General features: G+C 52.1%; 61 protein-coding genes and 2 tRNA genes (1 of these 63 only partly in view). 19 read left to right on the top strand and 44 right to left on the bottom strand.

Going from position 1 to position 56313, the window contains the following annotated elements; all coding sequences use genetic code 11:
* The 3 genes from SQ11_RS09720 to SQ11_RS09710 all read left to right on the top strand — a co-directional run.
* Positions 1-1318, top strand: partial view of an ATP-binding cassette domain-containing protein gene (locus SQ11_RS09720; protein ID WP_041513968.1) — the 3' portion only. 608 nt of this gene lie to the left of the window's left edge; 1318 of the gene's 1926 nt are visible here — the last part of the coding sequence; its start codon lies off the left edge, out of view; the stop codon is at positions 1316-1318.
* Positions 1319-1409: 91 nt separating this feature from the next.
* Positions 1410-1739: a cytochrome c gene (locus tag SQ11_RS09715; protein ID WP_041513967.1), complete on the top strand. Its 330-nt coding sequence runs from the start codon at positions 1410-1412 to the stop codon at positions 1737-1739.
* A 26-nt stretch (positions 1740-1765) separates the two neighbouring features.
* Positions 1766-2092 (top strand): cytochrome c, encoded by a 327-nt coding sequence (locus tag SQ11_RS09710; RefSeq protein ID WP_041513966.1) that lies wholly within the window; start codon positions 1766-1768, stop codon positions 2090-2092.
* Positions 2093-2172: 80 nt separating this feature from the next.
* On the opposite strand, the gene SQ11_RS09705 is transcribed toward SQ11_RS09710, so the two are convergent.
* The 4 genes from SQ11_RS09705 to SQ11_RS09690 are packed head-to-tail and all read right to left on the bottom strand — an operon-like array spanning position 2173 to position 5036.
* Entirely contained in the window at positions 2173-2601 is a 429-nt protein-coding gene (locus SQ11_RS09705) for a DUF1841 family protein (RefSeq protein ID WP_041513965.1), read from the bottom strand.
* Positions 2602-2634: 33 nt separating this feature from the next.
* Positions 2635-3267: an endonuclease III gene (nth, locus tag SQ11_RS09700; protein WP_041513964.1), complete on the bottom strand. Its 633-nt coding sequence runs from the start codon at positions 3265-3267 to the stop codon at positions 2635-2637.
* Positions 3268-3285: 18 nt separating this feature from the next.
* A complete protein-coding gene (gene rsxB / locus SQ11_RS09695; RefSeq protein ID WP_084226801.1) occupies positions 3286-3993 on the bottom strand; it encodes an electron transport complex subunit RsxB in 708 nt (235 codons plus the stop codon).
* Entirely contained in the window at positions 3990-5036 is a 1047-nt protein-coding gene (locus SQ11_RS09690; RefSeq protein WP_041514010.1) for a quinone-dependent dihydroorotate dehydrogenase, read from the bottom strand. Before SQ11_RS09690 ends, rsxB begins: the two co-directional genes overlap by 4 nt.
* Positions 5037-5317: 281 nt before the next feature.
* On the opposite strand from SQ11_RS09690, the gene SQ11_RS09685 reads away from it, so the two are divergent.
* Positions 5318-6253, top strand: coding sequence for a tetratricopeptide repeat protein (locus SQ11_RS09685; protein WP_041513962.1), 936 nt, complete (start codon positions 5318-5320; stop codon positions 6251-6253).
* Positions 6254-6306: 53 nt separating this feature from the next.
* On the opposite strand, the gene SQ11_RS09680 is transcribed toward SQ11_RS09685, so the two are convergent.
* From SQ11_RS09680 to thiO, 16 genes are all read right to left on the bottom strand, one after another.
* Complete coding sequence (locus SQ11_RS09680) at positions 6307-7053, bottom strand: arginyltransferase (RefSeq protein WP_041513961.1); 747 nt, start codon at positions 7051-7053, stop codon at positions 6307-6309.
* Positions 7037-7735: a leucyl/phenylalanyl-tRNA--protein transferase gene (gene aat, locus SQ11_RS09675; RefSeq protein WP_041513960.1), complete on the bottom strand. Its 699-nt coding sequence runs from the start codon at positions 7733-7735 to the stop codon at positions 7037-7039. Before aat ends, SQ11_RS09680 begins: the two co-directional genes overlap by 17 nt.
* A gap of 28 nt (positions 7736-7763) precedes the next feature.
* The gene (gene queC, locus SQ11_RS09670; RefSeq protein WP_041513959.1) at positions 7764-8468 is read right to left on the bottom strand and encodes a 7-cyano-7-deazaguanine synthase QueC; all 705 of its coding nucleotides are present in this window, start codon (positions 8466-8468) and stop codon (positions 7764-7766) included.
* 145 nt (positions 8469-8613) lie between these two features.
* Positions 8614-9306, bottom strand: coding sequence for a 7-carboxy-7-deazaguanine synthase QueE (queE, locus tag SQ11_RS09665; protein WP_052494141.1), 693 nt, complete (start codon positions 9304-9306; stop codon positions 8614-8616).
* A 44-nt stretch (positions 9307-9350) separates the two neighbouring features.
* A complete protein-coding gene (gene ybgF / locus SQ11_RS09660) occupies positions 9351-10220 on the bottom strand; it encodes a tol-pal system protein YbgF (RefSeq protein ID WP_232297958.1) in 870 nt (289 codons plus the stop codon).
* Positions 10220-10735: a peptidoglycan-associated lipoprotein Pal gene (gene pal / locus SQ11_RS09655; RefSeq protein WP_198140833.1), complete on the bottom strand. Its 516-nt coding sequence runs from the start codon at positions 10733-10735 to the stop codon at positions 10220-10222. Before pal ends, ybgF begins: the two co-directional genes overlap by 1 nt.
* 39 nt (positions 10736-10774) lie before the next feature.
* Complete coding sequence (gene tolB, locus SQ11_RS09650) at positions 10775-12073, bottom strand: Tol-Pal system beta propeller repeat protein TolB (protein WP_041513957.1); 1299 nt, start codon at positions 12071-12073, stop codon at positions 10775-10777.
* Between the two features lie 49 nt (positions 12074-12122).
* The gene (locus SQ11_RS09645; protein WP_041514007.1) at positions 12123-12974 is read right to left on the bottom strand and encodes a cell envelope integrity protein TolA; all 852 of its coding nucleotides are present in this window, start codon (positions 12972-12974) and stop codon (positions 12123-12125) included.
* Positions 12975-12982: 8 nt separating this feature from the next.
* Positions 12983-13402 carry a protein TolR gene (tolR, locus tag SQ11_RS09640; RefSeq protein ID WP_232297957.1) on the bottom strand — a complete coding sequence of 140 codons (420 nt, stop codon included), beginning with the start codon at positions 13400-13402 and terminating at the stop codon, positions 12983-12985.
* A 21-nt stretch (positions 13403-13423) separates the two neighbouring features.
* Entirely contained in the window at positions 13424-14110 is a 687-nt protein-coding gene (tolQ, locus tag SQ11_RS09635; RefSeq protein WP_041513956.1) for a protein TolQ, read from the bottom strand.
* The gene (gene ybgC, locus SQ11_RS09630; RefSeq protein WP_041514005.1) at positions 14107-14526 is read right to left on the bottom strand and encodes a tol-pal system-associated acyl-CoA thioesterase; all 420 of its coding nucleotides are present in this window, start codon (positions 14524-14526) and stop codon (positions 14107-14109) included. Before ybgC ends, tolQ begins: the two co-directional genes overlap by 4 nt.
* Positions 14527-14771: 245 nt before the next feature.
* The gene (gene ruvB, locus SQ11_RS09625) at positions 14772-15815 is read right to left on the bottom strand and encodes a Holliday junction branch migration DNA helicase RuvB (RefSeq protein WP_041513955.1); all 1044 of its coding nucleotides are present in this window, start codon (positions 15813-15815) and stop codon (positions 14772-14774) included.
* A gap of 45 nt (positions 15816-15860) precedes the next feature.
* Positions 15861-16454 carry a Holliday junction branch migration protein RuvA gene (ruvA, locus tag SQ11_RS09620; RefSeq protein ID WP_041513954.1) on the bottom strand — a complete coding sequence of 198 codons (594 nt, stop codon included), beginning with the start codon at positions 16452-16454 and terminating at the stop codon, positions 15861-15863.
* 107 nt (positions 16455-16561) lie between these two features.
* The gene (gene ruvC, locus SQ11_RS09615) at positions 16562-17080 is read right to left on the bottom strand and encodes a crossover junction endodeoxyribonuclease RuvC (RefSeq protein ID WP_041513953.1); all 519 of its coding nucleotides are present in this window, start codon (positions 17078-17080) and stop codon (positions 16562-16564) included.
* Positions 17081-17115: 35 nt separating this feature from the next.
* The gene (locus tag SQ11_RS09610) at positions 17116-17841 is read right to left on the bottom strand and encodes a YebC/PmpR family DNA-binding transcriptional regulator (RefSeq protein ID WP_041513952.1); all 726 of its coding nucleotides are present in this window, start codon (positions 17839-17841) and stop codon (positions 17116-17118) included.
* Positions 17842-17967: 126 nt separating this feature from the next.
* Complete coding sequence (gene thiO / locus SQ11_RS09605; protein WP_306463975.1) at positions 17968-19074, bottom strand: glycine oxidase ThiO; 1107 nt, start codon at positions 19072-19074, stop codon at positions 17968-17970.
* Between the two features lie 150 nt (positions 19075-19224).
* Between thiO and SQ11_RS09600 the strand changes: the two genes are divergently transcribed.
* The 5 genes from SQ11_RS09600 (at position 19225) to SQ11_RS09580 (ending at position 27011) form a co-directional block, all read left to right on the top strand.
* Positions 19225-19300, top strand: a tRNA-Lys gene (locus tag SQ11_RS09600).
* Positions 19301-19651: 351 nt separating this feature from the next.
* Positions 19652-20785: a PEP-CTERM sorting domain-containing protein gene (locus SQ11_RS16455; protein WP_052494140.1), complete on the top strand. Its 1134-nt coding sequence runs from the start codon at positions 19652-19654 to the stop codon at positions 20783-20785.
* Positions 20786-21026: 241 nt separating this feature from the next.
* Entirely contained in the window at positions 21027-22067 is a 1041-nt protein-coding gene (locus SQ11_RS09590) for a YheT family hydrolase (RefSeq protein ID WP_041513951.1), read from the top strand.
* 419 nt (positions 22068-22486) lie between these two features.
* Positions 22487-26041 (top strand): DNA polymerase III subunit alpha, encoded by a 3555-nt coding sequence (dnaE, locus tag SQ11_RS09585; RefSeq protein WP_041513950.1) that lies wholly within the window; start codon positions 22487-22489, stop codon positions 26039-26041.
* Positions 26042-26270: 229 nt separating this feature from the next.
* The gene (locus SQ11_RS09580; RefSeq protein WP_041513949.1) at positions 26271-27011 is read left to right on the top strand and encodes a YggS family pyridoxal phosphate-dependent enzyme; all 741 of its coding nucleotides are present in this window, start codon (positions 26271-26273) and stop codon (positions 27009-27011) included.
* A gap of 33 nt (positions 27012-27044) precedes the next feature.
* Here SQ11_RS09580 and SQ11_RS09575 read toward each other — a convergent pair whose 3' ends face one another.
* The 5 genes from SQ11_RS09575 to SQ11_RS09555 all read right to left on the bottom strand — a co-directional run bounded on the left by SQ11_RS09575 (position 27045) and on the right by SQ11_RS09555 (position 31224).
* Positions 27045-27293, bottom strand: coding sequence for a YfhL family 4Fe-4S dicluster ferredoxin (locus SQ11_RS09575; protein ID WP_041513948.1), 249 nt, complete (start codon positions 27291-27293; stop codon positions 27045-27047).
* A 14-nt stretch (positions 27294-27307) separates the two neighbouring features.
* Positions 27308-27787 carry a pantetheine-phosphate adenylyltransferase gene (gene coaD, locus SQ11_RS09570; RefSeq protein ID WP_041513947.1) on the bottom strand — a complete coding sequence of 160 codons (480 nt, stop codon included), beginning with the start codon at positions 27785-27787 and terminating at the stop codon, positions 27308-27310.
* Positions 27780-28325, bottom strand: coding sequence for a 16S rRNA (guanine(966)-N(2))-methyltransferase RsmD (rsmD, locus tag SQ11_RS09565; RefSeq protein WP_041513946.1), 546 nt, complete (start codon positions 28323-28325; stop codon positions 27780-27782). Before rsmD ends, coaD begins: the two co-directional genes overlap by 8 nt.
* 39 nt (positions 28326-28364) lie before the next feature.
* On the bottom strand, positions 28365-29675 hold the full coding sequence (locus tag SQ11_RS09560; RefSeq protein ID WP_041513945.1) for a pitrilysin family protein: 1311 nt from the start codon (positions 29673-29675) through the stop codon (positions 28365-28367).
* Between the two features lie 142 nt (positions 29676-29817).
* Positions 29818-31224: a pitrilysin family protein gene (locus SQ11_RS09555; RefSeq protein WP_052494139.1), complete on the bottom strand. Its 1407-nt coding sequence runs from the start codon at positions 31222-31224 to the stop codon at positions 29818-29820.
* A gap of 353 nt (positions 31225-31577) precedes the next feature.
* Between SQ11_RS09555 and ftsY the strand changes: the two genes are divergently transcribed.
* The 5 genes from ftsY (at position 31578) to SQ11_RS09530 (ending at position 35771) form a co-directional block, all read left to right on the top strand.
* Positions 31578-32564 (top strand): signal recognition particle-docking protein FtsY, encoded by a 987-nt coding sequence (ftsY, locus tag SQ11_RS09550; RefSeq protein WP_041514001.1) that lies wholly within the window; start codon positions 31578-31580, stop codon positions 32562-32564.
* Between the two features lie 92 nt (positions 32565-32656).
* Positions 32657-33310: a cell division ATP-binding protein FtsE gene (gene ftsE / locus SQ11_RS09545; protein WP_041513944.1), complete on the top strand. Its 654-nt coding sequence runs from the start codon at positions 32657-32659 to the stop codon at positions 33308-33310.
* Positions 33307-34215 (top strand): permease-like cell division protein FtsX, encoded by a 909-nt coding sequence (gene ftsX / locus SQ11_RS09540; RefSeq protein WP_041513943.1) that lies wholly within the window; start codon positions 33307-33309, stop codon positions 34213-34215. The genes ftsE and ftsX overlap by 4 nt, the downstream gene beginning before the upstream one ends.
* A gap of 91 nt (positions 34216-34306) precedes the next feature.
* The gene (rpoH, locus tag SQ11_RS09535) at positions 34307-35152 is read left to right on the top strand and encodes an RNA polymerase sigma factor RpoH (RefSeq protein ID WP_041513942.1); all 846 of its coding nucleotides are present in this window, start codon (positions 34307-34309) and stop codon (positions 35150-35152) included.
* 97 nt (positions 35153-35249) lie between these two features.
* Positions 35250-35771 carry a DUF4410 domain-containing protein gene (locus tag SQ11_RS09530; RefSeq protein WP_156972456.1) on the top strand — a complete coding sequence of 174 codons (522 nt, stop codon included), beginning with the start codon at positions 35250-35252 and terminating at the stop codon, positions 35769-35771.
* Positions 35772-35881: 110 nt separating this feature from the next.
* Here SQ11_RS09530 and SQ11_RS09525 read toward each other — a convergent pair whose 3' ends face one another.
* From SQ11_RS09525 to aroQ, 13 genes are all read right to left on the bottom strand, one after another.
* Positions 35882-36124, bottom strand: coding sequence for a BolA family protein (locus tag SQ11_RS09525; RefSeq protein ID WP_041513940.1), 243 nt, complete (start codon positions 36122-36124; stop codon positions 35882-35884).
* 116 nt (positions 36125-36240) lie between these two features.
* The gene (locus SQ11_RS09520; protein WP_041513939.1) at positions 36241-36996 is read right to left on the bottom strand and encodes an ABC transporter permease; all 756 of its coding nucleotides are present in this window, start codon (positions 36994-36996) and stop codon (positions 36241-36243) included.
* Positions 36993-37916 carry an ABC transporter ATP-binding protein gene (locus SQ11_RS09515; RefSeq protein WP_041513938.1) on the bottom strand — a complete coding sequence of 308 codons (924 nt, stop codon included), beginning with the start codon at positions 37914-37916 and terminating at the stop codon, positions 36993-36995. The genes SQ11_RS09520 and SQ11_RS09515 overlap by 4 nt, the downstream gene beginning before the upstream one ends.
* Before the next feature lie 144 nt (positions 37917-38060).
* A complete protein-coding gene (locus SQ11_RS09510) occupies positions 38061-38354 on the bottom strand; it encodes a lipid asymmetry maintenance protein MlaB (protein WP_041513937.1) in 294 nt (97 codons plus the stop codon).
* A gap of 106 nt (positions 38355-38460) precedes the next feature.
* Entirely contained in the window at positions 38461-39099 is a 639-nt protein-coding gene (locus SQ11_RS09505; protein ID WP_041513936.1) for a phospholipid-binding protein MlaC, read from the bottom strand.
* Between the two features lie 81 nt (positions 39100-39180).
* Complete coding sequence (gene mlaD / locus SQ11_RS09500) at positions 39181-39681, bottom strand: outer membrane lipid asymmetry maintenance protein MlaD (protein ID WP_041513935.1); 501 nt, start codon at positions 39679-39681, stop codon at positions 39181-39183.
* Positions 39681-40478, bottom strand: a complete 798-nt coding sequence (mlaE, locus tag SQ11_RS09495) for a lipid asymmetry maintenance ABC transporter permease subunit MlaE (protein ID WP_041513934.1) — start codon at positions 40476-40478, stop codon at positions 39681-39683. The genes mlaD and mlaE overlap by 1 nt, the downstream gene beginning before the upstream one ends.
* Positions 40471-41283, bottom strand: a complete 813-nt coding sequence (locus SQ11_RS09490; protein WP_041513933.1) for an ABC transporter ATP-binding protein — start codon at positions 41281-41283, stop codon at positions 40471-40473. Before SQ11_RS09490 ends, mlaE begins: the two co-directional genes overlap by 8 nt.
* Positions 41284-41330: 47 nt before the next feature.
* Positions 41331-41999, bottom strand: a complete 669-nt coding sequence (locus tag SQ11_RS17555) for a DUF3426 domain-containing protein (RefSeq protein ID WP_041513932.1) — start codon at positions 41997-41999, stop codon at positions 41331-41333.
* A 28-nt stretch (positions 42000-42027) separates the two neighbouring features.
* Positions 42028-42945 (bottom strand): 50S ribosomal protein L11 methyltransferase, encoded by a 918-nt coding sequence (gene prmA / locus SQ11_RS09480; RefSeq protein WP_041513931.1) that lies wholly within the window; start codon positions 42943-42945, stop codon positions 42028-42030.
* A gap of 51 nt (positions 42946-42996) precedes the next feature.
* On the bottom strand, positions 42997-44352 hold the full coding sequence (accC, locus tag SQ11_RS09475) for an acetyl-CoA carboxylase biotin carboxylase subunit (protein WP_041513930.1): 1356 nt from the start codon (positions 44350-44352) through the stop codon (positions 42997-42999).
* Positions 44353-44425: 73 nt separating this feature from the next.
* Positions 44426-44881 carry an acetyl-CoA carboxylase biotin carboxyl carrier protein gene (gene accB, locus SQ11_RS09470; protein WP_041513929.1) on the bottom strand — a complete coding sequence of 152 codons (456 nt, stop codon included), beginning with the start codon at positions 44879-44881 and terminating at the stop codon, positions 44426-44428.
* 196 nt (positions 44882-45077) lie between these two features.
* The gene (gene aroQ / locus SQ11_RS09465) at positions 45078-45533 is read right to left on the bottom strand and encodes a type II 3-dehydroquinate dehydratase (protein WP_041513928.1); all 456 of its coding nucleotides are present in this window, start codon (positions 45531-45533) and stop codon (positions 45078-45080) included.
* Positions 45534-45886: 353 nt separating this feature from the next.
* On the opposite strand from aroQ, the gene SQ11_RS09460 reads away from it, so the two are divergent.
* The 3 genes from SQ11_RS09460 to SQ11_RS09450 all read left to right on the top strand — a co-directional run bounded on the left by SQ11_RS09460 (position 45887) and on the right by SQ11_RS09450 (position 49875).
* Positions 45887-45962 (top strand) — tRNA-Thr (locus SQ11_RS09460).
* A gap of 666 nt (positions 45963-46628) precedes the next feature.
* Positions 46629-48266, top strand: a complete 1638-nt coding sequence (locus SQ11_RS09455) for an RNA-directed DNA polymerase (protein WP_041513927.1) — start codon at positions 46629-46631, stop codon at positions 48264-48266.
* Positions 48259-49875 carry a DNA polymerase gene (locus SQ11_RS09450; protein WP_041513926.1) on the top strand — a complete coding sequence of 539 codons (1617 nt, stop codon included), beginning with the start codon at positions 48259-48261 and terminating at the stop codon, positions 49873-49875. The genes SQ11_RS09455 and SQ11_RS09450 overlap by 8 nt, the downstream gene beginning before the upstream one ends.
* A gap of 61 nt (positions 49876-49936) precedes the next feature.
* Here SQ11_RS09450 and SQ11_RS09445 read toward each other — a convergent pair whose 3' ends face one another.
* The 4 genes from SQ11_RS09445 to SQ11_RS17880 all read right to left on the bottom strand — a co-directional run bounded on the left by SQ11_RS09445 (position 49937) and on the right by SQ11_RS17880 (position 53004).
* Entirely contained in the window at positions 49937-50512 is a 576-nt protein-coding gene (locus SQ11_RS09445; RefSeq protein ID WP_041513925.1) for a hypothetical protein, read from the bottom strand.
* Positions 50513-50705: 193 nt separating this feature from the next.
* Positions 50706-51842, bottom strand: a complete 1137-nt coding sequence (locus tag SQ11_RS16450; RefSeq protein WP_052494138.1) for a replication endonuclease — start codon at positions 51840-51842, stop codon at positions 50706-50708.
* A 3-nt stretch (positions 51843-51845) separates the two neighbouring features.
* Positions 51846-52673, bottom strand: coding sequence for a tyrosine-type recombinase/integrase (locus SQ11_RS09435; RefSeq protein ID WP_232297955.1), 828 nt, complete (start codon positions 52671-52673; stop codon positions 51846-51848).
* A 58-nt stretch (positions 52674-52731) separates the two neighbouring features.
* Positions 52732-53004 (bottom strand): Arm DNA-binding domain-containing protein, encoded by a 273-nt coding sequence (locus SQ11_RS17880; RefSeq protein WP_232297954.1) that lies wholly within the window; start codon positions 53002-53004, stop codon positions 52732-52734.
* A 326-nt stretch (positions 53005-53330) separates the two neighbouring features.
* Here SQ11_RS17880 and SQ11_RS09430 point away from each other — a divergent pair, with 326 nt between their 5' ends.
* Entirely contained in the window at positions 53331-53732 is a 402-nt protein-coding gene (locus SQ11_RS09430) for a thiol-disulfide oxidoreductase DCC family protein (RefSeq protein ID WP_052494137.1), read from the top strand.
* Between the two features lie 143 nt (positions 53733-53875).
* On the opposite strand, the gene SQ11_RS17275 is transcribed toward SQ11_RS09430, so the two are convergent.
* Positions 53876-54016 (bottom strand): hypothetical protein, encoded by a 141-nt coding sequence (locus SQ11_RS17275; RefSeq protein ID WP_156972455.1) that lies wholly within the window; start codon positions 54014-54016, stop codon positions 53876-53878.
* A gap of 245 nt (positions 54017-54261) precedes the next feature.
* Here SQ11_RS17275 and SQ11_RS09425 point away from each other — a divergent pair, with 245 nt between their 5' ends.
* Positions 54262-55581 carry an MFS transporter gene (locus SQ11_RS09425; RefSeq protein ID WP_232297953.1) on the top strand — a complete coding sequence of 440 codons (1320 nt, stop codon included), beginning with the start codon at positions 54262-54264 and terminating at the stop codon, positions 55579-55581.
* Positions 55582-55647: 66 nt separating this feature from the next.
* Here SQ11_RS09425 and SQ11_RS09420 read toward each other — a convergent pair whose 3' ends face one another.
* Positions 55648-56148: a hypothetical protein gene (locus tag SQ11_RS09420; RefSeq protein WP_041513924.1), complete on the bottom strand. Its 501-nt coding sequence runs from the start codon at positions 56146-56148 to the stop codon at positions 55648-55650.
* Between the last annotated feature and the right edge of the window lie 165 nt (positions 56149-56313).

The raw sequence follows: 56313 nt of genomic DNA, 5'->3' as shown, positions 1-56313 counted from the left end.
TTTTACCGGAAGCGTGCTATTTGTGACTCATGATCGCCGCTTTCTCAACAATGTGGCAACACGAATTATTGAGCTTGACCGGGGAAATTTGACGGTTTTCTCCGGTAACTTCGCTGCATATCAGCAGAAGAAAATGGAATTGCTGGAAATCGAAGCAACTCATAATCAAAAATTCGACAAGGTGCTGGCACAGGAAGAGGTTTGGATACGCAAGGGAATCCAAGCACGGCGCACCCGGAATGAAGGCAGGGTTCGGCGGCTGGAAACGTTGCGGCTGGAGCGGGCTGCCCGCCGTGAACGAGTGGGAACCGTTCGTCTCAACGTGGATGAGGGCGCAAGATCCGGACGGATGGTCGCGGAGCTGGAGCACGTCAGTAAAAGCTACGGTGATAAAACCATTATCGAAGACTTTTCCTGCCGTATCCTGCGCGGTGACCGCGTAGGATTGCTGGGACCCAATGGTGCGGGAAAATCCACCTTACTCAAGCTGATACTGGGTGAACTGCAGCCCGACACCGGCACCGTGCGGCAGGGGACAAAACTCGCGGTCGCCTATTTCGATCAGATGCGCGAACAATTGAATGAAGAAGCAACGCTGATCGAAACGATCAGCCAAGGCTCCGATTTTATCGACATCGGCGGAGTAAGAAAGCATGTTATCAGTTACCTGGAGGATTTTTTGTTTGCACCCGCACGGACCCGCTCGCCAGTAAAATCTCTGTCCGGAGGAGAGCGCAATCGGCTATTGCTGGCACGCTTGTTCACCCGCCCAGCCAACGTGCTGGTTCTGGATGAACCGACGAACGATCTGGACATTGAAACGTTGGAACTGCTGGAAGCACTGCTGCAAAACTATTCCGGTACACTATTCCTGGTCAGTCATGATCGGGAATTTCTTGATAACGTGGTAACCCAGGTCATCGCGTTCGAAGGGGATGGCAGGCTGCGGGAGTATGTAGGGGGCTACGAAGACTGGGTCCGGACAAGAAACTCTTTAGAAACAGCTGTAAAACCACAGGCACCGCAACAGCAATCCTCGATTCCGATGGAGAAAATGCAGGAATCGGCCGTTCGCGTCAAATTGGGTTACAATGAAATGCGCGAACTTGATGGATTACCCTCCAAAATTGAGGCACTGGAGCGGGAGCAAGCTGATATTGCCCGCCAGTTATGCTCTCCGGCCATTTACCGTGATTGCCCGGATGAAGCCAGAGCCCTGCAAGGGCGTCTTGCTGTCATTGAAGCGGAACTCCTGAGCTACCTCGCTCGATGGGAGGAACTGGAAGCGAAACAGGCGACCCCAAGACAGAAGAAATAACGATAAGTTCCCATATATCCTGCTACTTTATTCGTTGACCAGGAATGACACATCGTTTAGAGTCGCTCTTTTTGAAAAGAGGGCACTCATAATGAAAAGACCAGCAATAGTGAATATACTTGCATGGGGTCTGCTCCTGGCATTCACCGGCGCCGCTCAAGCAGCCGGGGACGCGGTGGCGGGTAAGCAGAAAAATGCCATGTGTGTCGGTTGTCATGGTATAGAGGGATACCGGACATCCTATCCCACGGTTTATCAGGTCCCAAGACTGGGCGGCCAGCATGCCGAATACCTGGTCAAGGCTCTTCAGGCATATAAAACCGACGCCCGCAGTCATCCCAGCATGAAAGGTATTGCAGCCGCTCTTTCCGACCAGGACATGGAAGACCTAGCCGCTTATTACGCCGGTTCCGGAAAATAATTTATTCATTACGCAAGGAAGGTCTTATGAAAAATTTTATTATTGCCGCGGTAAGCGGTGCATTACTTCTGATTTCCGGTCAGGGGATAGCAGCCAATATTGAGGCTGGGAAGAAAAAAGCGGCTGAAGTTTGCGCTGCGTGTCACGGCCCTGACGGCAACAGCCCCGCTCCAGCTTTCCCCAAGATTGCCGGGCAGCATGCGAGCTATATCGAAAAATCCCTGAATGAATACAAGTCGGGTGCCCGCAAGGATCCCATCATGGCGGGTATGGCTGCGGCCTTGAGCAAAGAAGACATTGAAAATCTGGCAGCCTATTTTGCCAGCCAGTCTGGCCTGAAAACCAAATACTGATGAGGTAAGCGGCCAGGAAAGCTTTTTTCTGTCCGCTTGTCCAGCGTGTATGCGCAAGAGCACGTTTCGTCAAGTATAGATCAATTTTCCCATCGATCCAGGCATTCAAAGTAAACTGCGGCATCAAACGCTGATTGGCTGCGTTGCGCCTGCCAAATCATTTCCGCCAGGCACTCCATGACTTGATGCATAACGGTGTGTTCATCGCCGGCTTTTGTCAGCAAGCGGTCGAACCGATGGCGGATTCCCACAGGCTGGTCTATCGAAAGTTGTTCCCTGATGGCGATATGCATGCTCATGTGCAGAAAAGGATTGGTATCACCCGTTTCGGGTAAATAATCCATATCTTGATAACGTTCTATGTCGTCAAGCATGGCATGGTATTCCGGATGCAGCAAAATCACCTCCAGCGCCATGCCTTCCATCGCGGAAAGCATCTCCCGCTGCCGGTATTTGCGCCACGTGTCGAAGAAAAATTGGCGCGCTTGCTCTCTGGATGGATTAAACATTCAAAATAAATCCAAAACGAGGAATATTTTTCATCAAAGGTTTTTATCCTTGTATTCGCACAAATCGTTAATGATGCATATTGCGCATTTCGGTTTCCTCGCCACACATACATAGCGTCCATGCAAAATAAGCCAGTGATGGGCGTCGTGGCGAAATTCTTTCGGAATGCGCTTTAGGAGCTTCAGCTCCACTTCCAGTACGGTTTTCCCGGGCGCGATTTTAGTTCGATTGGCGACACGAAAAATATGGGTATCCACTGCCATAGTGGGTTCACCGAATGCGGTGTTTAGTATTACATTGGCGGTCTTGCGCCCCACGCCAGGTAATTTTTCCAGCTGCTCCCGAGTTTTCGGCACTTTACTGCCGTGATCTTCGATGAGCAGCGTGCAAGTCGCCAGGATATTCTTTGCCTTGGTTTTATAGAGCCCAATGCTCTTGATGGCATCCCGCAGACCGGCTTCACCCAGGGCGAGAATTTTCTCGGGTGTATTAGCCTTGGGAAACAGTTTCCGGGTTGCGAGATTCACGCTTTTGTCAGTCGCTTGGGCGGAGAGCACCACGGCTACAAGTAATTCGAACGGGGAGTTGTACTCCAACTCGGTGGTGGGATGAGGATTAGCTGCCTTGAAACGGGTAAAAATTTCATGGCGGATGGTTGAGTTCATGAGTTTTTGCGGGAAGAATTATCGATCCGTATTATTGTGCTCTGTTAGCCGGGGCCGGACAGCATTGGCACGTTCCAGGGCCGCCTGAACGGCGGCTTTCCTCGGATCGCCTGTCGAAAAATCGCTTACGGATTTCACTGCGCCGGTTTTTTGTGCAAGCCTTTCTTCCTGCTCCTGTTTTTCACGCTCAAGCCGTTGCAACCTGAACTGGTAACGCGCACGCGCGTGATCGGCTTTCTTTCTTTTTTCATCTTCGTGCGCTGCCAGGTCATCGAGTGGGGCATAAGATTCAGCCGCGGCGTTGCTGACTGATGGCTTGAGGGACACCATGCTGATGCAATCCATTGGGCATGGTGCAATACACAATTCGCAGCCGGTGCATTCCTGGGCAAGCACGGTGTGCATTTGCTTGGCCGCGCCCACAATGGCATCGACTGGACAGGCCAGGATACAAAGCGTGCAACCGATACAGGCTTGCTCATCGATAACCGCCACAGCCCTCGGTTTGGTCATGCCGTGCGCGGTATTTAGCGGTACGGGGCTCACTCCCAGCAACTCCGCCAGTTTACGTATGCCTTGCTCACCGCCGGGGGGACACTGGTTAATGCAGGCATGGCCTTCCGCGATGGCGGTCGCATAAGGTTCGCAACCGGGAAAGCCGCATTGACGGCACTGTGTTTGCGGCAGGATGGCATCGATTTTCGCTATGAGTGGATCTCTGCTCATCCTGAACCCGAGCATAAAAGATCTGGCGCAGGCGATGCGCAGAGCGCACGCGCCACTTCGTGTACCAGATGGGGACCGCGATAAATCAGGCCGCTATATATCTGCACCAGGCTTGCTCCCGCCTCTATCTTTTCCTTTGCGTCCGCCGCGCACATGATGCCGCCTGCGGCAATGATGGGTATTGTTCCCTGTAGGATATCGTGCAGGTGACGGATAACCGCCGTGGCACATTCTTTAAGGGGGGCGCCGCTTAATCCGCCCTTTTCGCTCGCATGAGGCAATGCTTCCACGCCGGCCCTGGAAAGTGTGGTATTAGTAGCGATAATCCCATCAATCTGATGTTTCATCAGCAGGGTGGCGATAGATACGATTTGCGGCGGCACCAGATCAGGAGCGATCTTTACCACCAGGGGAGTATATTTGGCATGCTCATCGGCGAGTTCTAATTGCTTCGATTTCAGCAGACCCAATAAATGATCCAGCTCCTCGGCATTTTGCAGCTGACGAAGATGGGGGGTGTTAGGGGAAGAAATATTGACAACAACGTAGCCGGCGTAGCGATAGACTTTACTTAGGCAAATCAGATAGTCATCTGCAGCGCGTTCCACCGGCGTATCGAAGTTCTTGCCAATGTTAATACCAAGTATACCGTGATAATTCGTCCGCCTGACATTTGCCACCAGATTCTCCACCCCATGGTTATTGAAGCCCATGCGGTTGATAATGGCGTTTGCCTGAGGGATGCGGAACAGGCGTGGTGGAGGATTTCCCGGCTGGGGACGGGGTGTAACGGTACCGATTTCGATAAAACCGAAGCCGAGCGATGCCAGGACCTCAAGGTGCTCGCCGTTCTTATCCATTCCGGCGGCCACCCCGACGGGATTGGGAAAATCGAGACCCATGACACTGCGCGACTCGCAAGGTATCGGGCCGCCGGTAAGCAAGCCAAGCCGGCGAACTTTCTCGATTGCATTGAATGTAAAGCGATGAGCCGTTTCGGGATCAAGACTGAATAGCAGCGGCCGGAGTAGTGAATAGAGCATGGAACCCATTTTAACCCGGAACTGTAGTGCGCCTGTTAAACGATTATTGCAAGATTGGTAACAACAATCATGAAACGGTGTCTATCCGAGGTTGGAACGGTATGGCGCCACGGGCGAATCTGAAAGATCTTGCATGGTGCATGTTGCCGCAAACCGCGGAATCTATCAGGAGCATCCGCTGGTTTCACCGATACGGTTATTTCTTTTCATGAATGGGATTTACGGATGTAAATCATGAGTAATTCGATTCGTTACCATCCGCATGTTTTAGGGGCGCTTTTATGAAACCGGCTTCTTTTTCTCTTGTTCTGAGTCTCGTGATACTTATCGGACACACTCATGCCGCTACGGAATGGGAGATGATCAATTCGGAAGTGGAATCATATTATCAGCAGGGGGACTATGTCCGCGCCACTTCTATGGCGAAGCAGGCGCTGCAAACAGCCGAACAGACCCGGGACGCCAATCATCCTGACGTGGCCACAAGTTTGAATAGCCTGGCAATGCTCTATACCGCACAAGGTCAATATACGCAAGCCGAGCCGCTTCTCAAGCGCGCACTGGCTATTTTTGAGAAGTCGATTGGCCCGGAAAGCCCTGAAGTTGCCGCAAGCCTGAATAATCTGGCGATGCTGTACAGAAACCAGGAGCAGTATGCGCAGGCCGAGCCGCTCTATAAGCGCGCATTGTCGATCGATGAAAAAACTTTCGGCCCGGATCATCCCAATGTTGCCATCACTTTGAACAACTTGGCTCAGCTATACCAAGCCCAGGAAAATTATGCTCAGGCCGAACCGCTTCTCAAGCGCGCGCTGGCAATTTTAGAAAAAGCGCTTGGACCAGATCATCCCAATGTTGCCATCAGCCTGAATAACTTGGCTCAGGTATACCAGGCTCAGGAACAATATGCGCAAGCCGAGCCGCTTTATAAACGTGCATTCGCCATTTCAAAAAAAGCGCTTGGACCGGATCACCCCAACGTGGCGCTAAGTCTGAATAACCTGGGAGGACTGTATAAAGATCAGGGAAAATTCCCGCATGCGGAGCCGCTTTTCAAGCGCGCATTGGCCATTTCCGAAAAAGCGCTTGGACCGGATCATCCCAATGTTGCCACGAGCCTTGAAAACCTGGCGCAGCTATATCGGGATATTGGCTATGCCAGCAAAGCAGCGCCCCTGGAGAAACGTGCGGCAGCCATACGGAAGATGCAGCGATAGAACTTGGTGTCAGATATGCGAGCATCATCAAGCATGAAAATGACCCAAGTTCTCTATAAGGGACTTCTGCTTTGTATGACGCTCAGCGGCTCCCAGCGCCCATCCGTCAGGCCTTGCAAAGGCCCGAAGCCGGCTTTGTAGGCCATTTTCCGGCTTTCCTTGATCCAGTAGCCAAGATAGAGATAGGGTAATCCTAGTGCACGGCACTGTTGCACTTGCCACAGAATGTTATAGGTGCCGAAACTCGCCCCCGGCACATCCGGATCGAAAAAAGTATAGACAGACGATATGCCATCGGGCAGTTTATCGACGATGCTGATCATGCGCAGCTGTCCGTTTTCGTGAAACTCGATCAGCCTGGAATTGACATTGCTCGGCAGCAGGAAATGGCGGTATTGTTCGCGGCTGTCACGATCCATGCCGCCGCCGTAATGGCGCTGCGTCTGATAGCGCAGATAGAGTGCGTAGTGGTCCGGATGATAATAGAGGTCATGCTGCGTTGCCACCAGGTGCTGGTGCTGTTTCCAGGCACGGCGGTGAGCCCGCCTGAGAATCAACTCGTCAACGACAATCCGCACGGGTACACAGGCGCGGCAGTTATCGCAGTAAGGACGATAGGTAAAGGCGCCACTACGGCGGAAGCCGGCTTTTACGAGTTCGCCATAGACGCCGGTATCGATCAGGTGACTGGGTGTCGCCACCTGGGACCGTGCCAATTTTTCCGGTAGATAACTGCACGGATATGACGCAGTAGTGTAAAACTGTAGTACCGATGAAGGTAGATCATTCAATTTGCTCATGATCGAAGCACCATTTTTCAACTCGCCCGGTGTAGTTTACCAATTCTTTTAATTTCTGACTAAATTCCTTCCGGGGAATTTCGCGCCCGCCGAGGGAGGCGAGATGAGCGGTTTTCATCTGGCAGTCGATCATTTGGAAGTCCCAGCGCTCCAGTTGCTTTACCAGATGCACGAATGCGATTTTGGACGCGTCCGAGACTCGGGAAAACATCGACTCGCCAAAAAATGCTTTCCCCTGGGCAACGCCGTATAGCCCCCCCATTAACTCACCACGTATCCAGATTTCGACGGAATGGGCCATTCCCATTTCATGCAACGCCGTGTAGGCTGAAATCACCTCCGCGTGGATCCAGGTCCCGGCTTGCGCTCCGCGCGGCTCGGCACAAGCCTGCATGACCTCGCTAAAAGCGCTATCGACACGAATTTCATAATAATTCTTCTTCATCGTTTTTCCCAGCGACCGGGAAATTTTAATCTCGGTGGGGAACAGCACCATGCGCGGATCCGGGCTCCACCATAGAATAGGTTCACCCTCATTAAACCAGGGAAAGATTCCATGGCGGTAAGCCTCGATCAGCCGCTGCGGCGAGAGATCGCCGCCGGCAGCAAGCAGTCCGTTGGGCTTGGCAAGTGCGGTGTTCAGCGGGGGAAACGGAGATTCAGGAGTGAGCCAGGGAATCATACGAAGTGATGAGTAGTATCAATTATTATCACGAATCTTCGATATTTTGCGGCATCATCCGTGATTTATAACGTGTTACGTCCGGCACATTCGCTGACTCAAATCCTGCCCGGCGTAATCGGCAAGAATCGCACACACCGCAAGCCAATCCTTCCTCATTTGCCTGATAACAGGACACCGTCAGGCTGTAATCCACGCCCAGCGAAATTCCCTGCCGAATAATCTCCGCCTTTGGCAAATCAATCAGCGGCGCATGAATGCTTAGCCTGGCACCTTCGATTGCGGTTTTAGTGGCCAAATTCGCCATTTCTTCAAAAGCCGCGAGGTATTCAGGCCGGCAATCCGGATAACCGGAATAGTCCACCCTATTGACGCCAACAAAAATATCGCAGCTCTTGAGTACGTCGGCCCAGGCCAAGGCAAGCGACAGCATGATGGTATTCCGGGCTGGAACGTAAGTAACGGGAATACCCGCCTTCGTTCCTTCAGTGGGTATAGCAATGGATTTATCGGTAAGCGCGGATCCACCGAACCCTTCCAAGTCGACTTTTACGGTTTTATGCTTACAAGCGCCAAGGAACCGCGCCAATGTTACCGCCGCCGCCAATTCCGATTCGTGGCGCTGCCCATAATCCACGCTTAAAGCGTAACATTCATACCCGCGGCTGCGGGCGATGGCCAGCGTGGTAGCGGAGTCCAATCCACCTGATAAAAGCACTACAGCCTTTATCATCCTAAATCCAGCAATGGGTTGCTCATTTGATAGATCAGTATTATAGAAAATAACGATTTTTCTGTACTTTTTGGCGCCCTACCAGATCATCCTAAGTAAGAATAGCCCTGAGAACTCAAGCTTGCGCAGTATGTCCGCCTGCTTTTCAGCGGCCCGGTCCCTCACCCCACAACAACTTGTGCAGTTGGATCTGTACTCGCACCGCCAGACGATCACGCAACACCCATGCCGCGAGAATCGCAGGATCCAGCTTGCCATAAACCGGCGAGAATAAAATGGGGCAAATGATATCTAGTTTACGCTCACGTATTGTTTCAATCGCCCATTGGTAATCCGCTTCATCGCATAATACAAATTTGATCTCATCGTGGCGGGTAAGATGGTCGAGATTGGACCACAGGTTTCTTCCTGCTTCCCCTGAACCAGGTGTTTTGATGTCCAGGATTCTGGAAACACGCGCATCCACTTTGGAGACATCCAGTGCACCACTGGTTTCGAGCGAGACCGAGTAACCCGCGTCGCACAATAGTCTGAGCAATGTGAGGCATTCTTTTTGCGCCAGGGGTTCGCCACCGGTGACCGTAACATAGCGAGGCGCATAGTTGGCCACCTCCACCAGAATGGCGGAAATTGACAGGCTTTTACCTCCGTAAAACGCATATCCAGTATCACAATAACCACAACGCAGAGGACATCCGGTAAGGCGTACGAATACCGTAGGCAACCCGGCGCGGCTAGTCTCTCCCTGCAGAGAAAAAAATATTTCGCTGATGCGCAAATTTACCGCATCAGCGGGTTGCGTGATTATGTGTTTCAACGGGAAGGGGGTGTGAACCATTTTAGAACGGGTTCGCCATCACCACGAAAGGGGATTCTGGTAGGCTACTTTCTATTGACAAGCCGCTGCTTGGCCTTTTGGGCCGCGTCACTCCCTGGATATTTGGCAACAAGATTTTCCAGGGTTTTCTTGGCAGCGGTTTTTTGATTCATTTCCTGCTGACTGCTGGCAATGTTGAGCATTGCATCGGGAGCCTTGGAACTATTGGGAAAAGCGGCGATCAGCTTTTCTTGAGTACTGATGGCGTTCTTGAAGTCACGCTTCGCATAATAAGAATTGCCGGTCCAGTAGTGAGCACTCGGCACAAGGCTGGAGCCCGGATAGTTCTTGATAAATTGCTTGAACTGGGAAATGGCGTCTTGATATTTGGCGTTCTTGAAATGACTGTAGGCAGCCTCGTACTCACGGCTCTCCGCGGTTTCCGTTGATGCAGCACTTGCCGCAGAAGGAATCACAACGGCGGCCCTGGCCGGAGCCTCCACACTCGGTTCCGGTGCGGTCTCGGACCGGGTAGCTGGCGGAGCAGGAGACTCTGAAGGCGGGGATTCCGAACTGGCTTCGTCTGGCTGCTCTAACCGCCTTAATCGGGTATCCAGATCAATGTAAAAATCCTTCTGCCGCTTCTGCGTCAGCTCGTTCTCATTGACCAGCACTTCTATCTGACCCTGCAGCTTGTTCAGATCGAGCCTGAGGGTGTCGATCTGGTTGTGGAGCTCCAGCAACGGTTGATCGTTGAGCGCTTCTTCGAGTTTGACAATGCGTGCTTCCAGTGTCCGCCCTTGATTGCGCAGATCTCCAATCAATGTCTGTTGCGCTGCAATCTGCTTGCGCGCTTCCTCGTCGTCGAATAGTCCGGCGTAACTGGAATTACAACCGATCAGTAACGATAACCAGAAAGCACGCAACCGCACCATTACTCGCCTTGATAGCGGATATCCGTGCGGCGGTTTTCGGCCCACGAGGATTCATCATGGCCCGTCGCCCGCGGCTTCTCTTCGCCCAGACTGACGGATTCGACCTGGGACTCCTTAGCGCCCGACAACGTCATGGCGTGCTTTACCGCATCGGCGCGGCGCTGACCCAGCGCAAGGTTGTACTCCCGGCTGCCACGTTCGTCGGCGTTACCTTGCAACAGCACTCTGGCATTTCCATTGTCGCGCAAGTATTGGGCGTGAGCCTGCACTAGAGATCGATATTCATCCTTCACGACATAGCTATCGAAGTCAAAGTAAACACTACGTTTGGAGAGGATATTATTGGGATCGGTAAGCGGGTTCAGGCTGGGAGCGGCTTCGCCGGTGGTAGCACCACTCCCCATCCCCGGCTGGGTGCCGATAGACTTGTCTTCCACCTCGGGGGTGGGTTGCGTAGTCTGGCTGGCGCATGCCGCCAGCAAACTGATCAACAATACGCCAAATATCTTTTTCATGTGCATTCCTTTATAGTTGACTAAATACGGCATTCCGAATTACTGCAGCCTTGGCAAAGGACCCCATGCCGGTTCTCTCACATCGCCAGCTTGCGTTGAAAGTTGCTGTCTTGTTCTGCCATCGCTTGATACCGCGGATAATATACCACGGCCCTTTACCTCAGTTGCATACAAAATGATCCTTCCGTTGGGAGCAAAACTGGGAGATTCATCGAATTTCGAATCAGTTAGCAGTTGCACCTGGCGGGTTGCCAGATCCTGTGTCGCGACATTGAATTTATCACCATTGCGATGAATGAAGGTAAAGCTTTTTCCATCCCGGCTATAATCGGGGCTGACGTTATAGCTCCCCTCGAAGGTAAGGCGCTCCGCCGTCCCCGATGGCCGTCCTGTTATTTGCATGCGATAGATCTGCGGACTGCCGCCCCGATCGGAAGTAAAAATGATTGATTGGCCGTCGGGCGAAAAACTGGGTTCAGTATCGATTCCGGAGCTCTGGGTGAATCTTTGCAAGCCGCTGCCATCAGCGTTAATCAAAAAAATCTGCGAACCACCCATCAAAGACAGCACCACCGCCAATCTCTTCCCATCCGGTGACCAGGCCGGTGCGCTGTTGCTCCCCCTAAAATTAGCTACCGCCTTGCGCGTCCGCGTTGCAAGAGTCTGCACATAAACTACCGGTTTCTTGTTCTCGAAGGAGACATAGGCCAGTTGCTTGCCATCCGGCGACCATACGGGTGAAATAATCGGCTCGGTGTATTCGATCACAGGTTGGGCATTAAACCCATCAGCATCCGCTACCTGCAACGAATATTTTTTGCCTTCTTTCACCACATAAGCAATACGGGTGCTGAATACTCCCGCGTCGCCGGTCAATTTTTCATAAATCAGATCCGCTATTCGATGCGCGGCGGCCCGCAGCTGTCCCGCGGGAACGGTTTCGGTATAGCTGGCCAATTGCACCTGTTTTGCAACGTCAAGCAAACGGACGCGCACAGCGACTTGTCCGCCGGGCAGGGCTGTGGTGCTGCCAATAACCAGCGCATTGGCGCCACGATTGATCCATTCCGAATAAACGACTTCGACCGGCTCGTGTGGCGCGAGACCGGCCGGATCGACCATTCTGAACAAACCACTGCGCTGCAAGTCGGCAGCCACGACCGGTGTGATGCCTTGACTGAGCTTTTCTTCCGCGGCGAAGGGAACGATAGCGATAGGAATCTGTGTCGCGCCCCCGCCGAAAATTTCGATGTCGAGCGCGGCATGGGCTGGCGTGCCAATCAACCACAGGAACAAGACAAGGACATACGGGAAAAATTCAGGTGAGCGAATCTGCATAGAAATAACTCTTAAGGAATTCGCGATAGTACCGGGGATTATACCTCAGTCATTCGCGATAATGTACCTTGAGACTCAAATTACGAAATTTCGGAAACAACGCGGGGTCGGGTGGCAAAGGGAGCGGCTTGGCCAGAAAAATGGCACGCTCTACCGCACTGTCGAAAGCGGCAAACCCGCTGCTTCTGCGCAACTTGACATCGAGAATATCACCGCCCGGCAGCAGTGTAACGTCGAATTCCGCAACCGGGTTGCCCGGCAAGTCGGGCGGCATAATAATATGGCCTTTGATTTTAGCCAATATCTTGGCTTTGTATTCCGCTATCTCGTTCCCCAGGCGGGACTGTGCCGCCGCCTGTGCCTGGCGCCGGTTATTGGCTTCCTGCTCCCGCTGAAGCTGTTCCACTTCGGCGGCTATCCTTGCTTGCTGTTCCTTCAATTCCTTTTCTTTCTGCGCCTTCAGTTCCTGCTCTTTTTGCTCTTTCTCCTTTTTTTCCTTTTGCTCTTTTTCTTTTTGCGCTTTCAGTTCCTTTTCTTTCAGTTCTTTTAGTTCTTTCTCGGATGGCTTCTTTTCCACAGGCTTGGGCTTCTCGATCTTTTCCTTGAGCGCGATATCCGGCTTGGGGGGCGGAGGCGGCGTTTGCGGCTCAGGCGGCAGCGGCTTTACTTCAGGCGGCGGCTGCACAGGCGCGGGCGCGGGGGGCGGCGGTGTTGCTTTGGTAATCGGCTGCTCCGGCTGAGGCAAATTACTCCATAAATCCACCATCATGACTTCGGGCGGATAAGTTTTCCAGTTGAGACCAAAAATCATGAACGCGAAGAAAATGATATGCACCAGTACCGCCAGCACGCCTGCCGGTACGCGCCCTGGCTCAACCTGCGAGGAACCTCGCAATGCCATCCCGCCGGTCAAGATTTTGGCCTGGCCAGCAGCCCCACCTTCTTTACCTGCTGCTGTTGCAGAATATCCATCACATTCGTCACTTCCTCGTAACGCACACTTTTGTCGGCGGCGATCACCACCGCCTGCTCAGCATTTTGCGCCTGCTTCCGCTTGATTGCCTCGACCAACTCAGTCCGGCTAACCTTTTGTTCGCCGCTGGAGGTGGCACGATCATGTAATCTCAGGCTGCCATCGGCCTTGATGACTACCTCCATCGGCGCAACCGGAGGCGTAAGCGATTTGCCGATCTGCGGCAATTCAATCTGACCGGGGCTGATAAGCGGCGCCGTAATCATGAATATCACCAGCAACACCAGCATTACGTCGATGTACGGCACGACGTTTATCTCATTCATCAGACGGCGTTTGGCACGGCGCTCACTCACGATATCGGTCCCCTGAAATCCTTATCCAGTTGCCTGCCGCTGCAATACATTGGACAACTCTTCCATGAAACTCTCAAAACGGGTCGCCAGCCGATCGATGTTGTTGGCATAGCGATTATAGGCGATGACCGCGGGAATCGCAGCGAACAACCCCATCGCGGTCGCTATCAATGCTTCCGCAATGCCTGGCGCGACATGAGCAATAGTGGCTTGGGTAACATTGGAGAGGCCCCGGAAGGAATTCATGATCCCCCAGACGGTACCGAACAGACCGACATAAGGACTTACCGACCCCACCGTCGCCAGAAAGGAAAGGTGCGATTCGAGGCTGTCCATCTCCCGCTGGTATGTGGCTCGCATGGCCCGCCGGGTGCCATCCATCACGGTACTGATATCCATCCCCGGCTGGCGCTTATGTTTGATGAATTCACGAAACCCCGCCTCAAAAATCCGTTCCATGCTGCCTGCGGTATGGCGCGAGCTCGCGGCGCTTTGATAGAGTGCGTTGAGATCAGGACCTTTCCAGAAAACATTCTCGAACTCGTCACTCTGCCTCATCGCTTGACGGATGACAAACAACTTGCGAAATATAAACCACCACGATAAAAATGATGTCACCAACAGTAACGCCATTACCAGTTGCACCGGCAAGCTGGCGCTGCCGATGAGGTGGAACATGGACATATCCTGTGTCACTGTTGCACTCATGAGAGTTTTCCAAGTTTATGACGTAGTGCCGGCGGCACACTCACCAGCTTTAATCTATCAGCACTCACACATACCGCGTGAACAGTGGCGCTGGCTAAAGTGGCCCCGCTACGCAGCACATGCTGGGTGAGTGTGATGCGGCTTCTGCCCAGTTTTTCGGGCTGCACGGCGACCTGTAGCAAATCGTCCAGCAATGCCGGTTTGTAATATTCGATATTGAGCGAACGTATCATGAAAATTACCTTGTGAGTCTGAATCAATGAATGAATATCAAATCCCAGTTCCCGCAGCCACTCGTAGCGGGCACGCTCCATGAAATCAAGATAAGTGGAATGATAAACCACTCCGCCTGCATCGGTGTCCTGATAATAGACCCGAACTGGCAGAGTGAAAGTATTCTTGTTCGGAATAAGCATCAAATCATCAGTTTTTGCTGTGGTTTTCATACTTTTAACCCGAATAATCCATTAGGCGGCTCTCTGAACCTTGAAGGGTGGCCATCGGTTTGCTTCGCCATCATTTCGCGTCCTATGGATTTTCTGAGTTTAAAAACGCGAAATCTGAATTAATAAACGCCGCTAAAAACGGAAAGTTGCTTGAATTGGGTAAGCGGGTTTACGCAGAGCCCGGTTACTCTGCCAATTACTCACATTCTCTCTTGCTATTGATTATCTTCCCACAATTCTCCGCTTAGCCCGTTCTTCGGCAGAGCCATGCCGAAATGCCGATAGGCGATAACCGTAGCCATGCGGCCGCGCGGCGTGCGCTTCATATAGCCCTGCTGGATCAGATAGGGCTCCAGCACATCCTCTATGGTACCGCGCTCTTCGCTGATGGCAGCGGCGAGATTATCCACGCCCACCGGCCCCCCACCGAATTTCTCCATGACAGCCAACAGCAGCTTTCTGTCCATCACGTCGAGGCCAAGGAGGTCCACATCCAGCATGATCAATGCCGCATCTGCCACCGGACGGGTAATGTAACCATCGGCTTTGACCTCGGCGAAATCGCGCACCCGCCGCAGCAGACGGTTGACGATGCGTGGCGTTCCGCGCGAGCGGCGCGCGATTTCCACCGCTCCATCGGAAGAGATTTCAACATTCAACAACCCCGCCGAGCGCATGACAATTTTGGTTAGCTCTTCCACCGAATAAAACTCCAGCCGCGAAATAATGCCAAAGCGGTCACGCAGTGGATTGGTGAGCATGCCCGCGCGCGTGGTGGCGCCCACTAAAGTGAACGGGGGTAAATCAAGCTTGACCGATCGCGCCGCGGGACCTTCACCGATCATGATATCAAGCTGATAATCCTCCAGCGCGGGATAAAGAATCTCTTCCACCACCGGGGAAAGGCGGTGGATTTCATCGATGAATAGTACGTCGTTGGGTTCGAGGTTGGTCAAAAGAGCTGCCAGATCGCCAGGACGCTCCAGTACCGGACCGGAAGTCTGGCGTAAACTTACGCCCATCTCTCTGGCAATAATATGAGCAAGCGTGGTCTTACCCAAACCGGGCGGGCCGAACAGCAGCACATGATCAAGCGCTTCCCGGCGCCGCCTTGCCGCTTCGATGAATATCTGCAACTGCCCGCGAATTTTTTCCTGACCAATGTATTCGTTCAGGTGCTTGGGACGCAGCGCCCGCTCCAGTTCTTCTTCCTGCAGAGAAGCGGAGGCGGAGGCGATTAACCGATCGGTTTCAATCATTCAAAAATGCGATTCACTTGATTGCACATGGCAGAGTAAGTCAAGTTACTTTTCTTTCGATAGACGCTTAAGCGCCTGCCGTATGCCCTCAGATACCGTAATATCAGCGGGTAATTGCCGGGTCGCCCAGTTGGCTTCCCGGTCATTATATCCCAGAGATAACAGCGCATTGAGCACGTCGCCGCCAGCCCTTGGCACGGACGTCCCTCCCCCTGCCGCAGTGATGCCCGCCATGCCGGCATCGAGCTTGTCGCGCAGTTCCAGCAGCAAACGTTCGGCAGTCTTTTTGCCGATACCGGGTATTTTGACCAGCCGCCCGCTGTCCTGAGCGACCACCGCTTGATGCAAGTCGGCAACGCTCAAGCCTGATAGCAACGCCAGTGCAGTTCTCGCCCCGACACCGGAAATTTTTACGAGTTGCCGAAAGGCTTGCCGCTCTGCTTCGGTGGCGAAACCAAAAAGCAAATGCACGTCTTCGCGCACCACAAGATGCGTATGCAGCGTGATTTGGACGCCGATGGCCGGCAAATTATAGAACGTGCTCATCGGTACATCGATTTCATACCCCACACCTTGCACGTCAACCAGCACCAGTGGCGGAAATTTTTCCAGCAACAAACCCGTTATTCTGCCAATCATCCTAAATCCGGCGGCTCATCAAAATGTGAAGGTCAAGTAGCATAAAGCATCTTGTACATCATAAAGCGCTAAACTGGAAAATGAGCGGTCAACCACCGGATTTAGGCTCATACGAGCCGCCCGCGTTTCATGCGATAGCCTGCTGTCGAAATCCCGCCCAGCCCCAGTCCGCCGTGGGCATGGCAGATTGCGCAGGCAAGTGCATCCGCCGCATCCGCGCTGGGGCTGCCGGCAAGCTGCAACAACCGCTTCACCATTTCCTGCACCTGTTCTTTCTTCGCATGACCTTTGCCTACCACCGCCTGCTTGATCTGCAGCGCGGTATATTCGGCAACAACGAGATTATTCAGCACCGCCGTGCAGATCGCGGCCCCGCGCGCCTGTCCGAGCATCAGCGTGGATTTTGGATTGACATTGACAAAAACCTGCTCCACCGCGACCTGATCGGGACGGTGCTGCGCGATAACTTCGTTAAGATGGTCCATGATGGACTTCAGACGCGACGGAAGTTCGCCGTCCAATGTCTTGATACAACCGCTGCCGACATAGGCCAACTTGTTGCCCATTTTATCGATGACCCCGAACCCAGTAATACGCAAGCCGGGATCTATGCCAAGAATACGGATAGGCTGGACTCCTTTTTCACCTGGCAGATAAGAATCTATTCATCAATTACCGCTGTCGTATAGACCTCCTGCACATCGTCGATACTTTCCAGCGCGTCCAGCAGTTTTTGCATTTTCACCGCCTCGTCGCCGGCCAGCATGGATTCGTTGGCGGGTTTCATGGTCACTTCGGCGAGTTCCGCCTTGAAACCGGCTTTCTCCAGCGCCGTCCTGACGCCGACGAATTCATAGGGTGCGGTAATGACTTCGATGCTGCCATCGCCGTTGCTGATCACATCTTCCGCACCCGCCTCCAACGCCGCTTCCATCAGCTTGTCTTCATCGGTCCCGGGAGCGTAAAGCAATTGTCCGCAATGCTTGAACATGAACGCAACCGAACCATCCGTGCCCAGGTTGCCGCCGTACTTGGTGAAAGCGTGACGCACATCCGCGACCGTACGCACGCGGTTGTCGGTCATGCAATCCACCAATACCGCCGCACCGGCAATACCGTAGCCTTCATAACGTATCTCTTCATAATTCACGCCCTCCAGATCGCCGCTGCCACGTTTGATCGCGCGCTCGACATTATCCTTGGGCATGTTTTGTTCGTAAGCCTTATCGACGGCCAGGCGCAACCGTGGATTGCTGTTGGGATCTCCTCCGCCGAGCCGCGCGGCGACGGTAATCTCCTTGATGAGCCGGGTGAAAATTTTTCCGCGCTTGGCGTCCTGCGCTGCTTTCTTATGCTTGATATTAGCCCACTTGCTATGACCCGCCATGATGCATCTGCCTTATCTGCCTTTATTGAGGTGTGCAATATTACCATCCCGTATGCCGGGGATAAAGCTTGGGGGAGATTGTTACCCGAAACAACACTGTACCGCGACGTAACTGGACGCTGGCGCTCATGCCGGCCATCGATAGGGCGCAATATCCAGCGGCTGGGGCTTGTTCAGAATCAAGTTGGATACAAGCCGCGCGCTACCTGGCGCCATGGTGACGCCGTACCGGTAGTGGCCGCTATTGAGATAAAGATTCGAAATGGCGGGATGACTATCGATAACCGGTAGATTATCTGGCGAACCCGGACGCAAACCCGCCCAGTGGCCGGCAAGCATTTCTTCGGTCAATGCAGGCACTAAAGCACAAGTCCTCGACAGCAACATTTCCCGGGCGCTGGCAGTGGTGTGTTTGTCGAAACCGGTGTCCTCCACCGTACTGCCGGCCAGGACGTACCCGTCTAGACGCGGTATCAGATAAAAATTATCAGGTGCCTGTAGGACCATTGCACCCAGCAAATCGGGCTGTGCCTTGAACAGCAGGATCTGTCCGCGCACCGGCCAGATATCGAGCTTTAACGCATGTTCGCGTAAAAGCTGCCGGCTCCATGCCCCGGCGGTAACGATAAAACTGGCTGCGGTATATTCCTCGCCACGGCGGGTACCGATCGACTGGACTCGCCCCTGAGCTATCTTCCAGCTTGTGATGTCGGCATGTTCAATAATGACGCCTCCATTCACCTCCACAGCTTGCACTAGCGCCTGTAGCAAACGAGGATTACGCACTTGGCAGATTTCAGGCAACCAAAGCGCCGGTTCGTCACGTGCAAGCACCGGCACGACTTGACGAGAGCGGACCCTTCTTATGGCTAAGTCATGCCGGGCGCACCAGGTTTCAGCTGCGCGATGGCGAGCATCCTGTTGCGCAGCCTTCTCGGGATCGCTGGAAGAGCCGGACAGCACCAGCATGCCGCTTGCATGAAACTCCGGATTGATGCCTGTTTCCGCCCGCAACGCTTGGATAAATCCGGGATACAGGCAGTTGCTCAATTGCGTCAATTGCGTTACCGGATCGGAGTAATCCCACGGCAATAGCGGAGAAAGGATGCCCCCGCCCGCCCAGGACGATTCCTGCCCGCAGCGATTGCGCTCCAGTATGGTTACACTCACTCCCTGCCGTAATAATTCGCGTGCCGTGGCCAGCCCGGCAATTCCCCCGCCTATAACAATCACGTCGCTCAAAAATTGACCCCTTGCATGCAACCAGTTTAATGCAAATTTCGTGGCGACACAGGATAAGCGCACAATCCCTGGAGAACATGATCCAAAAAACTTTGTATTGGAAGGGTGAGCCGGTATAATGCTCGTCCCTTGGGTATCATTGGGTCGTTAGCTCAGCCGGTAGAGCAGCGGACTTTTAATCCGTTGGTCGCCAGTTCGAATCTGGCACGGCCTACCAGATCAATCGCTTAGTTCAGTATACTGACCTGAGTGAGTGACTCTCCCCATGTCTCAAATGAAAATCTCCTTCTTACCGTAGGGTCACTCAGATAGCCCGATAATCGTGCAACGATTCATACCTTCAACGAACTTCGAGTCGCGCATTTAAACAAAGCGGACTTCAACTCTGACCATCTCGTTGTCGAAAAATTTTACACTTTGGTTCGCCACAAATGATGGATTCCGTACAACTCATTTAATATTAATGATATTTTATTTATGGCATGAAAAATGCTTATTAAACAGGCGAATAAGATGGGTTCATAGCGCTTTCTCTAATAGAGTCAGTTTTCCCTCAACGGAATAAAAAATGAGATTCATACCCAAGACTCTGCACCAAAAAATCACTTTCGCATTGAGTGCTTTGGTGCTGATCCCGCTGCCAGCCAGTGCTCTTCTGATTAATACCTCCCCGACAGGCTTTAGCAACTCCGCAAGCGCTTCCGATACCGAAGGTGGCAGCGCCAGCAACAACAACGGTGCCAGTCTCGGAACCAGTACCATCAGCCAGTTCAACTCGAATCAGGGCGTGCTGATGGGCACCACCCTGAATCTCACTTCGACGCGCACACAAAGCACCTGGGTTCGATCCACGGATGGCCCCAATACCGGCGCTAACACCAATGGGACCACGAATGGGACTGGCAGTAGCACCGCCAATATCTCGGGACCGGGTGTAAATGCTACTTTTTTACCGGCTATCAGTGGTAGCGATTCATGCACGGATAATCGTAGGGGGGCGTGTACCGGCAGTGCTACCACGAGTTCCGCCACCACCACCAACCTGAATCAGGCGGTATCATCCGCCAACCTTGATAACTATGTCGGCACCGGCGATGTAACGCTGGCACGCACAGCCCCGACACTGACGGCAACCCAGACCAGTGCCCAATTCACCGGCACGGAGACGACAGAGTACACGGTCACCTGGGCGGGCAATGTTGGTGCCACTTATGACTACTTGTTACATGCCGCGCCATCCTTCGACGATTCCTCAACGATGTTGACCCTGAACCTGGATTTCGGAACGTTCTTCGTGGGTGATGCTGCCACTCTTGGATTCAATCTCTTCAATCTGGCTGATGACAACCGGGTCGGCCTCGATCTCGACAGCATCTCCGGCAGCGGCGACATCGGCACGCTATTAACTGACCTAGGTAGCTTCGGCAGCTTGGGCCAGGGTTCAAGCCACGACTGGCTGGCCATGCTGGATACCTCCTCTGCTGGAGTTTTCAGCGCCAGCTACCTATTAAGCCTGTCGGACGCGGATGTCGGCGCGGCATCCAGCCGGGCTTCCTATAGCCTCACCCTGAACCTGACTGGCACTGTAAATAATATCCCGGATACGGCAGCGCAGGTCGGTGAGGTGCCCGAACCTGCCACGCTTGCACTTCTTGGCCTCGGCCTGGCGGGTCTGGGTTTGAGCCGCCGCAAGAAATCGTAAAACCAATTCACGCGTCAAAACAGACCCGCTTCGGCGGGTTTTTGTTTGCAGCGTACAGTTGTTGCGTTGGCATCCCGCACCCACCTTTGCAATCAGCTGAAAACAGCTCGCCAAGCTGATAAGCTCCGCATGTTATGATGTGCAATCGGCTCTAACGGCTCATTGTGTTGTAACTTATTGATAAACTTGATCCTTAGTTTATTGGCCACCAGTTGGAATTTGTGTCTGATAAAGACTTAGCGTGAAAATCTCCACCCTCCCTTTACGCGCCAAACCCTATATGGCCCCTACATGGTTGCGGGGAGGCCACGCGCAGACCATTTATCCTTACCTGCTGTCACGTCCGCGGGTTACTTACCGGCGCGAACGCTGGGAACTGGATGATGGCGACTTCATTGATATCGACTGGTTGGACAATCCTGCCGATGCGCCGCTGGTGGTGCTGTTTCATGGGCTTGAAGGAGATTCATGCAGTCATTACATTCTGAGTATGATGACCATGCTGCGGGATCTGGGCTGGCGCGGCGGAGTCGTGCATTTTCGTGGCTGCTCGGGTTCGCCCAATCGTCTGCCGCGTGCTTATCACGCCGGCGATTCAATAGAAATCAATTGGATACTGCGCAGGATAAGTGAACAAAACAAGCTGTCGAGTTCCGCGCCGCTTTATGTGGCCGGAGTGTCGCTGGGGGGAAATGCTTTTCTGAAATGGCTGGGTGAGCAAGGTCAGCACGCCCGACAGCTGATCGACAGCGCCGCGGCGGTTTCCGTACCGCTGGATCTGGCCGCTGCGGGAAGCGCCCTGGCATCCGGCTTCAACCTGCTTTATACCCGTCACTTTCTCGATACGTTGAAACGCAAGGCGCTGGAGAAATTTGGCCGCTTTCCCGGTCTGTTTGATGCGGGCGCGGTAGCCGCATGCACTACGTTATATCAATTCGACAACCTGGTGACCGCACCGCTGCATGGCTTTCGAGATGCCGAAGACTACTGGCACCAATCCAGTAGCAAGCCATGGCTCAAGCACATCCAGGTGCCTACGCTCGTCATCAATGCCTTCAACGATCCTTTCATGCCGGCATCCGCGTTGCCTGAACCCAATGAGGTTTCCCCCTTTGTCACGCTAGAGTTTCCCGAGGAGGGAGGCCACGCGGGATTTCTTAACGCACCTTTTCCGGGGAGGCTGACATGGCTGCCGGAAAGAATTATCAGCTTTTTCGTGGAACAGGGCGCTGAAGTCTACCGCAGTCCCCAAATGAATTTATCTGCGCTGAGAACTTCTTAACCGGTATGCGAGACTTTGGGAAAGAGTGGCGTAGTTGCTCATCCGCCCGGTTGAACAAAATTTTCATATGAAACAGAGAACCAGCAGAGCGTGCGTCAATTTATAAAACGGCCAGGTTAGGCATGCTCTGAAATGCATTGGGTGAAGCGACACCCACCGCCCCAGCGGGAATAAACGCATCCGTTCGCAATAATCCGGTGCCGGAAATGCCCCGCATAACATGCGTCTTACCATTGGAAGCGGATCTACTTTCCGGAACGCGGCCAAGAGGGAGTAAAAGTTTGGGTATGGGCAATTGGTGTAAAATCGAATGTCGATTTTCGATATTGCCTGAGTGTTGAGCCACCGGTCGATTCCATAAAAGTAAGCTCGACAGCGATCGATCCCTGAGACCAAACATTAATCCAGACCGCGACAATATGGTCACATCTCCCATCTTTGTCCACCTGCGCATGCATAGCGAGTATTCCGTCGTGGATGGCATCGTGCGCATCGACGATGCGGTGGCAAAAGCGGCGTCGGACAATATGCCCGCTCTAGCGCTGACGGATCTTTCCAATCTGTTCGGCATGGTGAAGTTTTACCAGGAGGCGCGTGCCAAAGGCATAAAACCGATCATCGGCTGCGATGTCTGGATAAGTAACGAAGATGATCCGAACAAACCCGCGCGTATTTTATTGTTGTGCCAATCCAACTCGGGCTACCTATTGTTGTGCCGCCTGCTGTCGCGCGCCTATCGTGAAAACCAGCGCCAGGGCCGGGCGGAAATCAGAAAATCCTGGTTTACCGAAGGTGGAAGCGGAACAGCTGGACTGATTGCCCTGTCCGGGGCGAACGTTGGTGATATTGGTCTGATGTTGATGCAAAATAATCCGGCTCAGGCGGAAACACTGGCGCGCGAGTGGTCAGATTTGTTCCCGGACCGTTTTTATATCGAAGTGCAGCGAATAGGACACGCCAATACCGAGACTCTCTTGCAGCGCTCGCTGGCGTTGGCGTCCACATTGCGCCTACCGGTGGTGGCAACACAATCGGTACAGTTTCTGAATCCTGACGATTACAAGGCGCATGAGGCGCGGGTATGTATCGCGGAAGGTTATGTACTGGGCGACCGCCGGCGCCCGAAGCATTGCACCGAAGAGCAGTATTTCAAGACCCAGGCGGAGATGGCAGCACTGTTCGCCGATATACCGGCTGCGCTCGCCAACACGGTAGAACTCGCCAAGCGCTGCAATCTCGCACTGGAATTGGGAGTCAACCGTCTCCCACTGTTTCCCACGCCCAACAACCAGAGTCTGGAACTGTATCTACGCGCTCAATCGGAAGTCGGCCTTGAAGAGCGCATGAAAGCCCTCTATCCCGATATCACCGAGCGCAATGCGCAAATGCCAAAATATCGCGCACGGCTGGATTTCGAGGCCTCCACCATTGTGCAGATGGGATTCGCCGGATATTTTCTGATCGTTGCCGATTTCATCAACTGGGCCAAGCACAATGGGGTGCCGGTGGGTCCCGGCCGGGGCTCCGGCGCGGGCTCGCTGGTGGCTTACTCCCTGGGTATCACCGACCTCGATCCGCTTCGCTACGATTTACTGTTTGAACGCTTCCTGAACCCGGAACGTGTTTCGATGCCTGATTTTGACATCGATTTTTGCCAGGACGGGCGTGAACATGTGATCGATTATGTCAAACAGAAGTATGGCGCCGAGAGTGTTTCGCAGATTGCAACATTTGGCACCATGGCGGCAAAAGCGGTGGTGCGCGATGTTGGGCGAGTACTGGATTTGCCTTACAACTTCGTCGATCAATTGGCAAAGCTGGTACCGTTTGACCTTGGTATGACCCTGAAAAAAGCGCGTGCCGAAGAACCGCAGCTGAATCAGCGCGCGCAAACCGAGGAAGAGGTACGCAATCTGCTGGAACTGGCCGAACGTCTCGAAGGGCTTACACGCAATGTTGGCATGCACGCCGGGGGGGTACTGATCGCATCGGGGAAGATTACTGATTTTTGCCCCGTCTACTGCACGGACCTGGGTGATTCGGTAATAAGCCAACTAGATAAAGATGATGTGGAAAAAATCGGTCTGGTGAAGTTCGACTTTCTGGGCCTGCGAACATTGACCATCCTGGACTGGACTGTCAGATACATCAGGCAGCGAAAACCGGAGGGCGGAATGTGTAAACCTGGACAGTCCGCCATTGGCGTAAGCCAGGCAGCTGCCGACCCGGCAAAGCCGAACCTGGCGGCCTTTTCTCTGGATAATCTCCCCATGGACGATCCGACCACCTACGCACTGCTGCGGCAAGGCAATGCCGTCGGAATTTTCCAGTTCGAATCCCGGGGCATGAAAGATCTGTTGCAGAAGGCAAAACCTGACTGTTTTGAAGACATCATCGCGCTGGTAGCATTGTATCGTCCAGGGCCGATGGCCCTGATTCCCGAATTTACCGAACGCAAGCATGGCAAGCGCGTGGAGTATCTTGATCCACGTTTGCAGCCCATACTCGAGCCCACTTATGGCGTAATGATCTACCAGGAGCAGGTCATGCAAATCGCTCAGGTGATAGGTGGCTATAGTCTCGGGAGTGCCGACCTGCTGCGGCGGGCAATGGGCAAGAAAAAAGTCGAAGAAATGGCCATGCAACGCGATATTTTCGTTGCCGGCGCCACCAGGAACGGCTTGACAGAACGCGACGCGACCGAGTTATTCAGCTTGATGGAGAAATTCGCGGGTTACGGCTTCAACAAGTCGCACGCGGCAGCTTATGCCCTGATTGCATTTCAGACCGCCTACCTCAAAGCGCATTATCCCGCTGAATTTTTGGCGGCCACGCTGTCCGCCGATATGGACGATACGGATAAGGTGCATGCTTTTTTTGAGGATGGCATTGCCAATGGGCTCGCCATCCTGCCACCCGACATCAATCTTTCCAGTCATCGTTTTGTTCCGGTAGATGGAAAAACCATACGCTATGGTCTGGGGGCGGTGAAAGGGACGGGGGAATCGGCGATTACCGCGATTATCAAGGCGCGTGATCAAGGTGGGCCCTACATTGATTTGTTCGATTTCTGCCGGCGGGTGGACAAACGCATTGTCAATCGCCGCGTGGTGGAATCGCTTATCCGCGCCGGCGCGTTTGATGCCGTCAATAGTCATCGGGCGGGCTTGCTGGCATCGGTCGGTATTGCACTTGAAGCCGCCGAGCAAGCCGGTCGTGCGATTAATCAGGTGAGTTTGTTTGGCGAGAGTGACGACTCCATGGAACAAACAAGTTTGATTAACGTTCCGCCGTGGGCGGAAAAAGAAAAATTGAAGAACGAAAAAATGGCACTCGGGTTCTATTTGAGCGGTCACCCCTTCAATGACTATGCGGAAGACCTGAAAGGTTTCGTACGCACACGACTGGACCGATTGAATCCCCAACGGGAGCCGCAACTTCTGGCGGGAATCATCTATGCCGTGCGCACGCAGATGACTCGCCGTGGCAAGATGGGAGTGATCGTACTGGACGACGGCGCCGCCCGGGTAGAGGTTGTTGTGTACAATGAACTATTCGAGTCTGTACGCAGCTGGCTAAAAGAAGATCAACTACTTTTGGTAGAGGCCAGGGTGAACCATAAAAGGGGTGACGACGAGAATAGTGATGAATTGCGTATCGCCGCCGATCAATTATATAGCCTCGACAGTGCCCGCTCACGCTACGCCAAACGCATGAAGCTGCACTGCAATGGATTAGCCGACGCAGTCAAGCTGAAAGAGCTGCTTGCACCCTATCGTGGCAGCATTAATGCCGGCAAAGTTGACAATAGCCAACGCGCCAATGCGTACTGTCCGGTGTCGGTGATTTATCGCAATGAAAAGGCGGTGTGTGAACTGGAGCTGGGTGATGCATGGCGCGTAAGCCTGCAAGACAATTTGCTGCAATCGCTGTCAGCGCACTTCAAGGTAGAGAATATCAAAGTGATTTACTGACGTTCTCGCACCATGTGCCTTTATTCTTGACCGAATAGTTCAGTAGCTCTACTATGCTCACGTTCGATATTTTTGCATCCTGGTAGAGAATATTGCCTGGGCTGCGGACCCATTTAAATTGGCCTATGAACCACCCCCTGGTTTGGTGCTTTATATAGAAATGATAGGTTGCGCTTCGCTTCATCTCTCCTGCTGAATATCATATGGAAGCATCATAAAAGGTAAAAAAATGGAACCCAATACGACCACCATTGCGTCGGGCTTACAGAAGGTAAGAACCCGTATCAGGGAGATTGCCAGCAAAACCGGCCGGCAACCCGAAGCGATTACACTTTTAGCTGCAAGTAAAACCAACCCTGCCGAGTGCCTGCGTGAGGCCTTTGCGGCTGGACAGACTATTTTCGGAGAGAATTATCTCCAGGAGGCGCTGGCTAAAATGCCGGCGCTCGCCGATTTGCCCATCGAGTGGCATTTCATCGGACCCATCCAGAGCAATAAAACAAAACGCATCGCGGAGAACTTCACCTGGGTGCATAGCATAGACCGGAAAAAAATTGCCGACCGCTTGTCGAAGGATAGACCCGAGTCGTTGCCGCCCCTTCAGGTATGCGTGCAGGTAAACGTGAGCGGAGAGGATAGCAAGAGCGGTGTGGCGCCCGAGGAAGCCGCCGATCTGGCAGCGTACGTAGTGGGATTGCCCCGCCTGAAACTACGAGGAGTGATGGCCATTCCCGAGCTTACTAAAGCGACAGCTTTGCAACGCAGCCAGTTCCGCATGTTGAAGGAAACTTACGATCGGCTCAAGCAGGCTGGCTATGACCTTGACACAATCTCGATGGGTATGTCGGAGGATCTGGATATCGCTATCGAAGAAGGCGCAACCATGGTTCGTATCGGTACAGCAATCTTCGGACCACGGCGCTATGCTATCCCGGAGGAGCTTGCTATCCTGCAGGGGAAACCTGAGTAACTCCCATTGTGAGTCACGTTGCGGTAAGCGTGCTCAGGGATTTCCCAGCGCAAGATACTTTTCGCGCAGCTGCGCTTCAGTTTCAACGATATCCGGATTTAGGACGATGCAGTCCACTGGACATACTTCCACGCATTGCGAAACTTCATGATGCCCCACGCATTCGGTACAGAGGTCAGAGGCTATTACATAGATTTCCTCCCCCTGCGAAATGGCATCGTTGGGACACTCGGGTTCGCATACGTCGCAGTTGATGCATTCATCGGTGATCATTAAAGCCATATCAACCTCGAATATTACGATTCAATTTTTATCCGTAGTTGCGCGGCGACCAAAGGATGCACAAATTTGTCCACGTTTCCGCCGAGCAATGCAATTTCTCGCACGATAGTGGCGGAAATGAACATATATTGTTCCGATGGCGTCATGAATACGGTTTCAATCCTCGGATTGATGCTGCGGTTCATCCCCGCCATTTGAAACTCATATTCAAAATCGGACACTGCGCGCAAACCGCGCAAAATTACTCTCGCGTTCTGCTGCTGCGAGAATTCCATCAAAAGACCTGAAAAAGCCATTACCTCGACATTGGGGCAATCGGCCAGCACCTCGCTTCCCATCTTCACTCGCTCATCCTGAGTAAAAAAAGGTTTCTTGCCGCTGCTTGTAGCCACAGCGACCACCACCCGGTCGAACAACCCCGATGCGCGCCGGACCAAATCCTCGTGCCCGCGCGTAATAGGGTCGAATGTGCCAGGGTATATCGCTTTATCCATTTTTCCCGAATTTCAGTAATTGATAATACACTTTACCCGCCCGTCCTTTGCGCCAAACCCGCCAGTCCTCGCCGGCCTCGAGGGAATTATCGTTTTCTACATAAACCAGCCCATCTTCCGTAAGATGCGAAGGAAGGCGGGGCAGCAGTTTGGGCAGTAGGCCCAGCCGATAGGGTGGATCAAGAAAAATCACGTCAAACCGCTGTCGGTCGGAATCCATGAATTTTAACGCATCCATCGCTACCAATTGGATTTGCGTTGCTCCCAGTTTTTGCGAGTTGGCATTCAGTGCCTTAAATACCCCGTGATCGAATTCCACCATGAATACCCGCTGCGCGCCTCGGGATGCGGCCTCAAAGCCCATCGCTCCACTGCCCGCAAACAAGTCAAGACAGGTCTTGCCGCTTAGATCCTGTCCCAGCCAGTTAAACACAGTCTCGCGTATTCGATCCGATGTCGGGCGCAGATCCGCACCGTCAGGAAAAGTAATGATGCGGCTGCGCCATTTGCCACCGATGATGCGGACTTTATGTCTCATACCAGGCAAAACGCGTGATAAGGAATTGGATACTACCTTCTATTTCTTTTCCAATGCTCCCACCACAACACCCACCATCCCTTCAGGTTTGATACGGCGCTGGAAAGCGTCCTTGATTTGAGCGACAGTCACATTTTCCACCGCTTTCAGGTAATCATCCAGATAAGTGAGCGGCAGATCGTAAAAACCAATCACGGCGAGATATCCGAGAATTTTCCTGTTACTGTCTATGCGTAATGGAAAACTGCCGATAATATTCTGCTTGGCTTCCGCAAGTTCTTTTTCTGTTGGCCCCCCCGACACGAAGTCCGCTAGAACTTTCCGCGTCAGTACCAGCGCCTCTTCCGACTGCTCTTTCCTGGTTTGCAAACTGATTTCGAACGGTCCCTTCTCTCTGAGTGGGGAGAAATGGCTATGAACGCTGTAAGCCAATCCGCGTTTCTGCCGGATCTCTTCCATCAGACGCGAGGTGAATCCCCCACCGCCCAATACATGATTGCCGACGAGTAGCGGAAAATAATCGGGATCATCGCGTCGCAGTCCCGGATAAGCAAGCTGAATATGGCTTTGTGTTGCGGGATGAGCGATTCTCTTTATCTCCGGGGCGGGTGCTGTCACCGCCGGCACAACATCCGCAGGTTTGCCTTGCGGCAGTTCATTCGTCAGCGATTCAGCAATGGCGGCCGCTTCTGCACGGCTTACGTCTCCCATGATGGACACGACCGCCCCCGCTGCGGAATAACGGGACCGGTAAAAATCCATCAGATCGTCGCGCCGCAATGCACCCACCGTCTCAATCTCGCCCGAACCTCGCAATCCGTAAGGATGGCTGCCGTAGAGCATCTTCATCAGTAAGCGATCAGCGATGAGGTCTGGTTTGGTATCGGCTTCTTTCAATCCGGCAATTATCCGCTGCTGCTCCCGCTCCAGGACGCTGACCACAAACTCAGGATGCTGTATGAGCCGGCCGAGTATATCGAGTGCTTGCTTCCGTTCCCGCGCGTTGCTCAATGTGCGCAGCGTAACGCCCGCTCGGTCTTGATCGAAATGAGCACCCAGTTGGGCGCCGACGTCCGCTATCGCTTTGGCAATCTGGTCTTCGGACAGCCCCCCTGCACCTAGACTCAGCAGATACAGCACGAGACCCGCACGGCCGGATTTATCCGGCGTGTCGGTACTGCTACCCGCGCTGAAATCCACGCTGACATCGAGTATCGGCAAATCACGGCTCTCGACAAAATATACCTGTGCACCCGAAGCCGCCTGCCAGTGCTGGATTGGCAGGGTGGCGGACGCCCATTGGGAACAGGCGCCCAGAAGCAGAATAAATATGCAACGTATCACTGGCATCAAAACCTCTCCGGATAATTCTGAATCACTTTTTAACCTCAATACTGATCGGCGTTATCTTGATCGAGTAATAATTTTTTGCGATAGCGGGAAACATCTTTTTCCAATTAACCACACAGGATCGGGACCAGACCCATGTCACTCAGTGACGCAGCCCGCTAGGCGCGGCAAAAGGAGCTTTCTGTTCCAGTGGCTGCGGGTCGAGCACCGCAACCGTCAGACTGTCATCCTTCAAATATTTTTTTGCCACCTCGCGCACTTGTTCGGCGGTAACAGCTTGCAGCTTTTTCAACATCGTCTCCACATCACGGTGGGACATTCCAATACTTTCCAGCTGGCCGATCTGCATCGCTTGATAAAACATCGAGTCGAGCTGAAAGACATGGCCAGCCACGACCTGAGCCTTGACTCGCGCAAGCTCCTCTTCAGTTACACCTTCGCGCACAAGTTTTTCCACTTCCGCACGTAAAGCGACTTCCAGATCGGCCACCGTTTTCCCTTCGCTGGGCGTACCATCGAGATAAAACATGCCGGGACCGCGTGCGGTGGAGTCGTAACCCGCGCCCGCCGAGTTGGCAATACGCTGCTCGCGCACCAATTCCTTATTGAGTCGTGCGGATTCGTTGCCATCCAGCACCCCCGCAAGCATTTCCAACGCAAAAGGCTCCCAATCCGTAGCGGGATTGCGCACTACCGGCGCATGATAGCCCATCGCGAGGTACGGCAAACGCGCGGGCGCTTTTACTGTAAGCCGCTTGATGCCAATTTGTAGTGGTTCTGTCTGCGGCTTGCGTTCATTCAACGGCAATAGCGGGCGCGACTGTATAGAACCGTAGTACTTTTGCGCCAGAACGAACACTTCTTTCGGGTCTACGTCACCCACTACCACCAGCACGGCGTTATTGGGCGCATACCAGCGGTCATACCATTCCTTGGCGTCTCGGAAATTCATATTTTCCAGATCATTCATCCAGCCTATGACTGGATGCCGGTATGGATGCGATTGAAAAGATGTGGCGGTCATCTTCTCATGCACCAGCGCGCGAGGCTGGTCATCGGTGCGCAAGCGCCGTTCTTCCATCACCACCTTGATTTCTTTGGCAAACTCAGCTTCTGTCAACACGAGATTGCGCATGCGGTCAGACTCCAGCTCCATGGCGAGCGGTAGTCTGGATTTCTGTAATTGCTGGAAATAAGCGGTGTAGTCACGGCTCGTGAATGCGTTTTCGCGCCCTCCCGCCGCCGCGATACGCCTGGAAAATTCACCGCCGGGGACTTTGCGGGTTCCTTTGAACATCATATGCTCCAATACATGAGCTACCCCTGTAGTCCCATTCAGCTCATCAATGCTGCCCGCCTTGTACCAGATCTGAGAAATGACTACGGGAGAACGATGATCTTCCTTGACGATCAACTTAAGCCCATTGGCGAGCATGAACTCATGCGTAGTGGCGGAGGCCGCCGAAGCAACCAGGAGCGCGAGTAGCGCCAGTATTTTCGCAACGGGCCGCGAAAGAGAAGGAGCGGCAACACAACAATAAACTGTCATTTTTTTAATAACCTAAATCAGGGTAAACTGAATAAAATTCCGGAATAATCCTAAATCCGGCAGTTCGACGGCGTGAAGTGTGCGGTTTTTGGGATGCGGAGCAAGGCGCAAAGACGCTGAATGACAATTCCATTCCCAGGCGTTGCGACCAACGCAAGCCCGTGCCGCAAAAAACTGTGCAATTCACGCCCGTGGCGGCCCTCATCCGGAAGGTGAGCATCCAAACAATACGGAATATTGTTATTGATCATAATATTGATCTATTAAATGAGCGACCAACCGCCGGATCTAGGATAATATCCTGCTCGCCAGTTTTCGCCCCGTATTTCGACACATGTAGACAGCCTAACAGAATGCCAAGTTTCTTCAAATCCAAAAATAGTGCAACGCCTGCCGGTGTACCAGCCGCAAACTGGACAACCCGGGTCCGGCAAGGCCTTTCCCGCACCCGGGACAATCTGGGCAAGCAGTTATCCGGGTTATTCGGTGGGGGCAAAATCGATGAAGCCCTGTATGAAGAACTGGAAACCATATTGCTGACAGCCGATACCGGCGTAAACGCGACGACTTGGCTGCTTGATGAGTTGCGCAGACAAGTCAAACGCGATGGCCTGACTGATGCGGCGCAACTCAAGGGTGCATTACAGCATGCACTTGTCAATCTGCTCGCACCGCTGGCGCAACCCCTTGATACGGACACGAACAAACCCTTTATTATTATGCTGACAGGCGTAAATGGGGCGGGTAAAACCACCTCGATCGGCAAACTCGCCCATCATTTCCAGTCAGAAGGAAAAACCGTGCTGCTCGCTGCCGGCGATACCTTCCGTGCCGCCGCGCGTGAACAACTCGTGGCCTGGGGCGAGCGTAATAACGTCGCCGTTATTGCGCAGGAGACCGCCGGCCAGCAAAGGGGGGATCCCGCGGCGGTGATATTCGATGCGGTGAGCGCTGCTAAAGCACGCGGTATTGATATTGTGTTGGCGGACACCGCTGGACGGCTCGCGACTCAACTGCATCTAATGGAAGAAATCAAAAAAGTGAAGCGCGTAATTGCCAAAGCGGAACCGGATGCACCTCATGAGATACTTTTGGTGTTGGACGCCAACACGGGACAAAATGCGGTCAATCAGGTGCAGGCCTTCGATGACGCGCTCGGTCTTACGGGTCTCATCATTACCAAGCTTGACGGCACCGCCAAAGGCGGGGTAATTGCCGCGATCGCCAGGCAACGGGAGAAGAAACAACCATTGCCAATACGCTTCATCGGCGTGGGCGAAGGCATGGATGATTTGAGACCGTTCGACGCAAATGAGTTTGTCGAGGCGCTATTTGACTGAGGACAAAGTGGTTCGATACGACGGAGTTCAATCCTCGGGAACCAGAGGCGCTCTTGACGGTAAAATGAACCCTTTGCGGTGAAGACTTCTCCATGATCAGCTTCAGTCAGGTCTGCAAGCGCTATCCCAACGGTTTCAACGCGCTCAAGAATATCGGCTTTACGCTCGAGGCAGGTGAGATGGCATTGATTACTGGCCATTCGGGTGCAGGAAAAAGTACGCTGCTGAGGCTCATTGCCGCCATAGAGCGGCCTACTTCCGGCAGTATTATTGTCAACGGCCAGAATGTCAGTACGCTCAATGGAGGCGCGATCCCGTTTCTGCGGCGAAATCTCGGACTGGTTTTTCAAGACCAAAAAATCCTGTTTGACCGCACGGTGTTCGACAATGTGCTGCTGCCTCTGCAAATCAGCGGATTCGATTCTCGAGCGGCAACTGGACGAGTGCGCGCCGCGCTCGACAAGGTAGGATTGCTGGACAGGGAAAAAGCGCGGCCCATTACGCTCTCCGGCGGTGAGCAGCAACGCCTTTGCATCGCCCGCGCGATCGTAAACCGCCCCTCCATACTGATCGCCGATGAACCCACCAGCAACCTAGATGCTGATTATGCGAAAGACATCATGATGATGTTCAAATCATTTCATCAAGTGGGCGTGACCGTGCTGATAGCGACCCATGATGTGGAATTGCTGCGTGGCACGCCGCTGCGTATCTTTGCGCTCAATCACGGCGAGCTGACGGTATGAACGTATGGCTGGCCCATCACTGGCACGCTTTCGTCCTGGCGCTTAAACGGCTGGCGGGCGCACCCATCGGGAATCTTCTCAGCATTATCGTGATCGGGATTGCCTTCAGCCTGCCTGCGGGAATCTACATGTTGCTGGAAAATCTTCAGGCATTCTCCGCACAGGTCTCGGGTACGCCGCAACTGAGCGTGTTCCTTGAGATGGGGGCCGACAGTGACGAGGTAGCGCAGATTGAAGGCCGCCTTAAAGAACATCCGCAGATAGCGAGCTTCGAGTTCATTCCCAGAGACAGCGCTCTAAGGCAGCTCACGCAGGATAACGGATTGGCAGATCTCGTGGATGGCCTTGAACGAAATCCGCTACCCGACGCTTTCGTGATCAATGCCAGCAACCTCTCGCCAGCGGCACTGGAGGAACTCCGGGCGGAGCTGCAAAAATGGCCCCGAATCGAACACGTGCAACTGGACTCGGCGTGGGCAAAGCGGTTGGATGCCCTGGTCAGTCTGGGTCGGTTGGCGGTACTGATGCTCGCCGCCCTGCTGAGTTTTGCGCTGGTAGCCGTGACATTCAACACCATACGCCTGCAGATTCTCACCAAGCGGGATGAAATAGAAGTGTCGAAGTTGATCGGCGCTACCAACGGTTTCATCCGCCGCCCTTTTCTGTACTTCGGCGCTATCCAGGGAATGGCCGGAGGGGTGGCGGCATGGCTGATCATTTCTCTTGGTATCCATCTGGTAGATGATGAACTGAGGAATTTGACGCGGCTCTACGTGGTGGATTTTCCTCTCTATCATCTTTCCCCGGAAGACAGCCTGACTCTGTTATTACTCTCGGCATGTCTAGGCTGGGTGGGGGCGTGGTTGTCGGTAGCAAACCATCTGTGGCAGATAGAACCAAGTTAATTCATGAGGTTAGGTATTAACCCCGGGAACTTTTCACCCAGTTGACTTTCTTATCAGGAAAGGTTACTTTTTGCAGAATCAAGGAGAATGTATGACTTTCGCTTTAACCATACCTACAGCGGGCGGCAGCATTGAAAGTTACATTCAGGCTGTTAATCGCTTTCGCATTCTTTCTCAGGAAGAAGAAATCCGTTTGGCACGATCCCTGAGAGATGAAGATAATATAGACGCGGCACGTCAATTGGTTTTATCGCACTTGCGCGTAGTGGTCGCCATTGCTCGCGGTTACAAAGGCTATGGTTTGCCCCAGGCGGATCTGATTCAAGAGGGCAATATCGGTCTTATGAAAGCGGTCAAGCGCTATGATCCGGAGCGCGGCGTACGGCTGGTGTCGTTTGCGGTACACTGGATCAAGGCGGAGATCCACGAATTCATATTGCGCAACTGGCGCCTGGTTAAAATCGCCACAACCAAGGCGCAACGCAAGTTGTTCTTTAACCTGCGCAGCATGAAGCCGGTTCTGGATACCATGAATCCCGAGGAAGTTAACGCCATGGCCAAGCAATTGGGCGTCAAGGCCGAGGAAGTGGTGGAAATGGAAACCCGTTTCAACGGGCGCGACATTTCGCTGGAACCGCTGTCTGAAGACGATGATGAGACATTCAGCCCCATCGCATATCTTACCGACGGTACAGAGCCGCCGCAATTGCTTGAAGCCGAACAAACCACGCGTTTGCGCGGAGAAGGGCTGGAGCAGGCGCTGGCAAACCTGGACGCACGTAGCCGGCACATCATCGAGGCGCGCTGGCTGCGGGAAAACGACGCCGCAACGCTGCATGATCTTGCCGAGGAGCTGGGTGTATCCGCGGAGCGGATTCGTCAGATTGAAGCCAAGGCAATGGAGAAAATGCGGGGGACGATGGTAGCGGTTGCATAAATAGTCAAGTAATCGGGAACGGGAAGTCGCATATCGCGCCCGATTATAGACGTCATAAAATCAACAGCGGCGAAATAAGCTCGCGACTCCTTTCCCTGTGACTGTAAAAGAAGTCTTCATTTTTAGCGTAGCGTTACTGCTGTCCGGTTGCGTTACACCGCAAGTCACGCAGCCCTCTGGGGATCCTGTGGATTTGAGGGGATTCCAGAAAATAGAGCTGATCGTAACGGACTCCGTTAACACTGCCTATTCCAAAAACGGCTTGCCCATGTTTGCAGGCCTGCTCAGAGGCAGGCTGCAATCCATAGGGTATGCGCTGGTCGATACGGCCCCCCAAATGATTCTTGAGGTGAGCGTACATGAATTTGATCCGGGAAACCGGCCTCTGCGTACACTGATCGGTTTCGGGGCGGGGCGGGCCGTCTTGAAGTACACCGCCCGTTTCAAGACCCCCATGGGTAAGCTGTTAGCGGAACTTGAGGGCGGCAAAGCCTACCATGGTCTGGAGTTGGTGGATAATCCCACGTTCAAGTCCGACGAAGCGACGCGCATGGGATTGATCGCATATTCAGTCAGTCAGATTGGAGAGTTTATCGAGAAGAACGGGACCCGGGAGTAGGAATAAAACGCTACCGACGAAGGTTGTTAATATGTCTACCCTTCTCGATCTTCATCGTCCGGACCTGGCAGAAAATTGACGCCATTTGACTATTCCTTATAGCCTTCAGGCTAATTGCTTTCCGCCCACTGTTCCGGGGTGAGGGTTTTCATGGACAGGGCATGAATCTCCTGTTTCATCCTGTCACCCAGTGCACGATAGACCAGTTGGTGTTGCTGCACCATGTTCTTTTCCCGGAATTCAGGACTGACGATGATTGCGCTGAAATGACGGCCGTCATCGCCCTCCACATGCACAAGTTCGCATGGCATGGACGCTTCAATGTGATTTTTTATGCTTTCCGCTGTGACCATTTTTTCTTCCTTTATATGAATGACGCTTCAATAAATGAGCGATGATGCGGTTCGAATAATGAGGCCTATATCGGCTTCAACTTTGGTGATCGGCCTGCACACGGTTTCAGATGCCCTTAATGGCGGATCTTGTACCCCGCCTTAAGCATCTGCAGTGTCAGCCATGATACCGCCAGAAAGCATGTCGCCACAATCCCAAGGCTGACATAAGGTGAAATGTCCGACACGCTAAAAAAACCATAGCGGAAACCATCGATCATATAAAAAAACGGATTCAGGTGCGACAATCCCTGCCAGAAGGGAGGCAATGAATGAATCGTATAAAACACGCCGGATAAAAACGTCAGGGGCAGAATGACAAAATTCTGAAAAGCGGCCAGCTGATCAAATTTTTCCGCCCAGATACCGGCAATAATACCGAGTGCCCCCAGCAATGCGCTGCCCATCAGGGCAAACACGAATACCCATAGAAACGAGCTCACCGGTATTTCGAAAAATCCGAGCGTTACCAGGTAAACTCCCGCTCCCACCGCCAGGCCGCGCGCAACCGATGCCAGCACATAAGCCAAAAATATTTCCTGGTAAGAAAGCGGCGATAACAGGACAAAGACGAAATTGCCTGAGATCTTCGATTGAATCAAGCTGGATGACGAATTGGCGAAAGCATTCTGCAGCATAGCCATCATCACCAGGCCCGGAACCAGAAAGGCAATGTATGTGACGCCCGGATACGCCTGCACGTGTTCCTCCAGCACATGGGAAAAAATCAGCAGATAGAGCAGCGTGGAAAGCATCGGTGCAAATAGGGTCTGTAACCCGACTTTCCAGAAACGCAGCAGCTCCTTGTGGAGCAAAGTAAAAAATCCGGTCATCGAGATACTGGCTGCGGATTTTTAGTATGACCCATGATCTTCACGAATACTTCTTCCAGATCGGGTTGCAACACCTGCATCTCCAGGACTTGCGCCTGTGCCATCCGCAGCGCTGCCATGACACTTTCGAGCTGGGCATATTCGCTGATCGCCAGGATATAATATCCATCCTCATAATTACTCATTAGGGGTTGTAGCGGTAAAGGCAGCGTATCGGGCGACAACCGCAATCGCACCGAGCATCCGGAAATGCTATTGATGAGATTTTTGATACTGTCGAGTGCGACGATATTCCCTTGCTTGAGCATTGCCACGCGGCTGCATAAAGCTTCCGCTTCCTCAAGGTAATGCGTAGTGAGCACAATAGTGTGGCCGTTGCGGTTCAACTGTTTGATAAAATGCCAAAGCGCCTGGCGCAATTCCACATCCACCCCGGCGGTGGGTTCGTCCAGAATGATTACCGGCGGCTTGTGCACCAATGCCTGAGCCACAAGCACGCGCCGCTTCATGCCACCGGACAGCGTGCGCATGTTGGCATCGGCTTTGTCGGCGAGATCCAGATGGTGGATTATCTCCTCTATCCAGGAACTATTATTCTTCAGGCCATAATAGCCCGATTGAATCGCAAGCGTTTCTCGAACAGTAAAGAACGGATCAAATACGAGTTCCTGCGGCACCACGCCCAGCATGCGCCGCGCTTCACGGTAATCGGCAACAGTATCGTAGCCCATTACCCTGGCGCTGCCGCTGCTGGCAAGAGTCAGGCCCGCAATGATGTTAATGAGCGTAGTCTTGCCCGCGCCGTTGGGACCCAGCAGCGCAAAAAATTCACCGGTGCCGATTTCAAGATCGACGCCGTCCAAAGCCTGCAATGCGCCGAAGCGTTTATGCATCTGCTTGACTTCGATTGCCAGCGTCATTGAAAGGAACCAGGATAAGGAATGTCAGGCATGTATAGCGGGCAAATAGATAGCGGGTTTTTAGTATTCACCCTGCGAATTACCCGTCGCTGGTCGAGGAAGTACCCGTTTTTGCACTTCCTCCAAGCCGTAACAATTTATGATTTACGCTTGCAAGATCAATTCGGAAACGCCGTATAGTTGAGTCAGACCCCGCAGGTTTTGCGGCATATTGGCGAAAGACATCCGGTGCCCACGACGGCCCGCCTCGCGCTGCCATTCCAACAACATGCTGACGGCTGACGAATCCACCTCGGTCACGTGCGTGAGATCGATTACCAGATCATCATGATTAAACAATGCAATGCCCCGCTCGACCACCGCAGCGACATTATTGAAAGTGACCGATCCATTGACGTTCAGTTTGCCGTCCTCGGATAGTGCTACCTCAGCCCTCATGCCAAATCCGGTGGTTGAATGTGAAAATCAACGATGTAAATCTCTTCTTGGATCACCCTGCCAAGCTGAAAAATGAGCTGGCAATGGACACGATCAGGATCATGGTTTATCGCGCATCAGCCTTTTTATCAGCCGCTATCAGAGAACGATTCTTATCCACCAGCGTTTTAAGCAGCTTATCCACTCCGCCATCACGAACCTGGTTATTGAAAGTGCTGCGGTAATTGGTTACCAGACTTACTCCTGCAACCGTCACATCGTAAACTTTCCAGCCGGCATTCGTTTTTTCCATGCTGTAATCGATAGGAACCGGCTGCTGACCTGAATCTTGCATCACTTTCGTCTTTACCGTGGTATCGGTGTCTTCCGCCGCGAGTTTGAGCGGTTCAACCTTGATGGTATGGTCACGATAATCGGTCAATGCATTGGAATAGGTACGGACCAGGAGAGTACGGAACTCCTTCACCAGCTGCTCCTGTTGCTCAGGCGTGGCCTTGGACCAATTCTTGCCCATCGCCAGCCGGGTCATCCGGTTGAAATTGAAATGGGGCAATATCTTGGCTTCCACCAAGTCGAGAATCTTGGCGTGGCTGCCTTGCAAGCTCTTGTCCTGCCTGACGATGGTAAGCACCTCCTGCGCGGTGTTATCCACCAGCTTATCGGGACTGGTGGCTTCCATTGCCCATGCGGGAAGCACAGGCAGCCACGCCGCCAGCAATACAAAGATACTCAGATATTTTTTCATGATTTCCTCGCTAGAATTTAGTTGAACCATAGATTTTAAACCGCATCGTAAGCCAAGACATGCCACGCCGTGAATATATGGCTATTTCTTGCCGTCATCATCGCTGTCGCTGTCTTCTGATGCCTTGTTCTCCGATGCTTTATCGAATAGGAATCGCCCGATCATTTCTTCCAGAACCATTGCGGAGTTGGTTTTCATGATTTTATCGCCATTCTTCAGTACTGTCTCATCGCCACCCGCCGCCAAGCCAATGTATTGCTCACCTAAAAGACCCGATGTAAGGATGCTGGCGAAAGTGTCTCTGGGAAATTGGTAGCGATTGTCTATGTTCATGGTCACCGCGGCATCGTAAGTCTCGGTGTTGAATCGAATATCTGTTATCCGCCCCACTACCACGCCGGCGCTTTTTACCGGCGCCCTGACCTTCAACCCACCGATATTCTCAAAATTTCCAATCAGTGTATAGCTCTCCGCTGCGCTGTAAGTGCCCAGATTTCCCACTTTCAAAGCCAAAATCAGCAACGCGCCGATTCCTGCCATGACAAATACCCCTACCCATAAATCCATTGTTGTCCGTTGCATCAGCTCATTCCCCTGAACATGACCGAGGTCAAAACAAAATCCAGTCCTAGAATCGCCAGCGAGGAAGTCACCACGGTGCGGGTGGTCGCGCCGGACACCCCCTCAGCCGTGGGCGATGCGTCATAACCCTCGAACACGGCGATTGCCGTCACTGCCACACCAAAAACACAGGTCTTGATGACGCCGTTGACGATGTCGTACCGGAAATCCACCGCGTTTTGCATTTGTGACCAGAATGAACCATCGTCCACGCCGATCAATACTACCGCTACCAGGTAACCGCCAAACACGCCGACCACGGAGAACATTGCCGCCAGAAACGGCATGGAAATCACACCCGCCCAGAATCGGGGGGCAACCACCCGCGCAATCGGATCCACCGCCATCATTTCCATCGCCGCCAATTGATCCGTGGCCTTCATTAGGCCGATTTCAGCGGTAATGGCGGAGCCAGCCCGGCTGGCAAACAATAGCGCCGCCACCACGGGCCCCAGTTCCCGGACAAGCGACAGCGCAACCATCGTGCCTACGGCGGATTCGGCACCGAATCTCTGTAACGTTTCGTAACCCTGTAAACCCAGCACCATACCGACAAACAATCCCGACACGATGATAATAATCAGCGACAATACGCCCGTAAAATAAAGCTCACGAATAACCAGGCCGAAGCGCCGAAAGCTGATGCCCGATTTAAGCAGCGTCAACAGGAAAAAGCGGCTGGCGTAGCCCAGTCGCCAAATGCTGTCTATCACGCGATGACCCACACCCCGTATGCCGATGACGATACGCCTAGGCAAAACCTTTCTCCAATTTCAGGTCGCTCGCGTAAGTCTCTGCGGGATAGTGGAATGACACAGGACCATCTTCTTCGCCATGCACGAACTGATGGACAAAGGGCGCAACCGATCCGCGCACTTCCGCGGGTGTACCATGTGCCGCGATCACTCCTTCCGAAATGAAATAAACATAGTCCACAATTTTCAGGGACTCCTGCACATCGTGTGTTACGACAATGGAGGTCATACCGAGTGCGTCCGTCAGACGGCGGATCAGGTTTCCGATGACCGTCAATGAAATGGGATCAAGCCCGGTAAACGGTTCATCATACATGATGAGTAGCGGGTCAAGCGCAATCGAACGGGCCAGCGCTACCCGCCGCGCCATGCCGCCCGAAAGTTGCGCGGGCATCAGATTGTGCACGCCGCGCAAACCCACTGCCTGCAGCTTCATCAGTACCAGATCGCGGATCATGGATTCCGGCAAATCGGTGTGTTCGCGCATCTGGAAAGCCACATTGTCAAACACCGACAAATCGGTAAACAGCGCGCCGAACTGGAATAGCATGCTCATTTTCCGGCGCATCTCGAAAAGCTCATCCCTTTTAAGCTCATGCACTACCTTGCCGGCAACTTTTACATAGCCGGAGGAGGGGCGGACCGCACCGCCGATAAGGCGCAACAGCGTGGTCTTGCCGCTGCCGCTGCCGCCCATGATGGCGATGACTTTACCGCGTGACATCGTCATGTTGACCCCTTTCAGGATGGAACGCTCTCCGTAGGAGAAGTTCAAGCCTTTGATTTCAACTAACGTCTCAGGGGTCATCTTGCTTGAAGGCGGCTTCTGGATTTGACAGGGATGTCAATTTTAATTCAAATACGCTGGCTGGGCAGCGAAATCGTACATCCCAATAACTCGCAGTATTGTTCTAGAAATGGTCTGGTAGCCGGTGCGATGATAGAAAGCTCGGCGCGAAAAAAGTAAAGGGCCTGCGCGGCCAGCACAACAAGCAGAAACAAACTCGCGATACCCCATATAGGAGAAGTCTTGCGCGACGGCGGCGCATCGAAGCCGTAATCATCCGCGTAGTTATCCGCATAATCGTCCCCGATGTAATGTTCCGTTGCGCCATTCCCCGGCGCACTGGCTGCATGCGGTACTTGTAGGGTCGGTTCTTCCCTAGCGGGCGGTTCCGGTTCTGGCGGTCCCGGTTCTGGCGCTTCCTGAACCGGACTTTCTGATGCAGCTTCGGGCTGTGCTGTTTCGCTTCCAGTGGCCCGGGATTCTTCCTGATCAGCTAAAGCGGCGATGATCGAATCACTTACAGAGGGAGAAGGAGCCCGCGGGCTTTCCGCTCTGTCTGGAGTTGCGTCATTGGATAACTCAACAGCTTCCGGTCCCTGCATTGTGGCCAACGTGGCAAAACCGTTGAATACATGCGCACAGCGTCCGCACCGTACCTCCCCGCCGTGTGCCTGTAACTGCAAAGGCGTCACACGGAAAGCAGTGGCGCAGTCGGGACAACGGGTTATAAGGGCCATGGCCCGCTCTTTCGCAAGAAGTTCAAGTTCATTTTCTGATCCCTGTCAGTAATGCCCAACCCTCCTGTACTCCGGCGATACGCATATTGAACCATCGCTGATAAACCTGCCTTACTTCCTCCGCCTGATCCACCAGTATGCCGGAAAGCACTATGCTTCCCCCCGGCCGGGCAGCACGCATCAATATCGGAGCCAGCATGATCAAAGGATTGGCAAGAATATTGGCGACAATCACATCCGCCCAGGCTTCACGTGCCGGATCTGTCCGAGCCCCAGAATGCGCCGTATGAAATTCCGTTTTTGTTTCGTCACATTGATTGAGCGCGGCATTTTCACGGCTGGCCGCAACCGCCTGCGCATCTATATCTACTCCCACTACGCGGTTTGCGCCGAGCTTCAAGGCGGCGATAGCAAGTATGCCGGAGCCGCAACCATAATCAAGGACATCTTCGCCCCCTTGCAGGTTTTCGTCAAGCCAGGCAAGGCACAGTTTAGTGGAGGGATGACTGCCTGTGCCAAAAGCCAGCCCGGGATCGAGTATCAGATTGATGGCATCGGGATCGGGCGCCTGATGCCAGGTGGGGACGACCCACAATCGTGACGATATTTGTATCGGACCGAATTGCGCTTGCGTCATCCGCACCCAATCCTGCTCTTCCACGTACGTCAGCCGGTAGGCGGGCGGGGCGGAAAGCTGAGCCGCCTGGGCCGCAGCCTGAACGATGGACGTTATGTCCGCATCCGCTGCGAATAAAGCGGTAACTTCCGGCACGGACCAGATTTCCCCCGCCAGTTCGCCTGGCTCATCGAATAGCGGCTGCTCTCGCTCGGTGCCGGCAGCCGCATCGTGTATGTCCGTGGACAATGCACCGAGTTCAAGCATGGCATCGCTCAGGATCTCGGCATGCACATCATCGGTTTCCACGGTAAGAGAAATCCAGGGCATATATTGCCATACTTATTCAGGGAAACTCCCCTGCAATGCCGCTCACCTTGCTTAACCCGGCTTATTATAATTGGCCAGCTTTTGCTCAAGATAGTGGATGCTGGTGCCACCCGTCAGAAATGCAGCATCTGACAACAGGTCGAGATGCAATGGAATATTGGTGCTGATGCCTTCAACCACCATTTCCGACAGTGCAATGCGCATTCGGGCGATTGCCTGGTCACGGTTGTCGCCATAAGCAATCACCTTGGCGATCATCGAATCGTAGTAGGGTGGCACCAGGTAATTATGATAAATATGGGAGTCGACACGAATGCCGGGGCCGCCAGGCGCATGATACTGCGTGATACGGCCAGCGGATGGCGTAAGCTTATAAGGATCCTCGGCGTTGATGCGACACTCGATTGCGTGCCCTTTCCACGAAACATCTCGCTGGCGGATAGTCAATTTTTCCCCCGCGGCGACGCGAATTTGTGCTTTTACCAGATCTATTCCGGTAATTGCCTCGGTAACGGGGTGCTCCACTTGTAAACGCGTATTCATTTCGATGAAATAAAATTCGTTTTTCTCAAACAGGAACTCGAATGTTCCCAATCCACGATAACCGATACGGCGGCACGCATCGGCGCAGCGGCTACCCATCCTGTCACGTAGCCGGGGGGGAATGCCCAGGGCAGGCGCTTCTTCGAGGATTTTCTGGTGGCGACGCTGCATTGAGCACTCGCGTTCCCCCAAATGGATTGCATTGCGGTGTTCATCAACCAGCACCTGAAATTCGATATGCCGAGGATTTTCCAGAAATTTTTCTGCGTAGACCATAGGATTGCCGAATGCCGCCTGCGCCTCGTTGCGGGTTATTATGACCGCATTCGACAATGCGGCCTCGGTATGAACCACGCGCATCCCGCGCCCGCCGCCACCCGCTGATGCCTTGATAATGACGGGATAGCCAATTGCACGGATGATTCCCCGGATCTCATCGAGAGATTCCGGCAATGCGCCATTGGATCCCGGAACGCAGGGAACCCCCGCCTTTTTCATTGCATTCTTGGCGCTGACCTTATCGCCCATCATACGGATGGTTTCGGGGCGAGGACCAATGAAGACAAAACCACTGCTTTCCACTCGCTCGGCGAAGTCCGCATTTTCGGAGAGAAAGCCATAACCGGGATGAATAGCTTCCGCGTCGGTTACTTCAGCCGCGCTGATAATGGCAGGAACGTTGAGATAACTCTGAGCCGACGGCGCCGGTCCAATACACACGGACTCATCGGCAAGCTTCACATATTTTGCATTGGCATCCGCCTCGGAATGTACCGCCACTGTTTTAATGCCCATTTCACGGCAGGCGCGCTGGATACGCAGGGCAATCTCGCCGCGATTGGCTATTAGAATTTTTTCAAACATGGAATATCTCTATTGAACCACGAGGATGCCGACCATCTTTTCTATTCTCCGCCCTATAAAAACAGCACTCAAATCATTCGATCACGAATAAAGGCTCGCCGTACTCTACGGGTTGACCGTTTTCCACGAGAACCGCCTTGATCACCCCATCCTTGTCCGATTCAATTTCGTTGAGCAGCTTCATTGCTTCAATGATGCATAGCGTTTCGCCGGCCTTCACTGCCTGTCCCACTTCTACGAATGGATTCGCGCCAGGAGTCGACGTACGATAAAATGTTCCCACCATTGGAGATTTCACTACATGGCCTTCCGGCAATGGCTCAGCCGCCGCGGGCGGCAGGGTAGCTGCCACGGGCTCAACCGCGGCCGGAGTAGCCGCTTGCATGACCGGCGGCGCAGTTACATAAGTCTGCGTGGAGGATGCGGATTTGCTGATGCGAACTTTTTCTTCACCTTCTGTAATCTCCAGTTCGCCGATACCCGACTCCTCCACCAGTTCAATCAGTTTTTTAAGTTTTCGCAGATCCATAAAGACCTCCCGGAACAACGCCCGCTTGGGGCATCTCTAATTATCTAAATCCGCTATCATAATCAGCATAGGGCTCTACCGCTTGCAACATTCCATGTCGTAAATAACGCAGATAGCTTCTATCTTCCGTTAATTTCGCTCAATAAACATACAAAGCCCGTCAAACATTCGAGACATCTTGATTTTGAGAAGTGCACTAGCGGGGTGCCAGAGCATATTTCAAGGCCAGCTCATAACCTTTGGCGCCTAAACCGCTAATAACGCCAAGTGCCAGATCAGAAAAATACGACTCCTTGCGAAAGGATTCGCGGGCAAAGATATTGGAGAGATGAACTTCAATGAATGGCAGTCTTGTAGCGGCAAGCGCATCTCGCAAGGCGACGCTGGTATGGGTATATGCCGCCGGGTTAATAATGATAAAATCGGTGTCATCCTCCATGGCCCGCTGAATACGATTAATTAATTCGCTCTCGGCGTTACTTTGGAAAGTTGCCAAGCTTATTCCGGCCTCTTTAGCCAAATTCATTAAATTCTCGTTAATTTCTTCTAACGTCGTTGATCCGTAGACTTCGGGTTCGCGCCTGCCTAAAACATTCAGGTTAGGGCCGTGAAGGACTAAAATATTTTTTACTTGATATTCTTTGGTTTTCATTCAATAAGTGTGCCGCAACTGGTGAAAAATGTCCATATGTTAGGAGAGAATCGACGAAAATAGAAGAAAATATCTATACTTGAGCGTATCGATGAAAGGAATGTGCGAAAGTTGTGCACTAATGGGATTAAGGCTTCGCTGCATGCTGTCTCCCGCGACCTTTCCCATCTTCTCGATAAATCGGGGTGATAAGTCGGATCGTTATGAAAGGGTATGGGCTTCTTCCGGAGGCGCGTATGCGATACATCCGCAGGATTTGCGAACTTGCTGCACCTCTTTCGCCGGTTCCAGGCGTCGACCAATTTGCCCGCGGTTTCCCAAACCTCTATAATCGTAATTCGATTTTCTTCGAAGCTGTTGTAGCTCAGTTGGTAGAGCAACTGATTCGTAATCAGTAGGTCGGAGGTTCGACTCCTCTCAACAGCACCATGAAATCAACAACTTAGAAATTTATATTGAAATGACTGTGCAGAGATGTAGACAGAGTGTAGACGATAGCACATGAGTTGCTATCTAGTTGCGATACTCTGGGCTTGGAGTTCCCCAGCGGAAGTGGTACTTGGAGCCTCGTAAGCTACCGCAAACATCAGCTTATGGGTAGCAGTGGGTGGGCTCTTCGAAGGTAGTAAAAACCGCCTCTTATAATCCGGAGGTCGAGCGTTCGAGCCGCTCACGACCCACCGTTCTTTCAAGTACCTATCTCGACGTAACTTTTTATTATCTCAGCGTAGTAGACCGGTAGTAGTATGAAGGATAGCTTAAATCTGACCACATCGGCGGCGTCTGAGCAGTATTCAAATCGGAGCAATATGTATTTGCTACAACACAAACGTTATCGCTTTATAGAATTAGAATTCAGGCTAATTAGGACCGCTTAATTGATTAAGTCGCGGGCTTGAATGCTTTCCATGCTAACAAAAAACGGCCTAGAGATATTTTCTCTAGGCCGTTTTTATTTCTTACGATCTATCGACAAGGTTTCCGCATTGGATTCCGTTTGAGTAGACACGCTTGAGGTTGTAACCGAATTGATCATTGCGCTCCAATGATTTATTCCAGTATCTTATTGCACTGCTTTCACATTCACCAATAACAATGATAATCGAATTAGGACGAATTCAATTTAGCGAAAGCAGCTTATTTAAGCAGCTGCGATATGATCTTAAAGATGACTGGTTTCCTGATCCTCTGGGCTATGAAGATATGATTGATACAGGGCTCATCACGACGCGTATCAATGATAACTTTGAGTCGAATCACGGCGAATACGTGCCATCAGCGCGGCACATACTAAATGTTCCGAAACCCAACTTTACATTGCGCTATGCGCTAGAAACAGGCTTGGCAGATCGCGCGCTTTATCATGGTCTTGCCTCATTTCTTATCCCCTTCTTTGACAAGCTTATTCCTTGGAATGTTTTTAGTCATCGTTACAACTATCTTCGGCCAAATGAAAGATATATGTTTCGTAGAGCCATTCCAGCATGGCAGGATTTTGTCGGCACCGTTCGTAGTGACATGGGGGAGGACAAGATACTGCTTTCTACAGATATAGCTAATTACTTTGAAAATATTTCCCTACCCCGGTTAAAGAGCGCTTTTCTTGAGATGCTCCCCGAAGTTCAGGCAAATAGCGCCCAAAAAGCTGACATTAGGTCACACATCCAACTACTTTTTAGTTGCTTGCAGGCTTGGACTTATGAGCCCGATAGAGGTCTTCCGCAGAATCGAGACGCGTCGTCGTTCCTTGCAAATGTGTATATGCGACGTGTTGATTTAACAATGCTGCGCGCAGGCTTTGCGTACTTTCGATATATGGATGATATAAAGATCGTCTGCTCTAGCGTTTTTGAGGCGCGCAGTGCGCTAAAACAGCTCAGCGTTTGTCTTCGCGATATCGGCCTGTCTATCAACTCAAAGAAAACGGTAATAGCCCCTGGAACGGATAGCAAGCTGATAGCCGAGTGTCTTGATGATGGGTCCCCTGAAGTACAGCGAATTGATGAAATATGGAAGACGCGTTCCAGAAGCGCAATTTTAAGATCGATCCCCGATTTGAAGGCCTTATTTCAACAACTGATTACCGAAAATAAAACCGACTCGCGTGACTTCAGATATTGCATAAGGCGAATGGAATTCTTGGCGCTGTGTAATGATTTTTATGTCCCGCCAGAGCTTTATTCAGACGTGACACCACAGATAATAAAGGCAATTCCCGATCATCCTGCTTCTACAGATCAATTCGTTCGTTATCTTCTTGCAGTACCTACTGACCCTGAAAGCCTGGCATCAGTGGTCGAATATCTTCGTGATGGGGTAAGAGCCATCTACAGTTGGCAGAATTATCGACTGTGGAGCCTGCTGGCTCAGAAGGGATATAAGGACTCCAAGCACCTTCACTTTGCAAAAGATGTTCTGAAAGCTGAACCTGATGGGCCTGTGCGTGCGGGCGCAACAATATACATTGCAGCAACCGGCGGTCTTGATGACAAGATTGAGGTTGCTCAAAACTTCAGAACCTTAAAGTCATTCTTGGGGCAGAGAATCGCCCTAATCGCAATGCACGAATTGGCATTCAATCCGTACATAAAGGTCCATGTTAAAGAGTACGTGAGGGATGACTTGGTTGGGGTATATCGCAAGCTTAATAGCGAAAAAAAAGGCCGTTACTTCTTGCCTCCTGAAAGGATGTCAATCGCTAAGGTAGCCGACTTGGACCGTGACTATGAATAGTGTAAGTTTTTTAGCATACTTACCTGATCCGTTCGAAGTTTGGGGTCCTAAGTTGTTGATTTTCAATGAAGCGGGGGTTTATGCTGAATGCCTTATTGATGAAGTATCCGAACATGCTGGGGCATTGGTCACCTATGATACATGGTTGCTTATAGACGAACTGCGACGGGCACGAAAAGCACTTCCTCCTCAACTTATTGATCTCGGAGACGCAGTGCGCTTGCAATCCGGTCTTGCTAGAGATCAAGGAGGGGAGCGTAAATGGAATGTGTGGCGGGCACTGAAACCCTTTTTTGTAAGCGAAGCGGATAGAGAAGCAGTATACGCCCTAACACAGGCTCAACGGAGAGCGACGGATCATCAAGAATCTATTCGGTTGCTTAAAGTTATGTGCCAAGCTTTAAGAGGATTGTGGGAACAACTACTGCAAGATTTAAAGGTAAATGACGAGTATGAACGGTTTCTTAAGATAGAAATACCGGCGCAGCAAGTGTTTTGGTACAGGCAATATAAAGGAATTCGTGTAGACAAAGAACTCGCCGATCAACTGCTGGAAGCGGTGAAGAACGAAAAATACTCTGCATTCAAGGCCGTTGCCTCAGCTTTAGGGTTTAGCCCAGCAGGGCTGGGGTTCGCAAATGTCGGCGAGTTTCTGTCGAAGACAGATGCGCACCACCTGAGTGAATTCTCAGATATGGCCTCTCTTCAAGAATACTTCCGAATTGCTCAACATACTTCCGACTTTGCCCGCTCATTTTTACAGTACAACCGAGCATCGCAAGATTTATCCATCTTGAAACGAATCTGTGGGGGTGGTAATCGTATCCATCCGATATTTCATCCCTTTGGGACTGTTACAGGACGCGTCCTTGTATCGGAACCGCGGTTGCAAGGGCTACGTAAAAAATATCGCTCTATATTGGTAGCGGATGAGCACAAACAATTAAGATACCTTGATTATACGCAGTTCGAACCTGGGATACTTGCCTCCCTTGCAGAAGATGCAACCTTCATTGAACAATATAATACAACTGACTTGTACGTTTCTTTGAGCAAAGCGCTGTTCGGCAATGCGGATCAGAGGGATTTATGCAAGCGCATTTTTCTCGGATTTTGCTATGGTATGAAACGGGAAAATATAGCGAAATTGTTAGCGGGAGCAAATACAACGGGAGAGCAACTTACTAAGTACGAACTAGTAGTACAGCGGTTTTTTGATGAATTTCCTAAACTGGATGAGTATAAAAAGCGTCTCGAAACAGGTCTGTTACACGATGGCTATGTATCGAGTATTTTTGGGAACAGGCGCCGCCGTAGCATAAAAGCCAAAGGAAGCCTTAGTCACAAAGAGCGCCGGTGGGCTGTAAGCCAAATGGTGCAAGGCACTGCGTCTCTAATTTTCAAGGAGAGCGTTATCGGACTAGCAAGAGAGTTCGGAAATGACAGCATTCTGCTTCCTATGCACGATGCCGTTCTTGTGCAGTTTGATGAGTCGCCCGAGAGAATTAAGCGAGCAGAAGAAACTGCGATCTACATAATGGAACAAGCTTTCAGAAAGTGGATTGGAAATGTTAAGCCGAGGATACTTAATGCAAGTTTTTCTGAGTAACACCTGAAGTGTCGCAGTGTTGATCGAACTCGAATAACATGAACGCTTGCAATTTCAAATGCTAGGGACTTGCTTGATCACGAATACGCGCGATTAACTTTGAGTCAAAGTCTTTGAGCTTGAGATAAAGTGTACCTGCTGCTTCACTAGATTCGCAGGACACGACCCCATTTATTACTTCAAATTTCCAATATCCCGCATCAGAAATAGCATCCGACAAGATATTCCTTTCTTCTTCCGTTAGTACGGCGGAGAATGCAGAGAAATAGTGTTCCAGCTTTTTTTCAATTGAACCAAGGCGCTGCGCAATCTCATCGCATGCTTCGTACCAGTCCATATTAGGATGATTAAAGCCGGGATGTAGGGATCTAAAAACGGCGGAAAAGGAGGACGCTGCTTCAAATTCCTTTTGAAAAAGAAATTCAGATTTCTTAAGCCTGATCTTGTGGCTCTCCACTTCGTGGAGAAGTGCAGCTTTTGTACGCTCAAGATCATGTGCATTTGCGGCTCTCAATTTCTCTGCTATACGACTCGACCATACTTCGCCCAGCCAACGAGATAGCCCGAGCACGATCAAACCTCCGCCGCCCAAGGCACCTAACAAAGCCAGAACAAATTCCCAAATACTTGTATTCATAGTTTCTGACTCTAGCAACCAAGCTCGGCCGTGTAACTCCAGCAAGCATCTCCACCCGATTACTCCATCTGAACTAGGTAGGTGAGCGCAGTATAACAATAGCGTGGAAAATAAATCTAGATGAGCTTTCGCTATGCGTACAGTTATTGACAGTACTCCAAGGGGGCAGGACGAGTCTTATGTAATGAAATTATTACTGCGTTTTCATTCGCAGCCTCTTTAAGCTCAACCGGCCCTCTTTGCTTTCGGGCTCGGATTTATGGCTAATAACCCATTGGTGAATCCGGGTAGGAAATACTGTCTTTTCCCACGCTATTCCAATTACTTCTTCCCCTTTCGGTTCCCCGTAACGGTTAGGCTTGTCATTCCACTGCTTGGCGAGTGTTATTGGGAAATTCTTGCGTTTTGCTTGCGGCCCGCCCATCAGCATCACAAAACGATCCCATTCGCCTTTATCCGCCGTATCTCTCAATTCTTTCAACTCTCCCGTAACACCCATTTCACCCATGCGGCGCAGTTCGCGCCATAGCGTTACAGACGGTCCCCCAATCGGCTGAAACTGTCTGATGCCCCAAGTGCTGGCCCATACTCTTACCCGTTCAGCCGCACTGATAGGCTCTCCACCATCAATATCGCAATCCAGGCCAAAGCCATCGATGTTCTTGGAAATGTATTTCGCTATATAACTGGCAGCCGTGCCCTTTGATCGATCTATATGTTCTTCTTTGTAGCGGTGCTTGGCAGCACCTGCTTCATCTCCATCTTCGCGCATGGCGTAGTCTTGGATGACGCTACCGACTTGCTCAACGTGTTCTTTTGGCATGAAGAACAATAGGTGCCAATGTGGGGTATCGTCATGCTGGGGCTTAACAACGCGCATGCCGTAGTACGTTAAGTCCCTATCATCAAGCCTGGAGCGTATCCGACTCCATATCTTGTTCAAATAAGTTTGTGCTTCCCTTGGTGTGGCAACTTGGTGGTATATTTCTCTGAATCGGTAGAATTCGTAGAAAAATGTGCGGACTAGAAGGTAGTACCTCGTTTTCGGCGATCCCCTGAGAAAGGCGTAATTGGTTGGAAGCTCCCGCATGTCTGTCAACACGGCATTGATATTTTCAATGATTTCATTTGTTTCAGAGACCCAGTAGAAAAAGAAAAGAGCAACATCAAGGCCTTTGTCTACCGCTCCTAGATCAATTAATCCGCTCTCAATTGGCAGGCCGTCTCGCTCTATAGCAGCCATTATTAGCGGCATGGCTCGCTTGAGGCTTCCAAGATGCTCGGTGGGATAGGAGATTTCTTCAACTTCCTTAATAAAATCGCGGGCCATATGCTATTTGAACCTAACGCTTCTAAGAATATGATCGGTAATTTTTTGCATAGGCTCTCTTAGCCGCTCCACATCGTTAACAATATAGCCCACAGTGACATCATTACTCATTTTGTGATTCACCAGGCGCTTTAATGCATAAGCGGAGATATCTATGCTTTCAGCGATGGTTATATAGCTGCGGCGCAGATCGTGCAGCGTAAATGGTACAACAGACGCTTCAATCACTTTCTTCACTTGACTGCGAGGCTCGATCAAATACCCGGCCTTTCCATTCCCGGCAAAAACGTACTCTGAATCGGCATTAGCCCTTCTACTTTCCAACAAGCCGTAAACAAAGTCCGTGAGCGGCAATGTGAGCGGGTCTCTATTCTTGGTATCCCGGATTGTAAACGAGCGTCCATGTAGATCGATATCCGACCATTTCAAGGTTGCCGCTTCTTGACGACGGAGTCCGGTAAATAGTAGGAAGAGAAGATAATCGGCAACGAGCGCAGACTGTCGTGACGTTTTGTCATTCTTGAGTGCCATTACTCCTTCATACCAAGGCTTAAGCTGATGAGATTTGATAACGGTCTGCCGGCGCTCTACCCGATACCATGCGCGAGTCTGTGTAAGTCGCACAACAGGGTTTTCTCGCACGATGGCATTGCCACTGCTATCTTCATATTGCGCAATAGAGAAATTGAATAATGCCCTTAAAAAGCGCATAGCCAAGTTAGCGTAAGCCTCCCCGTTTTCCGCACCAATCTTGGCATGACGTTTGGCAATCATCTCCTTGCTAATATCCATCAGAGCTTTATTTTGCCAATCGGGAAAAGCCACTTTCATCAGTCGCTGATAGTCGTAAAGCGTGCGCGGCTTGAGGCTCTTCCTTGCAATTAGGAAATCATCGAAGGCTTTTTGTAGTGTTGTGGCTTGCAGTTCCTTTTGCTTCTTTTCCGACTGTCAATTCCGGATACCGGCCAAGAGTAAGTCGCTTTACTTTGCCATCGATACGTTTTTCCAAAATGAAGGACTTTGCGCCAGAGGTAGTAATCCGGACCGCAAAACCCTTAAGTTTGGAATCGCGGGTAAAGGCTTGCCCTGCTTTGGGAGCAATCAACCTATCGACAACAGATTTTGTTATCCTGACGGGCAGTGCTGAAACTAGTGTAGACATGTTCTAACTTCCTTCTTTAATGTAGACACAGTGTAGACAGGATGTGTCAAACTGGGACCGGAAGTTTAAAACAATATCAACGAGAAAAACAGGTGAAAACATGGGTTTTAGTACTTTCTCCGAGATATTCAAATAATCTCTAACAGCATGAAATAGAATTCGTAATCAGTAGGTCGGAGGTTCGACTCCTCTCAACAGCACCAACAAGTTCTTTCGTTTACCATTGGACCCGGTCTGGGAACAGGTGTTGCGACGAGGAATCGGAAACATCCATATTTCATCTGCTACCGGAGTCAGAGTGGGCTAGGGAGCAACGTCTCCCAAGCATGGACTATTTATCCTATTGGACCATCAGGGTGAGTACGGAGCGAGGAAGGATTACTGTTTATTACGATGGCGCCTGTCCGAGTTGTATCAAGGACAGGCGGAATTATGAGCATCTCGCGGGTGGAGATGGTGAGGATGTGGTCTGGGTCGATATTACCGGCAGAGACGACGAGTTGCGTGCATGCGGCATCGACCCTCACAAGGCGTTGACGGAGCTGCACGTCAGGGATGAAAGTCTGAAAGTTTTTTCGGAGCTGGACGCCTATATTGTCCTCATGAACAAGGTGCCGGTATTGAAGCCGCTGGCTTGGATTATCGGATTACCCGTCATTCGGCCGTTACTGAGCCATTTTTATCATTGGCAGGTTAATCGGAGGCTTCGACGCGATAAACGGTTATAAAATCGCAAGGGCTTGAAACGCCCACACCCGCATGTTGCGGTGTGGAATGCGCCAATGCCCTGAACCGGATAAACTCAACCACAAAAATACACGGCAGAATTACTTTTTGGATTTCTGCACGTGGGTAACGTCAAGCGATAGCATTATCCAGAGGGATTTTCCTTGCGTTGCGTCGCCGCCGCCGAGAGCCGCCGCTCCCGCCAGAAGCACATCGCTATCATATCAAGACAATGGGTCAAGAAACTGAGGGTATGTGAAGCCGCCGACTCGAGGATGGTATGCATTTTCGGGCTCCTTTTAAGTCGCTGGCTGTACTAGCCAACCGGTTAAAGAATACCAGGGAAGAATCAAGCTATCCTGCGATACTAACGTTCTTGCCTGAGATGGGGTTTACACCATGATTGCATCTTACGGATTTTGCGGACATTATCCATTGGACTGAGGTACTACCTATTTGTTCATTGTTTATGCCATAGTGCCCGGTGAAATACGTGGATGACCTAATAAAATTATCGAACTGGCTGCATTCATGCCTCTAGAAGACAAATCATCGCATCTCACGGCGGGTGTAAGCCGCCGTGAGGTTTGGTCATGGGCCATGTTCGACTTTGCCAATTCAGGCTACACAACCGTGGTCATCACCGCGATTTTCAATGCCTATTTTGTTGCGGCGGTAACAGGTAACCAGGAATGGGGAACATTTGCCTGGACGGCGGCCCTAGCGGTTTCGTATGCGTTGATAATGCTGACGGGGCCGGCGTTGGGCGCCTACGCGGACGCGTATGCCGCAAAAAAACGTTTGCTTCTCCTCACGACCATCGGCTGTGTCGTGTTTACCGCGATGCTTTCGCTGGTCGGACCGGGGGATTTGTGGCTGGCGGTGGGACTCATCATCCTTACCAATTTTTTCTTCGGTTGCGGCGAGAATTTGATCGCCGCATTTCTACCCGAGCTCGCGCAAGGCGAAGCGCTGGGAAAGGTGTCCGGCTGGGGATGGAGTCTCGGCTATATCGGCGGGCTGGTGAGCCTGGGTTGTTCGCTTGCGTATGTGACCTGGGCGCAGGGGCAGGGAATGCAAGCAGCGCAATTTGTACCCATCACCATGCTGATAACCGCTGGTTTATTTGCGGTCTCCAGCCTCCCTACCTTTCTTTATTTGAAGGAAAGGGCGCAGCCTCAGGCACATCTTGACGGCCGCAATGTGGTGCGTGAAGCGTTTGCCCGGCTAGGCCAAACATTCAGCCATGTGCGGAATTACCGTGATTTGGTAAGATTTCTCGCCTGCCTCGTCTTTTATCAGGCGGGAATCCAGACCGTCATCACGCTGGCGGCGATATACGCTCAACAGGTGATGGGTTTTAGCACGAGCGATACCATGCTTCTGGTTCTGGTAGTCAATATCACCGCCGCCGCGGGTGCCTTTGCATTCGGTAGCCTGCAAGACCGGATGGGTCATATTCCCACCATTGCATTGACCCTCATCGGCTGGATTATCATGGTGCTGGTGGCATGGATGGCGGATAGCCGCACCATGTTCTGGCTGGCCGCCAACATTGCAGGCCTATGTCTTGGCGCTTCCCAATCAGCGGGAAGGGCGCTGGTAGGATACTTCAGTCCCGGCTCCCGCCGCGCGGAGTTTTTCGGACTATGGGGGCTCGCGGTTAAGCTGTCGTCGATATTAGGCCCGGTGACATATGGGCTGGTGAGTTGGATTTCGCGGGGGGATCATCGCCTTGCGATGCTGATTACCGGTATCTACTTTATTATTGGATTGATAATACTCATGGGCGTGGACGTGCAGCGGGGACGGGGGGCGGCGCTCCTAGACGACACCATTCCGGAAAGATAACCCTTTCTTTCGATTGTGTGTCGGCGCCCCCGTCGATTCTATCCCTTCCAGGCCAATGATGCCTTTTCAATGATCGTGATGATGGTGCCCGCCGTGCTCACCCGCTGATTCGTTCTCGGCTCCGGTTTTTTTCGCAGGTTTCGTGGATTTTGTCTTCGGCTTTGGTTTGAGCGGCGTGAAGCGGGTAGACTGCGCCTCCTGGTCCGGCAGTTTGACGAATACGATAACCACCGTTTCCGGGGTGACGGAAAAATCTCCGGAACCCTTGAGTGTATTGTCCCCTCCTGGCTCCAATTTGATCGAAGCTTTTGGCTTCGCCTTGCCGACTTGAAAAGCTGCTTTGCCTACGCCGCCTTCGGTATTGATTTTAATATCCGCATGATCCGTAACATAGAGCACGATTTCGTTTTCTTTGGTGACAAGCTCCAGGTGATAGGGTCCCGCCATGCGCATCTGGCCGCCATGCGGAGCAGTGATGGAATCGAAATATTCTTCAGTATGCGCGCCCGCGGGTAATGACACGGCCAGCGTAGCTCCAATCAAAACGGTGGCCATCGATTTATTCATTTTTGACTCTCCTTAACTAACAGTTGATCTACTTTTGAAACCTTATTGCCGCTGAATCTTTTTGGGACGCCTCAATGCACATGATCGCCGGGCGGGGGGAGGATTTCCTTTTCGCGGTTGAGCTGGGCGATCTGCTGCATGAGCATGCCGGTATTGTCCCAGCCG

The organism is Nitrosospira sp. NpAV (assembly GCF_000832065.1).
Taxonomy (GTDB): Bacteria; Pseudomonadota; Gammaproteobacteria; order Burkholderiales; family Nitrosomonadaceae; genus Nitrosospira.
The sequence above is the reverse complement of the archived record's forward strand: the minus strand, read 5'-3'. Positions and strand labels throughout refer to the sequence as shown.

What these genes read in the sequence shown, in the direction of transcription:
- SQ11_RS09520 (WP_041513939.1), bottom strand. Translation starts at nt 36,996, where the DNA reads ATGACCGGATTTTTTACTTTGCTCCACAAGGAGCTGCTGCGTTTCTGG.
- SQ11_RS16455 (WP_052494140.1), top strand. Translation starts at nt 19,652, where the DNA reads ATGAGATTCATACCCAAGACTCTGCACCAAAAAATCACTTTCGCATTG.
- SQ11_RS09525 (WP_041513940.1), bottom strand. Translation starts at nt 36,124, where the DNA reads ATGGTCACAGCGGAAAGCATAAAAAATCACATTGAAGCGTCCATGCCA.
- pal (WP_198140833.1), bottom strand. Translation starts at nt 10,735, where the DNA reads ATGAAAAAGATATTTGGCGTATTGTTGATCAGTTTGCTGGCGGCATGC.
- rsxB (WP_084226801.1), bottom strand. Translation starts at nt 3,993, where the DNA reads ATGAGCAGAGATCCACTCATAGCGAAAATCGATGCCATCCTGCCGCAA.
- accB (WP_041513929.1), bottom strand. Translation starts at nt 44,881, where the DNA reads ATGGATCTGCGAAAACTTAAAAAACTGATTGAACTGGTGGAGGAGTCG.
- SQ11_RS09425 (WP_232297953.1), top strand. Translation starts at nt 54,262, where the DNA reads ATGCCTCTAGAAGACAAATCATCGCATCTCACGGCGGGTGTAAGCCGC.
- prmA (WP_041513931.1), bottom strand. Translation starts at nt 42,945, where the DNA reads ATGCCCTGGATTTCTCTTACCGTGGAAACCGATGATGTGCATGCCGAG.
- SQ11_RS09685 (WP_041513962.1), top strand. Translation starts at nt 5,318, where the DNA reads ATGAAACCGGCTTCTTTTTCTCTTGTTCTGAGTCTCGTGATACTTATC.
- rsmD (WP_041513946.1), bottom strand. Translation starts at nt 28,325, where the DNA reads ATGAGACATAAAGTCCGCATCATCGGTGGCAAATGGCGCAGCCGCATC.
- mlaD (WP_041513935.1), bottom strand. Translation starts at nt 39,681, where the DNA reads ATGCAACGGACAACAATGGATTTATGGGTAGGGGTATTTGTCATGGCA.
- SQ11_RS16450 (WP_052494138.1), bottom strand. Translation starts at nt 51,842, where the DNA reads ATGGCCCGCGATTTTATTAAGGAAGTTGAAGAAATCTCCTATCCCACC.
- SQ11_RS09555 (WP_052494139.1), bottom strand. Translation starts at nt 31,224, where the DNA reads ATGACAGTTTATTGTTGTGTTGCCGCTCCTTCTCTTTCGCGGCCCGTT.
- queE (WP_052494141.1), bottom strand. Translation starts at nt 9,306, where the DNA reads ATGGTTCACACCCCCTTCCCGTTGAAACACATAATCACGCAACCCGCT.
- queC (WP_041513959.1), bottom strand. Translation starts at nt 8,468, where the DNA reads ATGATAAAGGCTGTAGTGCTTTTATCAGGTGGATTGGACTCCGCTACC.
- SQ11_RS09680 (WP_041513961.1), bottom strand. Translation starts at nt 7,053, where the DNA reads ATGAGCAAATTGAATGATCTACCTTCATCGGTACTACAGTTTTACACT.
- SQ11_RS17555 (WP_041513932.1), bottom strand. Translation starts at nt 41,999, where the DNA reads ATGGCCCTTATAACCCGTTGTCCCGACTGCGCCACTGCTTTCCGTGTG.
- SQ11_RS09430 (WP_052494137.1), top strand. Translation starts at nt 53,331, where the DNA reads ATGGACTATTTATCCTATTGGACCATCAGGGTGAGTACGGAGCGAGGA.
- tolQ (WP_041513956.1), bottom strand. Translation starts at nt 14,110, where the DNA reads ATGAGTGCAACAGTGACACAGGATATGTCCATGTTCCACCTCATCGGC.
- SQ11_RS09560 (WP_041513945.1), bottom strand. Translation starts at nt 29,675, where the DNA reads ATGCCAGTGATACGTTGCATATTTATTCTGCTTCTGGGCGCCTGTTCC.
- tolB (WP_041513957.1), bottom strand. Translation starts at nt 12,073, where the DNA reads ATGCAGATTCGCTCACCTGAATTTTTCCCGTATGTCCTTGTCTTGTTC.
- ruvA (WP_041513954.1), bottom strand. Translation starts at nt 16,454, where the DNA reads ATGATTGGCAGAATAACGGGTTTGTTGCTGGAAAAATTTCCGCCACTG.
- SQ11_RS09435 (WP_232297955.1), bottom strand. Translation starts at nt 52,673, where the DNA reads ATGAAAGTGGCTTTTCCCGATTGGCAAAATAAAGCTCTGATGGATATT.
- SQ11_RS17880 (WP_232297954.1), bottom strand. Translation starts at nt 53,004, where the DNA reads ATGTCTACACTAGTTTCAGCACTGCCCGTCAGGATAACAAAATCTGTT.
- SQ11_RS09580 (WP_041513949.1), top strand. Translation starts at nt 26,271, where the DNA reads ATGGAACCCAATACGACCACCATTGCGTCGGGCTTACAGAAGGTAAGA.
- ybgF (WP_232297958.1), bottom strand. Translation starts at nt 10,220, where the DNA reads ATGGTGCGGTTGCGTGCTTTCTGGTTATCGTTACTGATCGGTTGTAAT.
- SQ11_RS09515 (WP_041513938.1), bottom strand. Translation starts at nt 37,916, where the DNA reads ATGACGCTGGCAATCGAAGTCAAGCAGATGCATAAACGCTTCGGCGCA.
- SQ11_RS09455 (WP_041513927.1), top strand. Translation starts at nt 46,629, where the DNA reads ATGATAATCGAATTAGGACGAATTCAATTTAGCGAAAGCAGCTTATTT.
- SQ11_RS09715 (WP_041513967.1), top strand. Translation starts at nt 1,410, where the DNA reads ATGAAAAGACCAGCAATAGTGAATATACTTGCATGGGGTCTGCTCCTG.
- aat (WP_041513960.1), bottom strand. Translation starts at nt 7,735, where the DNA reads ATGATTCCCTGGCTCACTCCTGAATCTCCGTTTCCCCCGCTGAACACC.
- accC (WP_041513930.1), bottom strand. Translation starts at nt 44,352, where the DNA reads ATGTTTGAAAAAATTCTAATAGCCAATCGCGGCGAGATTGCCCTGCGT.
- ybgC (WP_041514005.1), bottom strand. Translation starts at nt 14,526, where the DNA reads ATGCTTATTCCGAACAAGAATACTTTCACTCTGCCAGTTCGGGTCTAT.
- rpoH (WP_041513942.1), top strand. Translation starts at nt 34,307, where the DNA reads ATGACTTTCGCTTTAACCATACCTACAGCGGGCGGCAGCATTGAAAGT.
- ftsX (WP_041513943.1), top strand. Translation starts at nt 33,307, where the DNA reads ATGAACGTATGGCTGGCCCATCACTGGCACGCTTTCGTCCTGGCGCTT.
- SQ11_RS09575 (WP_041513948.1), bottom strand. Translation starts at nt 27,293, where the DNA reads ATGGCTTTAATGATCACCGATGAATGCATCAACTGCGACGTATGCGAA.
- SQ11_RS09450 (WP_041513926.1), top strand. Translation starts at nt 48,259, where the DNA reads ATGAATAGTGTAAGTTTTTTAGCATACTTACCTGATCCGTTCGAAGTT.
- nth (WP_041513964.1), bottom strand. Translation starts at nt 3,267, where the DNA reads ATGAACTCAACCATCCGCCATGAAATTTTTACCCGTTTCAAGGCAGCT.
- SQ11_RS09445 (WP_041513925.1), bottom strand. Translation starts at nt 50,512, where the DNA reads ATGAATACAAGTATTTGGGAATTTGTTCTGGCTTTGTTAGGTGCCTTG.
- SQ11_RS09610 (WP_041513952.1), bottom strand. Translation starts at nt 17,841, where the DNA reads ATGGCGGGTCATAGCAAGTGGGCTAATATCAAGCATAAGAAAGCAGCG.
- SQ11_RS17275 (WP_156972455.1), bottom strand. Translation starts at nt 54,016, where the DNA reads ATGCATACCATCCTCGAGTCGGCGGCTTCACATACCCTCAGTTTCTTG.
- SQ11_RS09690 (WP_041514010.1), bottom strand. Translation starts at nt 5,036, where the DNA reads ATGCTCTATTCACTACTCCGGCCGCTGCTATTCAGTCTTGATCCCGAA.
- SQ11_RS09505 (WP_041513936.1), bottom strand. Translation starts at nt 39,099, where the DNA reads ATGAAAAAATATCTGAGTATCTTTGTATTGCTGGCGGCGTGGCTGCCT.
- aroQ (WP_041513928.1), bottom strand. Translation starts at nt 45,533, where the DNA reads ATGAAAACCAAAGAATATCAAGTAAAAAATATTTTAGTCCTTCACGGC.
- SQ11_RS09420 (WP_041513924.1), bottom strand. Translation starts at nt 56,148, where the DNA reads ATGAATAAATCGATGGCCACCGTTTTGATTGGAGCTACGCTGGCCGTG.
- ruvB (WP_041513955.1), bottom strand. Translation starts at nt 15,815, where the DNA reads ATGATTGAAACCGATCGGTTAATCGCCTCCGCCTCCGCTTCTCTGCAG.
- SQ11_RS09510 (WP_041513937.1), bottom strand. Translation starts at nt 38,354, where the DNA reads ATGAGGGCTGAGGTAGCACTATCCGAGGACGGCAAACTGAACGTCAAT.
- SQ11_RS09710 (WP_041513966.1), top strand. Translation starts at nt 1,766, where the DNA reads ATGAAAAATTTTATTATTGCCGCGGTAAGCGGTGCATTACTTCTGATT.
- SQ11_RS09645 (WP_041514007.1), bottom strand. Translation starts at nt 12,974, where the DNA reads ATGGCATTGCGAGGTTCCTCGCAGGTTGAGCCAGGGCGCGTACCGGCA.
- ftsY (WP_041514001.1), top strand. Translation starts at nt 31,578, where the DNA reads ATGCCAAGTTTCTTCAAATCCAAAAATAGTGCAACGCCTGCCGGTGTA.
- SQ11_RS09490 (WP_041513933.1), bottom strand. Translation starts at nt 41,283, where the DNA reads ATGACCCCTGAGACGTTAGTTGAAATCAAAGGCTTGAACTTCTCCTAC.
- ftsE (WP_041513944.1), top strand. Translation starts at nt 32,657, where the DNA reads ATGATCAGCTTCAGTCAGGTCTGCAAGCGCTATCCCAACGGTTTCAAC.
- SQ11_RS09705 (WP_041513965.1), bottom strand. Translation starts at nt 2,601, where the DNA reads ATGTTTAATCCATCCAGAGAGCAAGCGCGCCAATTTTTCTTCGACACG.
- dnaE (WP_041513950.1), top strand. Translation starts at nt 22,487, where the DNA reads ATGGTCACATCTCCCATCTTTGTCCACCTGCGCATGCATAGCGAGTAT.
- coaD (WP_041513947.1), bottom strand. Translation starts at nt 27,787, where the DNA reads ATGGATAAAGCGATATACCCTGGCACATTCGACCCTATTACGCGCGGG.